Here is a 56,065-nt window from a genome sequence, read left to right on the forward strand (position 1 = left end):
CTGGTGGTATGGCGCAAAGGCAGCGGCACGGCCGAAGTCGATGTCATCGGCAAAGCCGCCCATGCAGGCGTGGCGCCGGAAAGCGGACGCAATGCGGCAACGGAAGTGGCGCATCAAGTCTTGCAACTGGGGCAGTTGGGCAACCCTAACAAGCAGACTACCGTCAACTTCACGGTGATCAACGCCGGCGGCTCCAAGAACGTGATCCCCGATCACGCCACGGCCTTCGCCGATGTGCGAGTTGCGGTGCCGGAAGAGTTCGACCGGGTGGAACAAGATCTGGCCAAGGTTGCGCAGAACAAATTGATTCCTGACACCCAAGTCAGCACCAAACTGACACGCGGCTTCCCGCCGATGCCGAAGAATTCGCAATCGGATGCACTGGCCGCCAAAGCGCAAGCCATCTATGCCGAACTGGGGCGCACACTGACGCTGGAAGGCAGCGGCGGCGCAGCGGATGCAAGTCTCTCCGCTGGTGTCGGCACGCCGACGCTGGACGGTTTCGGCATTGTCGGTGGTGGCATTCACACACCGGAAGAGTATGCAGAAGTCGACAGTGTTGTGCCGCGATTTTATTTGCTGACGCGGATGCTGATGGACCTGAGCAACCATAAATAACAATCGGCGAGCGACACCGTATCGCCGGCATTGAACCCACACTCTGCAATTGCCGTTTACCGGTCCTGATTTTTTCAAGTAGATAAAAATCAGGACCGGTACCTCAAGCGAAAATCTCCCTCCAATATATCTTCCTGCACGCCGCATAACCATCGCCGATCCGCATAGATCAACGATCGCGCGGTAGTTCCCACACGCCTGACAATATTATTTCATCTGCACGCGCATCAACTCCAGAGCGCCACAACGGCAGAAACAACTGATTACATAAGTAACGTATTTCGACCTATTTATCCGGATTTTCAGTGCTAACTTAGAGCTTGAAAAAATTGCGATTTACCCTGTTCAGTGAATGTAACTCAACGTTTCTAATTCGCTAAACAGATTCGCCGACGATGCAGACGCAGCTTCAATTACGCGGCATCAGGAAGCCATTTTTGCGTAACTTAATGTGACGCAGACGGAGCCCGGATACATTGATTGCATCGCTCCGGTACTCTTAACCAAGCACCCGAAATATGAAAATTGCCGTTCTTGACGACCACCTCGGACAAACTGATTCCGTTTGCAGAACACTAGTATCCGGTGGACATGTTTGCCACCCATTTCAAAATGGGAGTGACATATTGATCCAGCTACACCGCGAGAGTTACGACATGCTGGTATTGGCCTGGCAGAGCCAGGACATCAGCGGCCCCAGGCTGGTCCACTGGGTCCGCGACAGACTGCCGAAAAACCTGCCGATCCTGTTCATCAGCAGCCGCTTCGACGAAGATAAGATCGTCGAAAGCCTGATGATGGGCATAGACGATTACATGATCAAACCGATCCGGCGCAGCGAGCTGATTGCGCGCGTCCAGGTCCTGTTGCGACGCGCCTATCCCGCGAAAAATTCCAATGAGCAGATCGCATTTGGCGACTATGTTTTTGAAACCAACGCTCATCACCTGACGCACGCAGGTAAGGAAATCGAAACCACGCAAAAGGAATTCGATTTAGCGCTGCTGTTTTTCCGCAATCTCGGGCGACCTCTTTCCCGCGCTTGCATTCTCGAGGCGGTATGGCCGCGCAACTTCAAAATTTCTTCTCGCAGCATGGACACGCACGTCGCAAAAGTGAGAAGCAAGTTGCAACTGCGCCCAGAAAATGGCTATCAGATCACGCCAATCTACAACTTTGGCTATCGCCTGGAACAGTTGTTCCGAGGCGATGCCGACGCATGAACGGGACAGATAATTTCCAGCATTTGTAACGGCCTATAGCTTTCATATCGCGCCATTCTCCGCGCATTTTCTCGCATCAAAACGCCTCGCCGTTTTCTACTTTGCGAATGAGCGGAGCCGATTCAAACCTATAGCTGAATCAATGCCATTCCGCTTGCGTCCTGGCAGGAATCTGCGCGCATATTTCGCTTTGTATCGCGCTACCGATGAAAAAAATCTGCACTAAAAATTTTCATGAAAATTTTCTAAAACAGGAAAATATATGACGCGCCATTTGACCGTTAACCTCATATCCAAACAGATCCACGATTATTTTCAACACTCGCTCAGCCGCAGAACAGCAAGGTTTGCGACCGATGCATCGAATCTTTTTTCTACATATCACGAATAAATACAACGTATTTAACAAAGTCAGTAACGTTTCACACAGACAAGGCGATGCAGCAGACAAAAGACCATACATTTAATGCGATAGCCTCTAATGTTCACCTATCCGACACGCTGTACGGATCCTTAAGACAGTTTTTCAAATAAAGGACGTCAAATGAAGAAATCACTAATCGCACTGGCCGTACTCGGCGCAATCGCAGGTGCTGCACAAGCTCAAAGTTCAGTCACCATCTACGGCATCATTGATACCGGTGTTGTTTACAGCAATCCGGTTCTGAACACCACGACCGGCAACACCGGCAGCAAATTCAGCGTCAACTCCGGCGTCATCCAAGGTTCGCGTTTGGGTTTCAAGGGCGTTGAAGATCTGGGCGGCGGCCTGAAGGCTCTGTTCCAATTGGAAGCTGGCTTCTCGAACGACACCGGCGCTCTGCAAAGCGACGCAGGTACGACAACTCTGTTCCGTCGTAAATCGGTGGTCGGTTTGGGCGGCAACTTCGGTTCCGTGCTGTTGGGTCGCCAAACTGACATCCTGGACGACGTCAGCCAATGGACTTCGGTGCAAGACTTCGGTGGCGTGACTGGCGCAGTCGGCCACAACCTGGACCGCTTGGAAGGCACACGTACCGACAATTCGATCCGCTACAACACACCTGACGTATCGGGCTTCACAGCCAGCGCAATCTACGGCTTCGGCGAAACAGCTGGCCAAACTTCGGCAGGCCAATCGTTCGGCTTCGGCGGTCAATACGCAAACGGTCCTCTGGGTCTGTTCGCTGCTTACTACGAATCGAAACTGGGCTCCAACCCTAGCGATGTTTCGTTGACCAACAGCGCCCCAGCATTCGTCGGCAACCCAGGCGATACAGCCCTGAAGACATTCTCGTTGGGCGCCAGCTACCAAGCCGGTCCAGCACGTCTGTACGGCAACTGGTCGCGCGTCAAACAACCGTTGGCTACCGATTCCGGCTACATCCAAGGCGTCTCCACTTCGATCACACCGGGCAACTTCATCATTGGCGGCCTGAACAACACCAAGACCGACATCTTCGAACTGGGTGTGAACTACGCCGTTACAGCGCCTCTGCACCTGCTGGCCAGCGTTCAGTATGACAAGCTGACATTCGCTGACGCCGGCGCACCAAAGGGCCGCCTGACCCAATTTAACCTGGGTACGGATTACTTCCTGTCGAAGCGCACTGACCTGTATGCATTCGTGTCGAACCTGCGCGCCAACGACACCGTCAATCCTGGCGTCTATGGCGACAGCACCGGCGCCACCAACGACAGCCAGACTTCGATTGCCGTTGGTATCCGTCACAAGTTCTAATTTGCAGGCATCCTGATCTTCCGTGGCAGCATGCGGAAGATTGGGATATGCAGAAATACGAAAAGCGCGCATGGCTTGCCATGGGCGCTTTTTTTCGTGCGTACGGTCACACTGAATTAAGGGAAATTGGAGAAAAGGGATTGGGTCCGGCCAACAGGAATCAACTTACCAATAAAATCAATAACATACAGCACAAATTTGTAAAAATTGGGGGAGGTAGTTTAAGAATATCGCAAAACTGTATCCAGCCTTCCCCCCGCTTCCTACAGTCCATCCTTTAGTTCACGGCGTGGAATGAGAGTGAAACCCCGCGCCAGATATGGCTCTCAATATTTGCTGTAGCAAATTCGTAGCACTCAATTTTTCCAGAATTTATTTTGCTTTGAGGCTAGGCCGTGTCTAGCAGTGCAATGGATAGAGGGAACATTGTTTGCCTTTGAGCGTGGGCTTCGGCTTCAACAATTGCCATTAGGAAATCATTTACTCGCTTATTATGTTGTTGTGGTCCTGAAATCCGTCGGGTACCTACCGTAGAACAAATATTAAGGGAGTTAGCTAGCGTCGCTTCTGTCGTTGGGGTCAGAACAGAGAAGCGTTAGATTCGGGCGCCCCCTGTTTTTTTCGGCTTCGGTTCAGGCCGTGCGATCATCAACTCTGCAGGATAGAGCTGTAGGAATGATCTAACCAGAGGCTGATTCGCTTGCCCCAAGTAAAAGAAATGGTAGGTCTAGGCAAGACGGTGATTTACGGGAAGATCAAAAATGATGAATTTCCAAGACAAGTTAAGCTTGGACGAATATCCGGTTGGGTCGAGTCGGAAATACAAGAATGGATTGGTTTGCAGATTCAACAAAATAGAGCCTTGTAAGCTACTTGATGCAGGAGCGTATTTCTCTGATCCGATGCACGTAGTTGCTGATATCGCAATACGGCACGTGTCTTGTACAATAGGAAACTCGAAAATTGGGCCCGCCGTAATTGCCACCGCGTGCGAACTGAAGATGGATTAACTTTGGAGTTGGGAAAATATGAGCCTTGATGATTTCTTGACCGGCACCGCAGCAAATGCGATTGGGTCGTTTCTTGGAGCATACGGCCTATTTGCTTTGCTGAAGGGAAACGGGAAATTAGAGGAGTTCTTGACCAAGTTGCAGAGGCCGGAGCTTCGTAGAGAAAGACGGCGCGCTCCAAAAGATATTCTATTTGGAATCGAATTGGGCTGTCCTGCGGGACTTGTGCATGAGCTATTGGGTTTTCATCATAGGGGAGGTGAGAAGGAATTCGGAGCTAACGAGAACGACATGAGTTGGGCATATCGATACTCCGATGCTTTGGTTTATATTAGATTTAACTCAACTCACTCTGTTAAATCTATTGCGATTGCTCTCACGGACGGAGAGGATGCTAGCTTCTATTTCCCCGATCATATGGACCTCCCACCTTTGGGAAAAATAAACTTCGCCGATCTCAGTGGGGAAGAAGGTCTCGTTTCCTTTCGAAGTGGCCTAAAGGCCTGCGAGCTGTTCAAGACTGTGAATGTGCTGCCACAGGATTTGCACATCTTTTACACGTTCGGTGCTTTGTCTCCAAAATTTCCCGGCTGTTTGAGGGAGGTCGAATTTGATTGGGATGCAAAACGTGAAGAGTTGAGGACACCGTTGAAAGATGTGAAAATTAATTGGATGGCGCGATCGTCATCCTATGAGCCGGAGTATTTTCCCTGGGACCTTGCATTTGACTAAAGTTTCGTTGCCAGCACTAGCCGGCCCTCGCATGTTAGTTTGTGCATTGTCCATCTAGGAAGATGCTACCCTCACTTACTTCTTAAATTACACATTATGGACAAAGCGATTCGGAAGCAGATCGAAGATGGCGAGATTGACTCAATAGCGCTCGATACAGAAGTGTTCGATGCCAAGCGTCTTTCGATGGAAAATGGATTACTGCGGCGTGTGGCGCAATTTTCCGGTAGCGAAATTACGGTGTTATTGCCAGATGTGATCGCTGGCGAGGTCGAGGCACACCTGCTTCAAGAGGCAAGGGATGCGCAGAGCAAGCTTGTTGCCGCGATGCGTCTCCTTGCGAATGTGAAATTGCTGTCACTCGTTGAAGATGCGGGGCCGGCTACGAAATTGCTCGCGAAGATCGCTGATCCTGACGCCGCTAGCGAGATCGCCAGACAACGTTTGGAGGGCTGGATTAGCCGCACAGGCGCTCTGCTTCTTCATGCGGGCGAGCATGTGACGCTGGATCAATTGATGATGCGGTACTTTGACGCAAAGGCACCTTTTGCGGAAAGCGGACCGAAGAAACACGAGTTTCCGGATGCGGTTGCGCTACTTACCCTTGAGTTTTGGGCTGCGAAGGAAGAGCGCAAGGTGCTTGTGGTCTCAAATGATCCAGACTGGGCTAATTATTGCGCATCGAGCGAGCGCCTCGTTCTGGTTCGCGATCTAGCTGAGGCCCTTAGTGGGTTTCAAGATCAGACTGCCAGCTACGCGGCGCGTCGACTCGCCGAACTGCTGGACGATGGCGATCGCATCGGCCTAAAAGCGGCGTTGTTGGAGGCGCTGTCCGATCAGGATGACAAGGTTGAATTTGATGTCGAAGCAGACTCGCAATTCGAGTACGAGGATGAGGGCGTGGAGGCGTCCTTCGCCGACGTCGAGCTGCCCGATTTAGATTGGGCCTTGAAGACCTTTGAGGCCGTCGAGCACGGTGACGGTAAGGTATTCGTGCAGATCGAGGCCACAGCAATTGCCCAAGTGAGCAGTTACTTTAAATTTCGTAAGTGGGACGGCATTGACCGAGAGTACATGCCGATGGGGAGCACCCAGATTGTGACCGATGAACGCATCGACATCGAAGCAATCGTTACGCTCGGTGGACAAATTCCAGATCGCATGGCGATAGAGTCTATCGAGATACTTCCGAGAACTCACCACATGGTGTTAAATGACATTGAGCCGGATTGGTTGAGCAACCCCGACGATCACGGTGCAGGTGAGCCGGATGATCTCGACGCGGGCGCGTAGGTCGATTAGGATGGCAAGTCGGAATGGGTGTTTTACGGCGCGATGGGCGCTGATTGCCCATTTGGCCTAATAATTTCCTTTGGGATTTGATCTACCCAGGCTGCCCATGCTTGAAGCATTTGTCTGCGTTCGGTCAAATACTCGGCGTGGTTGTAGGCAGCCTTTGCCTTGTTATCTTCAGCATGTGCCAGTTGGCGCTCAATCCATTCCGTGCGATAGCCCATTTCAAATATAATAGGGGCCAGGTCTTGCAGTGACACATTTTTTTAGCGCTTGAGTAATATGCCTTTGCAAGACCTCCCCCCGTCATCTATGTAAGTTCTAATTTTCACGCATCCAGATCTTCCGTGGCAGCATGCGAAAGATCGGAACTTGCAGAAATATGAAAGCGCGCATGGCTTGCCATGCGCGCTTTTTTACGTGCTTACGGTCACGCTGAATTAAAGGAAATTGGGGAAAAGGGATTTGGTCCCGCCAACAGGAATCGGACCTGTATCTAGCGCTTAGGAGGCACTCGTTCTATCCATTGAACTATGGCGAGATTGGATATATTTCCATTGATATTTTAGCTATTCCTCCTATGTAGAACTCATCCGATATAATCGTGTATCACGCTGTCGGTGATACAAAGTGATATAGAGAGTGATACATGGCAAGCATAGTAAAAATCGGCGTTTCCTGGCGTGCGCTTATACGTCGTAAAGGCCACAAGGGATTGTGCAAGACATTCCAGACCAAAGCCCAGGCCGAAGCATGGGCACGACAACGCGAAGCCGAGATCGACCGCGGCGAAATTGTAGCAGAGCCAGGGGTACTTCGTGTTAATGAAGTGATACAAGCATATAGAGAGCTTCGAGATCAATCCCGCCCTATCGCCGACAGCGCCAACGAACATTACATGCTGCGGCGCCTCTCTGACGGCCTTGGAGACAAACGTGCCGGCGCACTCTCGACTCAGGATCTAGTCTCATATTGTCAAATGAGAAAGGAAGAAGGGGCCGGCCCGTATACGATCAATATGGAAATCAGCAAGCTCGGAACCGTCATGCGCTACACCGGATCGTTCCTTAAAGTTGCACTTCCTGATGTGACTGGCCAGGCTCGCCCCCTACTTAACCATTTGGGGATGATCGGCGGCGGCGGCAAACGAGAGCGTCGCCCGACCGAGGACGAAGTAGCTGGTTTGCTCAATGAATTGAAGCGGCCATATGACGACCTGGTCAGGTTCGCGATAGCGACTGCCATGCGACGTGGCGAAATTGTCAAATTGTGCTGGACAGATATTGACCACCAGAAAAAACTAATTCTTGTGCGTGATCGTAAGGACCCACGAAAGAAACAAGGAAACGATCAGTGGATTCCGCTGCTTGGCGACGCCTGGGACATCGTGCAACGGCAGTCGCAGGAGAGCGAGCGAATATTCCCAGTGCATGAGCAGACCATGTCCAAATATTTCAAGGAAGCATGTGACAAGCTCGGTATTCCAGATCTGCATTTTCACGATCTACGGCACGAAGGTACATCTCGCCTATTTGAAGAAGGTTACGAAATACAACAGGTATCACTTGTTACTGGGCATAAGGACTGGCGTCACCTAAGGCGCTATACCAATTTAAAGCCAGAAGATTTGCATCGAGAGAAAAAATAGAAACTTCCTCTTGCGTTGCATTACAAGAAAAAATAAAGCCGCGCTTGGAATTGCGCGGCTTTTCATTATTTATCCAGCTAAGGTTCGACACTCGTCTAGGTGCTCAGCGACATCCCGATAGTCAGCCCACCTTTTACCGCCGTCTATGTAGGTTTTTACTGGGCACGTCCCAGCGCTCAGCTGATTATATAGAGCTCCTTTTGTTATACCCAAAAGCGCAGCCAATTGCTCGACATTTAGTCGCAGACCGAACCGCTCAACGATGAATGCTTGAGTAATTAGACTCATGCCTGATTTCCTTGTTTGTCGTTTTGAAATACCCAACACATCATTGATTTGCTTCCTAGGACGTTGTCTCGGGCGCGGATCTGACTATTAACCACGCGCACATCGAGGAACTTCCGCCGGCGACTGGTCCGCAGTACCTTCTTGAGGTCGCCGATCACCGGAATCTGTTGGCGGCGCTCAGCGGCGATCTGCACAAAATGGTTCAGATTGACCGCGATCAGCTGCGGGTCGCGGGAATGGTTCAGGCGATGCATATCGTTGCTGTCCAGGTAGTCGAAGGCTTCCCAGAATTCCTGCACCAGGACATGGTCGTCATTGATCACCTGCTGACGCTCCCCGGCCATGGTGATGATCTGCTCACGCATAGCCTTCTGCTGTTCAGGTGTCAGCTTGATCACCAGCCCCAGGGCGTCGGTGAGTGCCAGCATCTGCGCATGTGTCTCGACCAGGCGCGGCATCTTGATTTCCGGCCGCATCCGTAATTCCTTCAAATAGACCGCCGTGCGCTCGGCCACGGTTTCCATGATCTTCTTCTCGCGCTTGGTGGCGGCCAGGATGAACCCGGAGACTTTCTCAGCCGGCATGAACTTCAGGGCGTCGGCAGCTTCGCCGGATTCGGGCGTCTGCGTCGTCAGGTCGAAATACAGGTGAACAATCCGCGACAGAATCGCCTCGGACGCATTGACCGGGTTGTTCTGCGAAATCACGATAGCGCCACGGAACGGCGGCTCATAGGTTTCATTACCGCCGGTATTCATGCCCCGTGCGCGGGTTGAGCGACCGTTATAGGCAGTTTTCAGCTCATCCCAATCGAATGACTTAACGTGGCTCTTATCGCCGTCCATGCGCTCCCGGTCGGACTCGATCAGCACTACCGGCAAACCGGATACCTGCGAGAAGTTACGGGCACGAGCGGCTAGGCTGGATTTACTAGGATCGAAACCTTCATAGCCGGCACGGCCAAACAGCTTCCAGAGAAATTCAATCAGCGTAGACTTACCGGCGCCAGCCTTACCGACCACCTCCAGAAACGGATAGGAACTCTGCGCGGCGCGGATCTGTTCAGCGAACAAGGAACCGAACCAGAATGTCAGGGCAACCATTCCCTTCGGGCCAAAGGCTTTCCACAGCAAATTGACCCAATCCGTCGAATAGCCGTCCGGGTCGCGATTGATCTGCAGCGACACCGACCGATTCAGCGATTTGACGGCAAGGCGCCCCAAGTCGTAAAAATCTTCTTTATTGACGTCATACAGGGTGCCGTCTTTGATGGCGACGTTATCCAGCACATAGCAGCCGTACTCCTTGCTGTAACCAATATAGTCGATGGTTTCAACGCGCTTGATATGGAACAGATCGCGCTCCATGATCCGGTCCAGCATCGCGCTGCTCCCGCTGAACATCGCACCAGGAGCGATCCCGAGTAAACGCTTCTTGAATTCGGCTGAACTGGATATCTGCGCACTGGTGAACGTATTCTTGATCGAGGCGCCGTCATGCGGGAAATCGACACGGAAGTAATACCAGGCTTCATCCGTCATCTCGTTTTTCTGGTAATACAGCGCGACAGGATTGCAGTTCGCAATCGGGCGTATCGTATGAGACGCGTACAGCGCTTTCTCGCGCTTGCCAGCCTCCGACAAGATACTGGTCGACCCTTCGCTGTCGAGCTGGTCCATTTCCTTGTTATAGGCGACCAGATCGAGATTGAACCAGTACAGGCGATTCCGAAACTCGAAATCGAATTCTGTCTTGCCTTCCTTGCCATAGATCAGCAACGCCTTGTCGCTGGCGCTGCTGGCAATCAGGACAGCACCGTGGTAACGGTAGTTTTCGATATCGGCGTCGGTCAGCTTGTCGCGCTGATGTAAATCATTCCAATCCAGCTTGGCACTACCGTTCTGCGGAATCTGGGCGGCAGTACACTCCCAACCGGCAGCCCTGGCGCGTTCAACATGCTTGTGCGTAAAGCTACGACCGGCACTGTCGCCATCGAGCGCCCACACCAGGCGGCAATCCTGATTGCTACGGGCATCGCGCAGATCCTGCAGCGACTGCAGCGGATAGTTATTGCAGCTCATGATCGACACCGCCGCAATGCCGTGGTGTTCCAGGGCGATCGCATCAAAAATGCCTTCCACGATCCAGATCTCGTCGACAGCCTGCAGGCTGTGCCCTGGATGGGACCAGAATCGGCCATGATAGGCAGATCCGAAGCTAAACCGCGCCTTCTTCTTGCCGAAACGATGTGGCTTGTCGATCAGACGCTCCCAATAGCCGTCAGCGACCGCAAAGCGCACCGTGGCGCTACCGATGTTCAGATCCTTGTCGAAATAGCTCTCTTGCCGATACAAGCCTTGTACCCGGGCCAGCTCGAAGCCGCGCCCGTGTTGCATATAGGCGTCAGCTGCCGCTTGCGGATTGGTCGCTTCCGGCGTCTGGTAACGCTTGCTCCAGTCGTCAAATAAATCCGGGTACAGTTCCTTGACATGGCCTTCGTAGCCGCAATTGTTCAAACGGCCGCAACGCACTACCCACGGGTTGTCGGCATTGGCATACAGTTCTTTCTTCTGACACTGGGGGCAAGTGCCGGCGCGCAGATAGCCCTTTTTTTCGTGCTTGAAATTGAATTCGGACAGGCGGCTCAGAATGTCGGCGTGTAAAGATGGGTTCATCGTGTTATTCGTAATCAGCCGCGGCGCGGCGTTTAAGGTCAATCGGTTGCTGCTTGCTATCTGGCGTGGCGGCAAAGGTGCATGTGGTTTGCCGCTGAAACTCTTGTGTCGTCATCCCCCGCTGCCGTTCCTCGGCCGGATCAGGCCACAAATGCGCCGGGATGCGGTCACGCCAGCAGTGCGCAATGGTGGTCAAGGTCGTCAGCATCAGCGGCGACACCTGATGCAGTGGAATGGTGATGCGCAAGGCGTGATGAACGCGCTGCAGCTGCTCTAAACTGACGTTCGGCGCCGTCATCACCACTCCCCTGCCATGCCGTCGAGCGCTTGAATGCATTCAGCACATACCAAGTTAAAGAAATTCGGACAGTTGGCGCGTAACCAGTCGTCGGTCAATTTGCGGATCAATTCTTCGTGGATGATCGATTTGACGAAGTGAAAGGCCATCGCTCAGTCCTTTACCCAGGACAGCGCCACGGCCAGCGACGGCGCCGCCAGCACAAAACCGCACAGCAGGCCGGAGCAAAATGTTTTGCAAGCCTTTTTGATTGCGGCATAGCGCCGTAGCCGTTGCATGCGGGTCAGGTGCTTGCATGACAATCGTGGGAACGAATGAACCATCTGTTTAGCGACATAGGGTTGCATGGGTTTTCCTTATTTCAGAATGAACGAATCCGGCACGCCTGCTAACAGGCATGACAAAAGACAACAGGGAGAAAACGACTTAGACCGTGGTTACGGCGGGGCTAGGATGCGATGGCGTTTCATTTGCGGGCCTCAGGCTGGCGTCAGATTCAAGGTGAGCTGATTGATGGCGGACCAGTTAATGTGCTGGGAAAGCGGAACCTTGATCTCAGGCTTAACGATGGAAGAAACCGACAGCGTCCGAGCGATTTCCAGCCTGGCGACAAAGGAATAGCCGCAATACGGGTTTTGGCATTGATAGGTAATCTCTTTCATCAGCGACGACAGCACACGGCTTTTAACGGCACGCGGCGAGGTGGAACAAAAGGGACAGCACATTCCAATATTTCTCATTTCGACAATCTCTTTACCTGAAACTTCAATCGGCCCCTGACGCCGGTTTGAAACAACTACAACAACGGTATTGCAATTAGATACGGCGAGAACACTCGCCCTGCCCTTGTCGGGCGCACTCGCAATGCATGCCGACTTCGCCTAGAGTGGAGACAGCGTCGAGATATTTGCATGTGACCATGACGAAGCCGACAGCAGCGACCAGCAGGTCGATCTTGTCGATAACGATGCCCTGCCCGCCATTGAGGAAGCGACTGACCTGAGAATCATCCCAGCCGACTTTATGCTGTACGTCTTGCCGACCGGGGCCAGTCAACGCACTGCGCAAGGCTTGTTCAATTTGCATAGGGCGCTTCATCATTGCCCCGCAATCAGAACTGTGTGCGGATGCTCATCGACATCGATAAGATGAAATTTCGATGGCTGTTTTTCATATGCGGCAAGTCCGATCAAATACATATTGCGCACGAAGGTGGAACGAGAACAGGCGCGATGAACGGCATGCTGGTTGGCGACAATCACTTCAGCCTGTCGCAGTTGCACGACGACGCGCTCAGTGTCAGGACGACGAGGTGCGCGACCAAGCGGGTACATTCTTGTTGTCATAATGTATGATTATTGAATCGTTAGGAATGGCGCAATTATGAGGATTTTAATCCTCAGTGTAAAGGATTTTTTGTGGACAATAAGTTGACTTTCGGTGAGCGAATGCGAGAAGAACGTAGCCGGCTTGGTTTGACGCAGCAAGAAGCTGCGAATTTGTTGGGTGTGGGGCGCGAAATGTGGAGTAGATATGAACGAGGTGTAGCGCTCCCTGGAGGGGAAGCCCTGATGGCACTTGCCGACGCCGGTGGCGACGTTCAATATGTGCTCACTGGTCAGCGTTCAAATGTCTCTCTATCACCCGACGAAAGGGAATTGTTATCTGGTTATCGCAAATTAGATATTCGCGGGAAAGCAAATATGCTTGGCATGCTTGATGTGGTTAGTACAGCGCCAGCGGAAAAGCCGACATCAGTTTCCAGGCACAATATTGGTAATGTCCAGTTTCACGGCAAGGTCGGTAAAATCACGCATGGTGATCAGCACGTTACCGGAGATCAGGTAATCAATGTAGGTGGGGACGGCAAAAAGGCTAAAAAGCCTAAAAAAAATTTGGGCGAATAAATTCAGCTGCTGGCGCGAAATCGGCACGACCAACATCGGGCAAATCGTGATGGGCAATGTGCAGATCGCATCAGGCGCACTGGAAGCGTTCAAGCCAGCGGTACGGGCATTCGCAAGCGAGCTGCAGGCGGACTTCCGTCATTACTATAAGGGCTTTGTTCGCATGCAATCGGTGACAATAATGGCGGTGCTCATGACCGGTAACTGGTCATTGTTCCAGAACCCTGTCGAAGAAATTCCCGATGCAAATCGCTACTGCCGTTCTAATAAGCGCTTTTACGCAGTTGGCACGCTGGATAGACAAGATAACGATACTTACCGGGAATGTTTTCGGGATCGTCCAGGTGCCCGACCCTATTGGGGAACAGAGTCCCGCCCACGTTCGCGTCGTCCCCGATTGACGTAGTGACGCTGTAGCGGTCAACCTGTCTGCTCCTCGCTATTTTCTTTGATGATCTCGCGCCGTTCCCGGATTTTCTCCCACTCCAGTTTTGCAGCACGTGCCGCCGTTTGCTTGTTGGCGTAGACGTGCTGTAGCGTTTTGGTGCTGGCCGTTGCCCCTGCAACTGGCGCGACATTTTTTCCCTTGCCGGTTGACGGCGCAAATTCCTGACCTGTTTTTTTCGTGACGATATTGCGCCACTTGGCAATCACACCAGTAATGCCCGGATCTGGATCGGCCTGATCTTCTCGCTCGGCGCTGGCTTCCTCGGTACGGGTCTCGCACTCAATCTCGGTAGTCAATCCCGCATCGCTCAGATTGTGGGTGGTTTTACCGACTAGCCATTCCTGATTATCAATTTCCTCTTTCCAGCCGCTGACCATCACCGGCGATTGCGGCGTCAACGCCGGATTGCCGAGCGCCAGCGATAATTCAAAGGTGGCCATGCCGCGCTGGATACGCTGCCATTCGGCGACTGCCGCCGTGCGTGCGTCGGCTTCATTGGCATAGGTGGTTCGCAGCCGCTTGCTGTTGCCAGGCACACCGGCGACGACACTGCGCCGCAAGCTGTGCCGATCGTCATACCAATAGGCACGCACTCCGCTGTAGCTGTTGCGCTCCGCACTGTGGTAGCGGTGCTTGTCCCCATCCTGGCGCGTAATCCGAACCGTTGGCAAGTCGCGTCCCGAAGCCGTTTTGCTGCGGCCCGCCGGCATGAACAGCAATACGCCATTTTTCACGGTCGCCACCGCATCGTATTTTTTACCCAGCCTCCGCAAGAAAGCGGCATCGCTCTCGCGGGTCTGATCCAGGTGTTTGACAGGGATTGCGCGCAATGCCTCTGCAATGCCGGCGGTCAGCTCCTGCTGAAACGCAATCACCTCAATCACTGCGCCCAGAGTCGTGTCGTGGAAACTGCGCTCCATCGGCTGTCGTAACGTGTCGATCAGGCTGGCGGCACGGGCGTGCAAGGTCAGCACATCCGGCGTGCCGGCGTGCTCAACTTCATCGACGGTGAATTCCCCCTTGTCGACCAGGCCGCTGTCGCGCCAACCGATCTGCACATTGATCCGGGCGCCCTTGGGCGGGAGTGCCAGCAATCCGTCGTGGTCCGACAGAGATAAACGCAGCTCGTCGGCATTGTCGCTACGAAATTCCGTCAAACTCAAATTGACCAGGCGCGGCGCGAATTTTGGGGTTAAGTCCAGGCCGTCCAAGGTGATCTTGAACGCCGGTGCCGGATATTCCATCGGCATATCCATTACCTCAAGCTCTGCAGGCTGTTGGCAACGTTGCCCAACGTCGATGTGCCGGTATGGATGGCATTGCTGACGCTGTTGCTGATGCCCTCCAGACTCAGCATATTCTTGATGCTGCCGAGATCCCCGAGCGTGTTGAGCGTACCGAGTACCGACTCATCCACGCGCTCTAAGGTGATCGAGAATTCAATCTTGGCGGCATCACCATCCTGGCCCAGCACGGTGCGCCCCTCAGTCATGCTGGCGATGATGAACGATCCCAGGATGCTCCCGGTTCCCTGAATCAGAATCCACGCTTTGCCAGTGTCGGCCATCATGCGCAATGCATCGAGCGAATAGACGCTGCCGGTCAATTCTGGCGCGAACCAGCCGGACAGGGTGAAGATGTCGTCGCCCTTGCCGGTGAACTGGCGGGCATTACGGGCGCCGACCCGCGCTGTGGTCGGATGTTTCCATTCTGTTTTACGCTGCAGCTCCTGGTAAGCCAGGGTCGGCAGGCTAAAGACGAACATGCCCAGGGCCATCATCATGATTGATATTCCTTCATCGAGTCTCAATAGTCGTAGTCGGACAGGCTGGAGCGCATCCGTACTGCCTTTTGGCGGTCGCGCTGCTCCATCGCCTGGGCGACAGCGCGGGCAATCGCTTGTTCATCCATGCCGGGCGCCGCGGTCACGGTAATCTGGATCGTGTCGCCCTGGATCACCATGCCGGCGCCCGGTGCGCGTGGTGCAATCGGGGGGCGGGTGTCAAAGGCCAGCGCCGGCATGGCGGCCGCACCGATGGCGATACCGGCGCCGAGCTGGGTCAATCGCTTGGCCAGACTATTCACTTGACCGAGTGGATCATCCTGGCTGCGCTGCAGGCCGACGGATAAGCCCTGCATGGTGAAATCGCCCAACTCGGCAAAGACGCGGCTAGGGCTATGGATGCCCAGCTTGTCCTTGAACCAGCCGACCACGTTGTCGCCGGCGCCGGTGACGGCGGCCTTGACCGTACCCAGCGCGCCGGTGATGCCATTGGCTAACCCCTGCATGATGTTCAGGCCGAATTCGCTGAATTTACTCGGTAGCTCCATGCCAAACCAGTTCATCACGCCGGCAAACGCCTGGTAGAACAAACCAAGCGGCGACCAGTTCAGGACCAGCGCATTGACGCTGCCGATGCCGCCGCCGAATGCGGTTTTGACATCGCTCCACAAGCCGCCTGCGAATGCCTTGATGCTGGCCCAAGCGGCGGTAAAGACACTGCCGACGCCATCCCATAGAGATACAAAGAAATCCTTGATCGGCCCCCAATACTGATAGATCAGGTACGCGGCTACGCCAATCGCAGTCACGGCCAGGCCAATCGGATTCATCAGGAAGGCGCGCCCTACAAACAGCAGAATACGGCCTAACCAGGTGAAGGCAGAACCAAGCCCGCGCAGAACGGGCGTCAATACACCACCGGCAATGCCCATCTTGGCAAACAGCACGTGCAACATGGCATAGGGACCGATTAGGGCAGCCAGACCCAGCATCAGCGGCCCCAGCACGATCAGTATCGCCGCCACGCTACCGAAGCCGACAATCATCGCCTTGGCCGTGGCCGGATTGCGCTCCATAAAACCATTTAACCCTTCCAACGCTATAGTCAAGGTATCGATGGCTCTGGAATACAGGGGGAGAATCCTCTCGCCCATTGCCAGCTTCAGGTTAGCCAGTTTTGCGGTAGCGTCGTTTTCTTGACCCGTCACGTTCTTACCCGCCTCGTCATACAGCTTCTCGACATTGAACGCCTTCGGAGCCGCACCCATATGCTTCTTGATATTCTCGCGCTCCAGGTACATCGACGCGAACAAATCCCCGCCCTTGCGCGACGAAAACAATTCCCCAATGCGACTAACGATTTCGCTATCGGTATGTTTGCCCTCTGCCTTGATTTTCGGAACAATGTCCTCCAATAAGAACGCGAAGGGATCTGTCTTGTATTTATCTGCCTGCTGCATGGCGTTGGGCAGGATTTTTTTAACGTGACCGGTCTTGCCGTATTGCACCGACTCTTTCTTGATGATCCCGAGACTAACCAGTTCTTCCGCCGATTGCTGGGTCGTTCGACCTTGCGCCCAGTTGGTATAGGCACTCATTAGACCCGTACCAGAGCGAAATCCACCGGTTTCCTGTATGGAATGCAGCAACCCAAAATAGAAACTCTGGTCGTTAAGCTGCTTTGCCGCGATGCCACCTGTTTTAATCGTATTGAGCAATTCTTCCGGCTTTACTAATCCACCGGAGGCAACATAGGTTTGTGTCGCCATATTCACGGCATTTTTAAAGGACTCCATATCCTTCAATGAGCCGCGCAATTCGGCGGTTTTGATCAAATCGATGAACATGTTTTCTGCCATCTCGCCATGCCCTTCGCCGCGCCCGCCTTTCATCATCACCGATTCAATGCCGAATTTCATTTTTGCAAGCAACGGCGTGATCTCTTCCGCATGGTGCATATCGCGGGTAATTGAGTATGCTTCCTTGAGCATTTTCAGATTATCCTGTTCGCTGCTGCCTTTGATACGCATGTTTTTAGAGAAGGCAATCGCCTCCTTTAATTTGTCCTCACCAATACCAAGACTGCGGAACTGGGATACCTCCTGCTGATACTGCTTTGCCTCATGGAGTCCAGCGACCAGCGGCGCACCAACCGCGCCGCCGGCAACCGTTGCGCCAACGCCTGCAGAGGCGACATTGCCGGCAGTCGTGCGCATCTTGTCGGCATGCTGGCGAGATGCCGTGATTTTCTGCTGATGGCCGGCAATGGCCGCTAATCTCTTCTGCTGCTCTGCCAGCTGAACATTGGCGGCCGCAATGTCGCCCCGCAAGCTGCGCTCATGTTTTGACAGCCGATCGGTGCCGATGCCGGCGCCAGACAAGCGCTCGCGCAGCACCTGCAATTGTTCACTTTGCTGTAGACCGGCACGCTTAAGCGCACCGGCAGATTTCACGGCCGCGTCAAATTCTCGGGTCATCGCCCGCGTGGGTTGCGTGGTTTGTTGCATCTTCTGCGCCAAAGCTGCGATCTGCTGCTGTGTATCGCGCAATTTACTGGAGCTGTCCCGCAGACCCGCATTTAACTCACGGAAGCGCCCGACATCCTTCTGCAGGGAATTGAGTTCTTTCAAGCGGTCGTTATTAGCCTTGATGGCTTTGCCCAGGGCGTTCGATTCACCCATGATTTTTTTTAACGGCGCGGTCAACTTGTCCAGCGCCGCAAAGACCACCTGTAACCGCAGTTGCTTGTCGTTCATCCTCTGTTCCTATTCTTCCTCGCCGCTGCGCACCCTGGCGCGTTCGCGCCAGGCCATCAAATCCGATAACGATAAATCGTCCATGGCCTGCGGCGGCCAGTGAAACACCGTCGCAATATCGGCCATCGGATCTTCTACGAATTCGGGTAGACCACCGGACGATCGGCTTTCTTCAGCAAAAAAACGGCCACCTCGGAGCCTAGCGCCATCAGGTCTGCGAGATCGAGCTTCGCCACGTCATGTGGCGCCAGGGTCGGCAAAGTGACACGCGGCAGCACGCGCTGCAGGGAAACGACATCCAGATTACCGAGGTCCATCAGCGAGACGCCGCGCAGCTCTCCCGCGACGGGCTTGCGGATTTGCACGCTCGTGATCAAGGTATCGCCACGGGTCAGTGGCTCTTCCAGGTGAATCGTTTTATACGCGCCGGGAGCGGCGATGTCGGCGGTGATCTGTTCTTGCTTGTTCACGTTGGCGTTTTTCATAGTAGGTTCAAGTAAAGGTTTTACAAGTGAAAAAATAAAAGGGGTTGGGGTTGCTGTTGACCTTGATGTCGATTAACTTACAGACCGATAGCCCGACGAATCGACGCGTTGGTGTCCTTGCCGCCGATCTTCTCGACGCCGTTGATGAAATCGAATTCATAGATCGGCTTGTTGTCGATCGTCAGCTTGTAGTAGCTGCAGGTCGTGGTGTATTTCTGCTTGGTGTCGTCGCCGTTCTTGGCGTTGCCCATATCGATTTCCTTGTGGCGACCGCGCACGACGATCTCGACGGCGGACACGGTGCCGTCGTCATCGTCCTCATATGCGCCAGCAAAGCGCAGTTGCGTGGCGTTATGAGTGCGGGCGCCGTACTGCAGCAGTGCGTCCAGTAACAAGCCGCCGGCAGTCCATTCCAGGGTGATGGCCTCATTGCCCAGATCGACGGAAACGGGGCCGGTCATGCCGGCGGCGCGGTACTCTTCCATCTTGCGGGAGAGTTTCGGTAAGGTGATTTCTTCGACTTCGCCGCGATAGGAATTGCCGCTATCGAACAAATTAAAATCCTTGAGTTTTTTAGGCATGCCCATGCTGTGGTGTGCTTTCTATGTAAGGGGAGTAGGTCGGCAATTACGCGGCAACGGCAGCGGCGAAGTCGGCCAGGTAGCGGTCGGTGATGCGCTGTTGGAACATCAGATTCTCCAGCGGCGGGACCGGGGTGTAGTCGTAATCGATGGCCAGCTTGCCGTCCTTCAAATTCTCCTTGCTGTTGTACTGTTCATCGAACCAGGCGCCGCCGCCCAGCAGATACCCCTGCTTGACCAGGTCGCGGAACTTGGCGTTGATGCTCTCGATCATGTCCTTCACCAAGGACGGATGCATCGGCACATCGACATAGGCCATGTGCGCTTCGGCAATGGTGTCGGCGACGACCTGGGCGGTGCGGGTATAGCTCTCGAAATAGAAGAAGCCGCCGACCTCGCAAGTGCGCGAACCCCAGAAACGGAAGCCGCCACTGTTGATCAGGGTGGTCACTTCCTTCGCGTTGAGGTAGCCGGCATCGGTGGCTGGATCTTGCAGATCCCAGAATACGTCTGCCGAAATGCCGGTCGGGCCATTGACCGGGATATTTGACAAGGTCTTGTGCCAGCCGACTTCCTCGTCCAGCTTGGCGCGCAGGCCCAGCGCGTAGGCGACCGCCGGGATGCTGGCCTCGGCGTTGGTGGCGGTGTCCCAGCTCACAAAATCCGGCCAGATCAGCATCAGCTCGCGCTGGCCGAAATCCTTGCGGTACAGGGCGGCTTCTTCCTTGGTCAAACAGCCATGCGCTGCCGCATAGACAAAGCCGCGCAGTTGCTGGGCCACGCTGACCAGGGCGTTGGCTACGGGCTTCGTATCCAAGCCTGGTGCGCCCAGGATGCGCGGTTTGATGCCGAGCCGGGCCTGCGCTGCCAGCAGCGCCTTGATGCCGGTGTATTTACCGGATGCGGTGGTGGTGCCGATCACGTTTGACGTTGTCTCAGCTTCATCCTTGCCTTCGGCCACACGCACCACAATCGTGAACGGCTTAGTTTGCGCGCCGATGGCCTCTAAGGTGCGGCGCAGCGTACCGGTGGTGCCGGCTTTGCCCAGGGCGGCGATGACGTTGGTCAGCAGGACCGGCGTATCGAGTGGAAACACCTTGGGGTCGGCATCTTCGGCGGTGGCAATTAAACCGATGACGGCGGTGCTGATGGTGCGGATCGGGCGCGTGCCCTCGGTTTTTTCGATGACGCGCACGCCATGGTGGTAATCGGTAGGCATTATTTCTCCTGTGATATGTGGGTGGTCGTATTAAGCGTTTGGCACTGCCGGCCAGGTGATCGCATGCGGATAGCCAGATTGTTCGGGGATGCGATTGATGGCCACGCGGTACTTCTTCCACGCCGTTAGCTGCGCACGGTCGGCGTCGCTTGCCTCGTCAACATCGACGCGGTCCTGAAAGATGACCACTTCGCTGTTGGCACGCCGTAAGGCCAGTTCGATGCGTTCCTGCGCCGTTGCCAAGTACTCGGCGTCGTTCGGGAAATAATCGGGCGCCTGGCGTGCTGCGCAGGCGGCGTGAATGGCCCGCCCGTGGGCTTCGACATCGTCAGGGCAGGCGAAGAAGGACAAATAGTCGTCATGGGCGGTGAATTTCACTGAGCACTGAAAGCCGCCCGGCAGACGCACGATGCCCTTGATGTCGGTATAGGCAAAGGGATCGACCGGCGGAATTTCCTCGTTTGGTGCCAGCACCGGCGGCTGTGCTAACGGCGGCGCCGGCGGGATCGGAGTCGGATCGAGCAATTCCGGCAGTGTCAGATCGGGTGCAATTGGCATGAGCGTGTTCCTGGTTGTGTGGTTGCTGGTGAGATCGGTTGCCATCACGCCACCCGCTGCCACAAGGCAACACGGGTACCGATGTTGCCATCGCTGCCGGAACCGTACTCGTAGGCGGATCCACGCGATTGCCATGCGCCGGCGCGTTCGGAGGTGGTGTGGTTTTTATTGAGCCAGTAGGAACCGACACCGCCATCCTGCAGGCCTTGGCCGGTCAGCTGGGATGCATAGATGGCCGACACTGCCGAGCCGACAGCCAGGTTGGAGCGAGTAAACAGCGTAAATTCGTTGACGCGCCCATCGCCGACATACGTGCCCCATAGGTAATACGGCTGTGCGGCGCCGTTGTCGGCAAAGCGCAGGGGTACGCCCGATAGCGCATTGGCATTGCCGGCGGTACTCGCATAATTGGCACTGTTGGCGTAATTGACATTGAAATTGGAGGGATTGTAGACAACGACGTTGTCGGACGAATTGCCGCCAAATACCCAGTTCGGCTGTCCGCCATAGCCGGACCAATTCAAACGTATGCCTGATCCGTTGACCTTGTCGGCAGGATTGAAATTGCCGCCATGCCATACGGTCTGCCCTGCCACCGTCAGTGCTTGGGTAGCATTGATCGTTCCGCTCTGGAAGGTGCCGTGCGCCGTGCCGCTGCCGTCGACCAGCTCCAGCGTCCCCTTATCGGTCATGCGCAACTGCACGGCGGTAGTCGATTCCCAATTAAACACCAGCTTCGGGGCATAACTGATGTCATTGCCCTTGGTATTGGCGACACGGCTCGCCTCGCGCACCTCCAGGCCTGGGCCGGTATAGGAGATATTCGGCTTGTCGGCAGCACTTGAGAGCGGTCCCATGCTGTCGCCACTGCGTTTGACGTAGGCAGCATGCGGATCGGCGTCGGCCTTATGCGTGCTAATTGCTTGCGCGATGGTGGCCGACAGGCCGGCAGGCGTGACGGCCCGCGACGCATCTTTACCGGCTTGCGTCTCGGTAACGGTGGCCAGCTCAACTACGCCCTGGCGTTCTGTACTGGCGGGAGGATTGGTAAAGCTGGCATCGCCAAAGCTCAGGGAAGTGACCTTGATGGAGGTCAATATGACATCGGCGGACAGCAACAGCATGGCCTGTGCCGATTTCTGCAGGATCGGGTCAAGCTGGCCGTAGACGGCGAACAGCACGCCGTTGCTCAACCAGTAGCCGATACCGCGCACCGTATAGACATCCGGACCATCGTCGCGGATGGTGACGTGTAGCGTGTCGGGGGCGACGACTTCGCCGGCAATGGTAGTAATGCGCTTGATTTCACCCGGCAAGGCGGTCATGTCCTCGCCAGGCACAAAGCTGGTGGCCGTGATGCCGATCTCGGCAATCTGCAATTTGGCGGTGCCGTTGTGTTCGGCATTGACCAGGGCGGCGCGGCCTGCCTTGGTGACGATCATCGAAAGTGCTGTCATAGAATTAAACTTCTGTCAGGTTCAAACGGGCATAGAGCACCGGGCGGGAGCAAGCTGCCACGGCAACGGCGGCGCCGGTGGCGATGCCCTGGGTAAACGTAAAGTGGCTGCGGACCGATTTGGTGCGGTTCACCTCGGCAATCACATCGTCGACAAAGGCTGCCGTGGCACCTTGTCCACCGGACAAGGTCATCACCAGCTCGAAGGTGTAGGGTTCACCCATGGGTGTCATTTGCCACCATTCACGCAGCAGAATCGCCCCGCCAAAGGCGGCCACCACATCCTTGACCGCCTTGGCGGTTCCCTTCTGGCGGTGGATCTTCATGGCATTGCGCACCCGTGCGCGCCGTACCTCTTCGCTCCAGTAGGATTTCCAGCTATCGACTGACCGATGCCAGGCTAACCACGGCAACAGGGAAAGCGCGATGGTGTCCGGGTTGTGCAAGGTGCGTAGCGGTACGGGAATAGCCGATATCGGCGCTGTGGCTGTCTCTAGAGCGCGCTCGAACGGCGTCGCATTGGGCGGCAGCAGGGATTTCACTGTCGTCATGCCTCGCCCCAGATACCGGCATAGGCCACTTGTACGTCGTCGCAGTAATAGGCGACCAGCTTCGAGATGTCAGGGTCAACCGTTGGAGTGAGTAGAGTCACGCGTTCAACGCCAGCGACGTGCAATGCAGCGTCAATGCCGGAATGGGTTGGTACGCGTCCCAGTTGGTGCGCCTCGTTGACATAGCGCTGCAGGCGTTTGACAGCCTCAATCTGCACCACGCTCGGGTCCGGCCCCGTAAAACTGTAGAGTTTGGCATTGACCTGGTAATGATTGATGCGGGCGGCACGCACTTGCACATAGTCGGTCAAGGGCCGCACGCCATCATCCAGAAGGCGAGCCGCGACAATATCGAGCAACGCCTGCGACGGCGTGCCATCCCCCTCATGCGACAGGATGGTGACAACCACGTGACCGGGCGATGGGCTGGTGGCTGTCGCATTGCGGACACGACCATCGGCAGAGAGCGCATGGAAGACATACGCACCTTCGGGACCGGCAACGGACATGCCTTGCGGCGCCAACTGGATACGGCGGCGATAGTCGTCATCGGCTTCCATCACGGCGGCGGTCCCCTTGTCGGGATTGGCCGGCCAGATTTGCAGGCGGGGCACATCCATGTTGGCGCCGATGTGATCCAGATCGGTGTCCAGGGCATAGGCCAGCATCAAAGCGCGGGCGGCTTCGTTGATGCGCTGACGCAGTTTGAGTTCACGGTAGCTATTGACCTGCAGCACTTTCATGGCGGGGTCGGATTCGGTGAGTTCATCCAGATCGACGCCGACGGCCTCCAATTCGGCCAGGTGGGCGGCCAGGATGGTCTCGTAATCGAGCGGTTCGATGACATTGGGCGCAGGCAGTTGCGACAGGTCGATGGCGGCGCTCATGCGCTTGCTCCCGATTTCACGGGCACGGCAATTTGCACGCCTTGCTCATTCGTGATGCCGTCCAGGATCAGCGTGGCCGATCCGTCTGCCTCACGTTGCAACTGCACGCCAGTCAAGGCAATGCGGCGTTCCCAGCGCAGTACCGCATAGGCGGTGGCGGCATAGATCCGCAGCACGGTGGCGCCGTTCAAGGGCTGGTCGATCAGTTCGGGTACTTCGGAGCCGTAGGAGCGGCGCATCAGGCGCGAACCGATAGGCGTGGTGAGTATGTCAGCCAAGGACTGACGGATATGATCTAAGCGGGTCATGGCGCGACCGGTGCGGGCGTTCATCATGTCGGGCCACCTGATTCGTCGTCGCCTTTCTTCACGCCGTTGTGCTTGTGCCCAAACAGGCTGACGCTATTGGCGATGACATCCTTCGTAGCCTGCATCACCCCTTCGATCATCGCCGTGACGCCGCCTTTACCGGCTTTGACGTTCATGCCGGCGTTCAACGCTGCGAAACCGTTGACGATCAGATTCTTTTGCACCGTCAAATTGCCGGTGCATTCGGTGTCCTCGGCGTTGGAGGTGACTTTGCCGGGGGCGACGGTGATGCTGGTGCCGTCCGGTAGCGTGGCGGAGAGCGTATGCGCCGCGCTATCGTACTGGATCACGGTGCCGTCGATGTAGCGCGTGGTGTGATGCGCTGGATTGGTCGATGGTGGGCGGGATTTATCGGAATAGAGCGCCGGCAGGATCACGGCATTGGTCAATTCGCCTTCGGGCGAGAAGACGATGACCTGTTCACCCACGGAAGGCGGAAACCAGGACTGTGCATCGCCTGCGCGTAAGGTGATCCAGGGGCGCCATGTGGTGAGATTGCCGCCGACGCGGACGCGCACGCGCTGCGCGTCGTGATCGATATCGGCTATGGTGCCGAACCGGATCAGATTCAGAAGTAGGCGCAGCAGTTCGGAGAGGTCGGCAGTCATGCATCGCATGTTGCCGGGTTGGCGCTGGAAGCGCATCAAGCAGAGGGTTGATATGCAGCTTATCAACCCCGCCAACATGTGGTCTGTCACGTGCGCGTGAGACAGTACGGATCAAGACGCGGCGACCGTCGATGCGCCTAAGCACGACATTCCACCATACAAGCGGCTATCCCGTAATAGCACAGCCTAGCGCCGTATCACCTGAGTATAAGTACAAAAACCCTAGCGTCGCCGGAGCAACATCACTACACCAGCAAGGCGTGGTTGAAAAAAGAGACGCGCTCGGAGACAGAATTCATGTTTTTGCAAACAATCGTTAAATACGGCAATTGCCAATAGACAAGTTACACGCGGATGTCTAGCATGGTTTTCATCCTCTACTACAATGCTGCCTTAGGACCTTAGGCCCCATGAGAACATACGCCAACGACCCATTTCTGAAGGACAGTCTCAATAAAATTTTGGGGCTAGCGACACTGACACTGTATGGCGTTAATGTACAACTGGCTGTTGACGGTGTCATCGATAACGTTTTTCATCACTTATCCAAACACAGGCCGCACGATCCTGATGCGTTTCTACATGCATTCAGAAATGGTTTGACGACGCTGGCCGATCGTGCGGACGACAGCATGACGTCCTACAGAAAGACGCTGCATGACGCGGCGTTGCTTGTACGGATGACTGGCATTCCTCCCACTATGAAACCTGTCGATTCAACAAAAATCGCCAGCATGTTCCAGAAGTTTCAATTGAAGACAGACCGTCCTTAGTCCAAATTCCGATATTGCACTTTGAATGATGCCGCTTCAATTTTCTTGGGGATATAGGTGCTGGATTAGGTTCTGCTGCTATCAGACAATTTAAGTTTCAGTCTATGCGAAACTAACGACCATCAAGGTCAACCTGTCGAAAGAAATAGTCATCATGATGTAAGCGTCAAATGACGCAACAGCGAGTCCCGAATCAACGCTTGATCTATCGCACTAAAACCAAGTAAAGGCCGGGCCGGATAGCGATATTGCGGCCCTTTCTTTGCGACCTTGTCGGTCAGCCCCTCCTGGTGCACGCGAGCGATCCGCGCCACACGACCGAAGAAACCGACTGACAGTTGATTTTCGTCTTGGGTGGTTTTAAGGTATTTAGTGGTGCGCACCTTGTTGAACATCGCCGCCTTCTGCCGTTTGATTCTCCCATTCTTGCCGCGCAGTTCCTTGCGCCACTTCCTGGCCGCATAGGTTGCACCGTCCGGTGCCTGCTGGCTGGCAATGCGCTGTGCCTGGGATCGCCGCAGATCCTGAGCGATCTGACGCGTGACTGCGCGACGTTGCGCCGGTTGAAGCTGGGCCAGCAACGCGCCTGCCCAGGCTTCCACGGTGTGTAAATCGTCGCTCATGCAGGATCTGCCGGCGTATGCCATTCAGCCAGCAACGTACCCCCGGTATTTTTTTGCCAAAAAGCATCGGCAAATGCTGGCGTTAGCTGCGGCTCTGCAGGATGATGCACTTCCACCCCACCGGTACCAGCCCGCTTGACGACCACGCGTTCGGTAACGGCCAGCTTGATCGACAGATCAATGGTCTCATGATTATTGAAATCGACCTCAAAGCCAATACCCGTCTTGCGTAATTCAGGATGATTCAATAAATCAATCTGATGTACGGCGACCCATGCCAGCAACGCCACCATGACAGCATCGGCGTCGCCGCTGTAGTCGGTAATGATGACATTCAACTTGTACCGGTATTCAAACGACAGGGAGTTGGTGCCTGTAGCGACCGTATTGCCCTCATCGGCAAACACCAGCAGCTTGTCGGGATTCTGCGCCAGATCGGCAACCGCAGATTTTAAATGCGCCCTAAGGCTTTTCGGCTTGTACATCGATTTTCTCCTGACAATCCACCACCGTGTCGACCTTGGCCGCGCACATCGTCAAAGCCGCCTTGGCGCGCTCCAGCGCAAGCAGCATGCTACCGTTCGTCGTCAGCGTTGCCGCCTGCCGACTGCAGCGTGTGACCGCCGGGCAGGCGTTGACTAGCAGCGTCGGCGCCCGTTGTGGCGGAGCTGTCCCGCAGCTGGATAAGAGCGTCAGGCAAAGGAGTATCAAACCAGGCTTGCATATCTGGATGGTCATGGCGGAGGCTTTCAATTTGGCTTTCTCGTTCGGTCAGGCTGTCGGCGATGCTGTCGAGTTTGACCTGCAGCCGAGCAGCAGCCTGCCGGTTCCTGGTCGCCGTCCTGGTCAATGTCTCGATGGTGGCATCGCGTTCGTCCACTTGCTGCTCTGCCCGTTCGGCACGATCCCTGGTGGCAATCAGTGCATTGCGCTGAATGGTGATGAGGAACACCAGAAACGCCATGATCAGCGCCACGACGGCGCCTCTGACGATTACGCCCATAGACCGACCCGCGTGCCGCGGCTGTCAATGGTGAGCACCTGACGGCGCGGCTTGATGCCTTCAGCGGCAATACCGAGATGCACCCAGATCGCACCACCGGCACGCTCATAGATCAACTGGTCGAATGGCAGGTTCGATGTACTCAGCGCCTGGCAGATCGCCAGCGGCGTGCCGAATGCCGGCGCCGTAAAGTCACAAGCTAGGCCGACCAGGTGCGCACTGTTGGCAGCGCCGCCGACTGCCCGGTTGAGTTCGGGGCAGCGGTAGCCACTGGAAATGACCATCGCTGCGCCGCCCAGCGCAAGGCGGACCAGCTCGGCGAACTGCGCCAGGCGTCGCAAGTTAGCCACAATGGCAGGTAGCGGCGTGTTGGCGATACCTCGGCTGCGTGCGGTGTCGCTACGCGTGAATTCTTCCAATGTGAAATGCGCGGTAAGCGGCGTCATTGCATCCCCCGGATGATGTTGGCAACATTGCCCTGGGCGCGATAGACCAGCAGGCACAAGGTCAAGGCAATGCAAACCTGCCCGAAGGATGGGTGAGCGTAACCGAGCATTATCTCCAGGGCGCACGTTCCTGTTGCCACAATCAGGAACCAGGCCACTACCGAAATATGGATTCGATAGTTCGCAAGGCCGCGCCGGTAGCACAGCAGCCGGATGCAGGTACTGGCATAGGACAGCAACGCTAACATGGTCAACAATTTAGTCATTGCGGCCTCCCTTGCGAATCCAGGCCGGCAGCTCGATGGTCTGGATGAGCTCGATGCCGTGCAGGGTAAGTGCAATGGCTGCAGCCGACGCCACAAAGGCGGCCACGCCCGATTGTTTTAATGGGCTGTTATTGATGACCTCCGGTGCAGCCAAATATCCCACCGCCAGCGAGATCGCCATATACGCCAGGCGCTGCAGGACGCGTAAATTTTTACTGGATATCGCCACCAGCGTGGCGCCGGCGAAGGCGCCGATCAACGCATTGCCGTCGATGCCGGGAAACAGCGTCGTCAGCCCGACGCCGGCGGCAGCGGTAACAACAAGGGTGGTGGTGCTAGGTTCTGCCATATGCGGATTCTCTCGTTAATCCCAGAGGTTGACGACCTGGGCGGTTTTAGTAGGGGTTGCAGTGGGTTCCGGTAACGTGACCAGCAAGCCGTGCTGCAGGATTGGCCCGTGATCGGCCAGGCCGGGATTGAGTTCCAGCGCCGCCTCAACGACATTGGCGGTAGCGCCCAGGTGACGCCAGCACAGCAAATCAAGCGTGTCGTGCTGTTGGGCGCGTACCTGCATCAGATCAGCTCAACGGTCAAATGCGCCCGACCGATGATGTCGGCAATGGCCCAGTGCGCGTTACGCCGCTGCTCACCCGGCGCGTGATCCAGCGCTTCCATCATCTTTTTATCGGACAGCGATGAGGCCGTACTGTCGAAATCACGGTAGCGCTCGATCAGATCCGCCTTCGCGGTGCAATACACCGCACGGCGATAGTGCGCAATCAGCACGCTCTCACGGTCAATACGATCCGCCGGCACAGCCGCCAGCGACGCGTAACCAGCGGCGACCTGCTGCAGCTTCCATTCGCGCAGCTCGTCATTGACGTGCAAGATAGCGGCAATGACCGCTTGCCGCAGCCGCACATCGGTGACGGTGCCGTCCAGACGCATCGCATCCCGCATCTGAAATAAGTGGATATCGACATAAAAGCCGTCGTTTTCTACCAAGGGAGAAGCAGACGGTTGTGGTGCAGAGGGCGTCGACGGTTCGACAGCAAGAAAACTCATAGTGGTATTTCCAAAAAAACGGCGGTGGGCGGGCGTCATACCTTCATGACAAGCATCGGTAATCGACCCGCGCCGCCGTGCGCCAGGGGGTGCTCGTTTAGCCGTGTTCCGCTTTCTTCAAGCGGCGTTCAAGGATCTCAATGTCTTTCTTGACGCCCACGCCTTGAAACAGCTCCAGGGCGCGCTGCAGGTGACGATAGGCAGACTGGGCGTAGTTCAGCGACTGGCCGACCAGGTCAGGTTTATCGTCGTCGCCATCGGCAAGCTGCAATTGGGCGTGAGCCAGTGCCTTGTGCAGCTTGGCACGGGCCTGGTCCGGCACGTCGCTGCCCTCGGTCAGTTGGCCGATCTGTTCCAGGATAGATTCCGCCTGCGCCGGGTCCTCGGCCAATTTGCCGTGCAGGAACGCCTCAGAAAACTCGTCCAGCAGCATCGTCGGAATGTCACGGTTGTATTGATCCGGCAAGGTCATCTTGTGCGCCATCGCATAGCCAGCCATCTGCGCGGCGCGCTTGTAGTCACCGGCGTCAATCGACCAGACCAGGATCGTGGTAAACACATCGTCCTGGCCGCCCTTCCCGGCCGTCAGCACTGCGTCGATCCACGCGTGATAGTTCGGCAATAATTGCGCCTTCAAGGCGATCTTGCTTTTGATCGAATGGATGTTTTTGAGGCGGCGCCGATCCTCGGCCAGCTGATACAGCTGCAGCTCATACTGCGAACCGGTGGTCGGGCCGCCAGGCTCGGCGCTGGCGGTGGCAAGCTCCGCCAGTACGCGGGCCTTGTGACGCTGGGCGGGAGACAATTCACGCATCTCAGGCCACCAGCTCAATGTTTTCGATAAAAGCGCCCAGACCGAAGTCTTCCACCACATAGGCGTCATTGGACGACTCATAGTTTTCGATACGGTCGCGCTTGGCCTCATCCACAACGCGACGGCGACGGCCACCCTCCTGCCAGTAAATCGACAGATTGTCGAAGCGGGTGATCAGAATCGCGTGATCCGGGAAATACGGGACAGTGGCCGCCTGCAGGGCGCCGATGCGCTTTTGGCTGATGACGATGTCAGCTGCCAGCGTTTCGGTCGGCGCCTGCTTGGTGTTCACTAGCGGGAAATACTTGTCGTGCAACAGCCCACGACCGACGATGGCAACTAAACCGCTATCTTGCTGATACCAGGGATCGAGCAAGGTGAGCGCGTCGTACACCACGGCGTCGAGGTTGGCGTAATCGCCGCCGGCGCCGACAACAACCTTGCCGGCGTTCTTGCCTTCATGCATCACACGCTGGGGCGCCTGCTCACGGTAGTGCTGCAGCCAGCCCTTGTTCACGTCCTGCAGCATCGGATTCTTGAGAATGTCCGTATCAGCGGCAACGCTGGTGCCGTGGAAGCCGATTACCATGCGGTCCAATGCCTGGCGTTGCAAAATGACATTCGCTACGCGTTGCTGGAAGTCCGGGAATTTGGCCCAGGCGTCCAGTGTCTGATACTTGATGTGCGTATCGAAGTTGGTTTTTTCGCAGCGATAGCGTTGATTATCCAGATTTGTCAGGTCACGGGTTTTACGATCAGCCTTGTCGGTATTGGTGCGGCTGGCAACCGGACCGGAAATGCCCAGGCCCAGCTTTTCGCCTTCGAGTTCGGTCACGCCCATGATGTTGATCTTGCTCAGGAATTCGCTCGATTCCTGCATGCGGGTTTCCAGCTTCTGCTGGATAGTCGGTTCAACGCTGAACGTCTCGGCCACGCTGCCGGCGTCATTCAATTGCGCCACGCGCTGCGCGTACTCGTTATAGACGCGTCGGGTCTCTTTTCTCATGCGGTCATGCTCCTGTAGGGAATGGTGTCAATAAGGGATAGGCGTGTGCAAGCGCTTAGAAATCAGTTTGCAGCGCGCCATTGCCGCCCGATGCTGCCGGTCGCTGGATTGGGTTCGCATCGGTGGTGTCGACCTGCTGGCGGAATGCTGCAAAATCCTCCGCGTTCTTCTTCAAGGCTGCTTCCAGTGCGTCGACGCGGGTTTTCTCTGCTGCAAATTGATCGGCGCTGACATTCGCGTGGGTTGCCAAGGTTTCGACGGCGTCGACCAGCTCATCGAAGCGCGCATCGTCGCCCGCAGCTTTTGTGGAAAAACGTTTCAACAGATTTTTGAGGGTGTCGGACAATTTGATTCCTTCGGGTTCGGTAAATGGGTCTTCGAATTCCAGCGCAGTTTCGACCGCTGCCGTGAACAGGTTGTCGGGATCCTGTTTGCGGCTGGCATACGGGTTACTCTCTGGATGTTGGGCGGCAAACGACAGCACTTCAGTGCCAAGGCTGGCGGGACTATCGGTCACGGCCAAACCAACCAGGTAGGCTTGATTGGTGTCGGCAAATTTCGGATTGATTTCGATGCTGGTATAGATTTTTTGGCGCGCCTTGTTCATCGCCACCAGCTCCGGCGTCGGCGAAATTTGCGCAAACAAGGCAAGTTTCTTGGCGCCGCCGATCGTCACCTCCTCCGCTTTGACCGCCGTGACATCGCCATACGCTTTAAAGGCGCCATCGGCCCAGGTGCTGCGCAGGTGTTCGACCCAGATCCGGGCGCCATAGACCTGCGGGTCGAAATTGGCGGCCATCTGTTCGATGAAGGCGCGGTCGATCACACGGCCATCGGTGGTAGCGCCTTCGACGGCGACGCGGAAAAATTTGGATTTAGTGGGTGCTGTCGGTTGTGCTGTTGGCATGGCGATGAATAGGATGGCTGGATTGAGGATTCCATAGTCGCCCCTGACGCGGGATGCGACAACAAACGGAGGGTTGATAACCCGGATATCAACCCTCTGCTTTCCCCGCTACACGCGCGCGACGCATACGCTTGCGGCATGTCTGAACTGATCGAAGAAAATCCTGCCGCCGTCGACACTGAAATCGATCCACGCCGCATTGCCAAACACCTGTATTGGCAAGGCTGGCGCGTCACGTCCATCGCCAAACACCTGCAGCAAAAGCGCACGACCATCGAAAGCTGGAAGAGTCGCGACGAATGGGACAAAGCGACGCCGCTAGAAAAGATCGAAGCCACGCTGGAATCACGCCTGGTGCAACTGATCACCAAGGATGCCAAGACCGGCGGCGATTTCAAGGAAATCGACCTGTTAATGCGGCAGGTGGTGCAGACCGCCCGCGTGCGCCGCTATGAGGCGCCAGGCGGCAATGAAGTTGATCTCAATCCCAAACTGGCAAACCGGAACGCCGAACCGAAGAAGAAGCCGACCAGGAACGATTTCAGCGAAGAACAAAAGGACAAGCTGCTCGAAGCGTTCAGGGACTCCCTGTTCGACTATCAGAAGGTATGGCATCGCAACGGCGACCAGAGAACCCGAGTCATCTTGAAGTCGCGCCAGATCGGGGCTACCTGGTACTTTGCACGGGAAGCGTTGGCCGATGCCATGGAAACCGGTCGCAATCAGATTTTTCTGTCGGCGTCTAAAGCCCAAGCCCACGTCTTTAAGCAGTACATCATCCAGTTTGCCAAGGAGGCCGCCGGCATCGAGCTGGCCGGCGACCCGATTGTGCTGCCGAACGGCGCCCACCTGTATTTCCTCGGGACCAATGCGAGAACAGCCCAGGGCTATCACGGCAATTTCTACTTTGACGAATTCTTCTGGACTCACAATTTCCAGGAACTCAACAAGGTCGCGTCCGGCATGGCGCTGCACAAGCAGTGGCGCAAGACCTACTTTTCGACACCGTCCTCGATCACACACCAGGCGTATCCGTTCTGGACCGGCGAACTGTTCAACAAGCGCCGGGCGAAGGCTGACCAGGTCGATATCGACATCAGTCATTTGAAGCTGTCCAGCGGCTTTACGGGTGAAGACAAGATGTGGCGCCAGATCGTCACCATCCTCGACGCCGAGCGCGGCGGCTGCAATCTGTTCGACATCGATGAGCTGCGCAATTTCGAGTACAGCCCCGATCAGTTCGAAAATCTCTTGATGTGCAACTTCATCGACGACACGCAATCCGTGTTTCCGTTGATGGCCCTGCAGCGGTGCATGATCGATTCGTGGGTCAGCTGGGACGACTACAAACCGTTCGCCAGCCGCCCCTTTGGCGACCGGCCGGTCTGGATCGGCTACGACCCCTCGTTGACCGGCGATAGTGCTGGTTGCGTGGTAATCGCACCACCGGTGGTCGCCGGTGGCAAGTTCCGCATCCTGGAGCGCTTCCAATGGCGCGGCATCGACTTCGAGGCGCAGGCCAAGGCGATCAAGGAGATGACGACGCGCTACAACGTCGCCTATATCGGCATCGACACGACCGGCATGGGGATCGGCGTGTATCCCTTGGTCAAACAGTTCTTCCCGCTGGTAACCGCGATCAACTATTCGGCGGAAGTCAAAACCCGGATGGTGCTCAAAGCGCAAAACATAGTCAGCAAAGCGCGGCTGGAATTCGATGCCGGCTGGACCGACATCGCGCAATCCTTCATGACCATCCGTAAAACCATCACCACCAGCGGGCGACAAGTCACCTATGACGCCGGTCGTACTGATGAAACCGGTCACGCCGATCTGGCCTGGGCCTGCATGCACGCGCTCGATCATGAGCCGTTCGAAGGCGCCAACGAAAATACCCAATCCTTTATGGAGATTTACTCATCATGACCAGAAAGCAGCAACGGCGCGCCGCGCAACGCACCGCAACACATGCAGCAACGCCGGCAGCAACAGCACCGAACGCCGGCGGCGGCATAGAGGCATTCACCTTTGGCGACCCGACGCCGGTACTCGATCACAGCGAGGTGCTCGATTGCTTCGAGTGCTGGTTCAATGGCAAATGGTATGAACCGCCTGTCAGCCTGGCCGGTCTTGCGAAATCGTTTCACGCCAGCGTCCATCACAGCAGCGCCATTTATTTCAAAACCAACATTCTGGCCTCGACCTTTATCCCGAATAAATATCTGTCGCGGGATGCCTTTAAACGCTTCGTGCTCGATTTCCTGACCTTCGGCAACGGCTATCTGGAAAAGCGTGCCAGCCGTAGCGGTCAGCCCCTGCAAATCAAGCATGCGCTGGCGAAGTACATGCGGCGCGGTAAGGATCTCGATACGTACTACTTTGTAGCGGGTTGGCAGCAGGAATATGCGTTCGACAAAGGGTCGGTATTTCACTTGATGGACCCGGATCTGAATCAGGAGGTCTACGGCGTACCGCAATACCTCTCCGCCCTGCAGTCGGCCTGGCTCAACGAGGCCGCCACCCTCTTCCGGCGCAAGTATTACAAGAACGGATCGCACGCCGGCTTCGTGCTCTACATGACCGATGCCGCAGCCAACATCAAGGATGTCGACAACCTACGCCAGGCAATGCGCGAGAGCAAGGGGCCGGGCAATTTCCGCAACATTTTTATGTACGCGCCGAACGGCCACAAAGACGGCATCCAGATCCTGCCGGTGGCCGATGTGGCCGCCAAGGACGAATTTTTTAATATCAAGGGCGTCACCCGCGACGATGTGCTGGCCGGCCATCGCGTGCCACCCCAACTGATGGGAATCATGCCGAACAACACCGGCGGCTTCGGCGCGATTGAACCGGCGGCGCGGGTATTTGCCCGCAACGAGCTGGTGCCGCTGCAGTCGCAGTTCATGACACTCAATGACTGGTTGGGTATGGAGGTTGTGAAATTTAACGAATACGAACTACTGACAGGAGAGGGACAAAAGCAATGAGCGATATCGCGGACCGCGCCGCATGGCGCATCGAAAAAGACCTACAGAATGCGAGAGCGGATGTCATGAAGCAGCCAACACTCAACAGTGACGGCCACTGTCATTTCTGCGACGAACAGATCGCGCATGAGAGGCTGTTTTGTGATGTGGATTGCAGGGACGATTACGACAAGGAACAAGCGGCGTTAAGACGTACTGGCATGGTCTGAGCGAAAATCCGAACGCGAGTTCAAAGTCTAACCAGAACGCCCACACGTTTGCGCTGACGCCATTGTTTCGGCTTTGTAACGCTGTCGATATAACATTGACGACACCAACGGCCCATAGAAATATAACGTGGTGGAGCATCCCATTCGTGTCCGAAAGCACAGCGCCACCGTAACGGATCGAAGCAATTTACGTACGTATCGGATGGCACTACCGTCCATGACTAGCAGCCATTTCACGCATCCGATCAAGAGTGTGCCGCATCCTGTCGTAGCGACAACGTCCACACCACTTCCCCAGCTTGACTTGAGCTGGCACTGCATGCCAGCGATGCCCCTCCGCACATTCCCACTCTAGATGAGAATTGCGCTCACGTAATTGATTGACAAACATCGCCCACCTCGCTCGGCAGCAATGGATTGCATCTCCTCAATCGTCAGTCGATGACGACCTCCCCGCTTTTTAGGAAGTATCGTTGTATTCGTCGTCATCATAAGCTTGATGGCCAAACGCCAATTTTCCTAATGCCAATTATGTCGAACGCTGCAACGTATTCTATCTGCCAAGAATATAACTTTTGCTAGTTAAAAATTGTCCGTTGCGTTGCAAAACTTAACGTCGCTTATTACAGTAACATCTGCCACGGCTACCGCGCCATTAGACGAAATCATGCTAATTTTTGATAGGCACTGCGATCCTTGCTCCAGAAAAATCGCCTCGTAATTTTCCCCATTCTTTGGAACAAACGACAAAGATTTTTGGCAAGAATATCTGTTCGGTCCTGATATATACCCTTGGCTCATAAAGTTAAGCGTGATAGGCATGTTCGCCGAAATGCGAAGTTCTGAACGTGCGATACTTGAGTCGCCCGAGATAAGAACTTTAGTTTCTGACTGAGTCTTCGGAATTTGCAAATCACGGTTGTTTAAATTTGCAAAGCCTTTTTGTGCCGCGACCATGACCCCAGCGCCTGCAGACCGCCAGTTAATACAAGATTGACCTGGCACTGCACGCACCATTCCATTCGTAATAACTCGAATCTGCGCAACATCACCTGCCCCGCTCGGTTCTGCATAGGGTGTTGAAAATGACCGCACTGTGGCAATGTTTCCACATCCAGTGACCAGGCCAATAGAAGCCAAGGCCCCAAATTGAATAATGCGTGCGCAATAGATTTTCATTGATTGCCTTTAAATTGCATCAGTTCGCTTTTTCGTCAGTGGAGCTTGGGTATTGTCGAACCGGCTTTAACACTGGCCTTTTATTCGGAGAATCGCCCCAATATTTTTCGCATCCTGGCTGGCCTTTTCCATAACAATCTGATGCGGATGGGCCATTGTATAATCCAGCGCAGCCGGCTAGAGCCATCGCAGATAAAATTATTGTCATTTTTGTGCGCACGAATTACTGTCCCCAATTTTTCATGTTAATTGAATCGTTATCTGTCTGCCTGGCAGGCTGGAATACTCTCTTTGTCGTTAGCCCATGAACAAATACCTTTAGAGCCATCACGGAATTTGAAGCCATTTGCGAACATACAGTTTTGTCTCTTCGCAATATCATTCACTGTGTCACCAGCTACCCGTCCAACCACACTGGAATAACCGCATTGACGCATTGCCACTTTCACCCCCTCCTCATCCACCCCAGCTTTAAAATATGTTTGAAACATTGGGGGATTTGGTTGAAATGGTTTATAGGCACAAGCACTTAAAGGGAGTGCCAGTAATAAAAAGCAGATCCTTTTCCTCAACATAAATCCTTCCTTTTAGTAATGTCTAACGGCTTGTGGGACAGGGGTCATTGTAGGAGAGTCTTGCCAGAATTTGCCGCAACTTTCACTTCCAGATGCTCCATAACAATTGTGGCTTGTGACAGGTTGCCCTGTTGCTGCCCGAAGGGCTTGAAAGAAAATGCTGCTTCCGTCAGGGATAGTTCCACCTGTAGCAGGATTCCCCCCAATCAAGCGCCCAACGGGATCAGCGATATTGTTTTCATACGTCAATACCATGTTATTTTTCTGAGTGGGGTCGGTCACCGTATCGCGATTTTGCAAATTACTCAAAATGTTATCTGCTTTGACAGCGTTATAGGCTGGCCCGAAGAAATTAATAAGAGTATTGCTCAACGAACCTTGTGCATCAGGTTGATTTTGTAATGATTCCATTGCATTGCCCACAGTCATGGCTCCACGACTGTGGCCATCGAGGACCAAGCCGCTTTCTCCATATTGCTGCATGACGGACTTGGTTTCCTGAGTAGCATTCGTCAAGCCCATCACATCGCCCTCTAAATATTTTTGATACCCCGCAATCATCAGTTCGGAAAGCGCATTATCTGCTATATCAAAGTGAATCAAATACTGCGGCCCATCACCAGCTGAACTGTGTTGATCGGCGTATTTTGTAGCTCCAGCAAGATCGTTGAAAATCCCATTATCGGCAACGTGAATTTTGTTATCAGCTGCAGGCTGCAAATTTTGCTTTTCCTCATCCGACAACAGATGCGCCGTTACATTACCGTCGGCATCTTTCTCAACTACATATATATCAGCATTTTTCAGGAAGGCGGTACGGTAAGCCTCATCGGTAAACTTTGTCGCCTGAGTAACCAATGTCTGCTTAATAGTTTGTGCTGCTTGCGCTTCTTGGAGCATAGTTTGCACATCTTGCCGCTGAGCCGATATTTGAGAATTTGTCGTATCACGGTTTAAAGTTGCAATAGTCTCTGCGGCATTCTTGCCAGTTATGGCCTGCTGTTGCTGATCATTCGTGATCTTGACGATACCAGCACTAATTGCACTTTTTGTTGCTCCTGAGGAGGAGCCTGATTCTGAACCACTACCTAAAGCATTGCCAATAATTGCTTTACTTGCGCCATATTTCCCTTGACTGAGCATATCGGTATTCAAACTGACGCCCATACTATCGGCACTAGCATTAGATTTGTTCTGAATATCGCTGGTTGTCAAAGTACCTGTCGTGAAACTGTTTTTAGCATCTTGCACAGCTTGATCGGTGCTAGCAATGACACCACCTTTCAGATCAGTATTGCCATTCACCTTCACAATAAAACCTCCATCGCCGGCCCTGATTCCCGATTGCTCAGTGACGCTCTGATAATTATTGCTGGCTTTACTATTAGAAAAATTCCCGCTTGCGCTGCTGGTACCGTAGCAAAATGGAGGAACGCAGATACTGACGCTAACGCCGGCGCTAGTTTGCTTGCTGTCATAGACGCTCGTGTCTTGCAAACTTTCAATGTTGAGATTGCCGCCAACATTGGCCGTAACCTGTTTGCCGCTAGCAATAGCACCTTTTATGTTGGTGTCGCCACCCGAATTTAAGGCAAGTTGATCGCCTGCGGTGACATGCGTATTTACATTGGTGCTGTCCGTGCCATCCGCGTTACCACGACCACCTGACACCCCAACGTTCAGAGTGAAACCGTTTTGCTGCCCACCCAATGAGAAACCAATCCCAACAGATGCGCTACTCGAACTATTAGTAGAATGTTGAGCATCGGTACTTTGTGCTGCCTGCAAATTGATAGTGCCGTCTGCGTTGAGAGTGGCGTTATTGCCGGCGGTGACATTCGAGCCAGTTACATTGATATTGCTGGCCTTGCCTGCCCCGGTTGCATTAATGATGACGTCACCACCAGCGGCAACGTTGCTACTCTTGGCTGTCGAGCTAGTTTGCTCGCTATGACTTTGACTCTGACTACCGCCAATACTCAGGCTGACGCTAACACCACCAGCCTGACTAGGGTTATCAGATACGGCATTGTACGCATCGTACGACGACAAGCCCGCAGCAGTACCCGCCAAGACTTGCATTCGTTTGTCTTTGGATTGCCCAGCAGCGCGATTCATCTGTTGCGCAGTCTGTATGGCTGAAATGACCGGGCTAGTCAATGTCAGAGTCAGGCCGCTTTGCTTGGCCTTGGTGTCCTCACTTGCGCTCATCGTATCTGTCGCTGTAGTAATATTCACCTGTTGCGCGGCAATGCCAATATCTCCCTTCGGGGCCAGTACGTCGCTACCTGTTTGCGTGTATGTCTTGCCGGCGTTAATACTGATATTTCCGTTCGTGCTACCGATAGTGCTGCCATTGTTCGTCAGTTGCTGACTTATTTGAATATCTTGTTGCTCCTTTGATCCCATTGTCACACCGATCCCGCCACTGCTAAACATGCCGGAAGTTTTTTCTTCGCTACTGAAACTGCTCTTGCTGGTGTTCTGCGACGTGGTGATCGTCACATTATTTCCAGCGCTCAGCGACACATCGTTCGTTCCAACCACGTTACTGCCAGTCACACCAATATCGTGCCCCGCCTGAACGATCACGCTGTCACCCGATAGGGTGCTGCCCACGGCTGTCGTGCCGCTATCATTTCTCTGGGACCGACTGCTCGACGATGACAGCATGCCATGCGAGGTGGTGTAGATTGCCTGATCGAGGCTACTTGTCTGTTGTGCCGTACCGAGATTGACATCGCGTCCGGCGACAGCCGCTAACTGGCCGCCCGCATTGGCGTAAGCCGCCGCAGCGTTGATGTCCTGTCCAGCAACCAGCGCCAGCTTGCCGCCGGCATTGATGCTCGTGCCGTTGACCTGTGTCTGATTTTCATACAGGTGATTGTCAGCGTTGTAGGTGACGTTATAGGTACTTTGCGTATTGACTGCCGTCAGGTTCACATCACGTCCAGCCGACAGCGCCGCATCACCCGTGGTATTGACGTTCACCGCAGCCAGATTGATATCGCGTCCAGCCTGGATCGACAATTGATCAGCGGTGACGCTAGCAACAGATCCCAGCACCGTGTTAGTCCCTTGCACGCTGGTCGCTGAGATGGCATCAGTGCTCATCGTCACATCACGTCCGGCTAGAATACCGACACGGTGACCGGAAATGCTGCCGCCATTGTTCAACACGTCATTCTGTGCGACCAGAATGGTCGCACCATTGGCCCCGGTACTGCGGATATTGCCGGTATTGGCAATATCCGTTGCCTGGATGATCATGTTGTTCGATGCTTGCAGCGTACCGCCGTTTTGCAACGTACCGTTCACCTTCAAATCAATATCTTTACCCGATATCAGCGCTCCAGTCGGCGAAATGTCGCTGGCGTCTGCTCGGGTCAGATACACCACCGGCGCCAGCACTTGCGTATGCGTGCCATCCGGTAACGTCACATCGGTCGACACCATCCAGACGATGTCAGAGGTCAATGCTGCCATCTGCGCATCGGTCAGCGCAATGCCGGGCGTGAGCTGAAACTGTTTTGCCGTCGCCACGCCAGAGTCCATCAGCGCCCTATATTCATCCTCATTGCTGGCATAGCCATCCAGGAAGCGCTTACCCGTCAATTGAGCGATCTGGTTGGTAACGGTTTGTTCCTCATAGAAACCATCGCCTAATCTCTTTTCTGTGGCGGATGGATTGACGCCCAAGAGACCTAACATGTAGTCGCTGGAGAGGAAATTGCCGTAATTGGTAAATTTCGGATCGGTCTCGATCAGATACGGCTGATTCGGTTGCGTATGTACGGTATAGAGCTGGTTATTCGGCAAGACCAGATTCGGCAACGGCGCTTGAGACGTCCCGAGAGTCTGATGACTGCTGCTCGTGCCGCTGGCTTTACCTACCGTATTGGCATTGGCAGCCCCCGTTGTCAGACCTGACTGATTAGCGCCCAATTGGAGAGCGCCCACGCTCGGCAAGGCGCTGCCGCCGACGCCATTGCCGACCGCCTGGTTCGGGCCGGTCACTGGTTGCGTGTTCTGCTGCACGGTCCAGACCTGCAGGGCCAATGGGGTCGATGGCAGATTCACATCATAAGCCGCGCCGTTATTGTCATACGTGTAGTAATTCTGATGCGGATGGCCGCTCACCCAATGGTAGTAATTCTCGCCGGCGGTCATGTGGTCGACCGTATCGATGGAACCGGTCGCACCAATATTATTGATACTGCCCACCATGCCGCCCAGAGTCCCGCCTGCAATAATGGTGCTCTTATCGTTGGTCACATTACCGGACAAGGTCATGTTACCGGCTGAGCTGATCTGACCAGGATCGCTGCTGGTGACCACGGTTTTAGCGACCGTCTGCGTATAGTCTCTCTTATAGAATTTCTCGAAGCGGTTGCCATCCGGTGTCACCAGCACAATCCCACCATCACCGCTGTCGCTCCAGGTGACCTGACTCGGCGTGTACCAGGTCGTGGGCGCCGCCCACTGCGCATATTCAGTCACCTGCGTGGTTTGGGTCGGGTCGATCTGCTGGATCGTCGTAAAGTGATTATTCTGATTCAACAGCGACGCCGTCTGCAGCGTCAACGCGCCGCCGGAATTGATGGTCGCCGAACTGTTTAAAATACTGGCGGCGCTGCCGGTCACATTGTTGTTGGCGTCGAGCGCGCCACCCATGGCCATATCGCTCAGGCTCTCAATCAACGCATGTTCGCGGTTGGTGATCTGCTGCGCACCGATCTGCAGCGTATTGCGCGAAGCGATCACGCCGGCCTGATTGGTCGTCGTATCGACATCGTTGGTCAGCGTCTGCGCGCCCAACGCAATATCGTTGCCGTAGATGCGGCCTGTATTGGTGATCGCATTGGACGAATGAATGACCGTCTCGCCATTGCCCGCATTCATCAAGCCACTGCTTTGATTATCGACATTGGCCGCATTTAAGGTCAGATTGCGTACTGCCTCCAGATTGCCGGTATTGGTCAGATTTCCCGTGGTCGACAATGTCAGGTCGCGGTTGGCGGTGAGTAGGTTGCCGGCGGCATTGGCGTAATCTCCCTGCAGACTGATGACGGCATCCTGTTGGGCCACAACTTGACCATTGCCGACCAGCGTCGGCGCCGTCAGTGTCAGATTATGAGCGCTGGCGATGGTCCCGGCCGTATTATCGAGATTGCCGCTGGTGGCCAGTGCAATGTCGCCACCGGCGTTGGTGGCAAGCAGACCAAAGATATTCGAGAAGCTGGCGACACTCACATTGACAGGGCCGCCGGCGGTGATACGACCGCCAACATTGGTCACTGCCGCGCCCGCCTGATTCAGTTGCAGGCTCTGACCCGCATAGACGTTACCGGCATTGTTGTTGACGCTATTACTGGTATTTAACGTTAAATTCCCGGCGGCGATGACTTGACCGTTACTGCTATTGTCCAGATTCGTACTGGTCAGGGTCAGGTCGCCATTGCCGCCGATGGTGCCCATATTGGGTGTATTGGCCGCATTGGTATTGGTGATCTGGCTGCCACCGTTGATCTGCGTTAGTCCTGTCCCGCTGTTGGCAATCCGGCCTGACGTGTTATCCACACTGGCGCCGGAGACCGTCATCGTCGCTGTGCTGCCATTGGCCTCGATACGACCGTTGGCGTTGTCTACGGCACCCGTAGCAATGGCTGATAGGTCTGCGCCGCTTTGAATGACGCCATAGGAATTGGTCAGCTGACCATTCGATTGCAGAGACAACGCATCTTTTGCGTACAATGTCCCGCCGGTGTTATCGACCGGGCCAGCGTTAATGTTAGCGGCACCAGCACTACCGATAAAGCCGCCGACGCCGTTGGCGACACCGTTACTGATGCCTTGCGCTGCCGTAATTGAGAGCGGCGCGCCACCGAGGCTTTGTACGGTTCCTGCAGCATTAGAAAGGCTGTTCGCATTGACCGTGAGGCCCGATTGCGTGCCTTCGATTTTACCGGCGGTATTGTTGACGGCCCCTGCCGCATTCACAGTCAACTGACTGCCGCCCAGATAGCCGCCGGCGCTGTTGTCGATGTCGCCCTGAGTAGCGGCAATGGTCGTCGCTTTCTGACCAAACATGCTGCCGCCCTGGTTGTTAATCGAAAGCGCACTCACATTGGTGATGCCGTTACCGCCGATGCTGCCTTGCTGATTCTGTAACACGCCGTTACTAGCGCTGACCGTCAACGTTCCACTACCTGCCAGGGCAATGCTACCGCCGGCGTTGTTCAGCGTCTGCGGGGTCAAGGTCAGATCGGCGCTATTGGTCTGAAGCACACCGCCGTTGCTGTTGTCGAGCGCATTGGCAACAGCAATGACATTGGTGCCTGTACCGAATTGGGCGATTTGCCCCGTTTCATTGGTCAGGTCGGTAGCGTGGATCGTCAGCTGGTCCGCAGTAATTTTACCGTGCGAATTATCGAGTTGCGGCGCCGTCAATGCAACGGTCGACGCATTGATTATCCCGGTAGCGTTCTTGACACTGGCCGCATTGACTTGCAACGCCTGTCCTGCCGACAGGTTACCGCCACTGTTATCTAACGCGCCGCTGACGGTTGTCGATAAATTGTTGCCGGCGCTGATCTGACCGCTGTTGGACACACCGGCAGCCGTCACAGAAACGTCGCCATTGCCGCCGATGACGCCGCCCGCAGTCCCCCCTGCAGTCGTTCCCGCCGCATTGGTCAATTGGCCAGTAGTCGTCAGCGTCAAACCGCTCGTATCGAGCGAGGTGATCCGGCCTGCGCTGTTGTCGATGGCGCCGGCCTGCACGGTCAACGCAGAGCCAGCTTGCAGCACGCCTTGCCTGTTCGACACTGCACCGGTCACATTCAGATTCCCGGCACCGGCAGAAATGAGTTGGCCGCCCTGATTACTGAGGCTGTCTGCAGTCAATGACAGCTGTGCGGCATTGACAACCGCTTGATCGTTGATTACAGCGCCACTGGCGCTGAGGGTCGCGGCACCCGTCGATTGCAGATTACCGCCAGTCTGGTCAATATCACCGCTACGGGCCGTGACTGCGACCGTGCCGCCAGCGCTGGTCTGTGCATGCGACAAATCCACGCTGGCGCCGTTGATGCCGACATTGGTGCCGGCTGTGTTCTGCCCTGTGGCGCTCAGATTACCCGCCGCAATCAACGATAGGTTGCCGTTCTGTGTGGCTTTGCCGGCGGCATCAATACCAGCACCCAGCACGCCCGTTGAGGCAATGCTGCCGGCATACAGTGTCAGGTCGCCTTGTGCGGCAACCGTGCCGGTATTGGCGATCTGATTGTCGCTCGATAGCTGTGCTGCTTGTCCGCTGTAGACTGTGCCACTATTGACGATGCCGTCATGACTGTGTATCGTCACCTGACCCGTGGCGCTCACTGGACCGGCAAGCGTGATCTTGCCCTGACTGTCCAGATTCAGATCGCCCGCACTGGAGGCGATATTGCCCAGGCTTCTCACGCCAACACCACTCTCATTGGCTAACAGGTAGATCTTATTGGCATACATGCCGCCAAGAGAGGCAATGTCCACCCCCAAGGCCGGTTTGTTGTTATCGCCTTGCAGCACTTTGATGCCCAAACCGTTGTAATTTACCTCGTTTGTTCCCACGACCGCATTGAGCTGGTTGGCCCATACCGGACCATTGACGGCAATGCTGCGCGAAATGAGATCCAGGGTATCGGTACTGGTAGCGTTCAGGCCTGCACTGCCGATCTGGATATCGCCGCCAGTGACGTGAAACGTGCTAAGGCTGCCATCGGCAGCCAACACCGGTGTGCCTGTCGTCAGAATGGCACGTGATACATTGATATAACTCGCCGTTGTTCCCGCGCCACCTACTGTGATACCGTTGGGATCGGCAATCACCACCACGGCACGCTGACCGGCCACCTCAATTGTGCCGCCTATGACCGCCCGATTTGTACTGGTGATTTCATTCAAAATCACCGATGCACTACCATTTTTCAGATTCGCATTACCCTGCACTTGCCCTGCGAGTTGGGTATTAGAGATAACGTTAGAATTATTTAAAATCGCCCCAGAATTATTTACCCCAAAAATGCTGTACTGATTGTGCGACACCCCAGCGCCGTTAGGCGCAACAATATTCACCAGCGGAATACCACTGGCGGTAACGCCAACGGATGGGCGGCGGCTGCCAGCATTAGGATCGGCGACGATCTGGGCTGAGACAAGCGTGACACCGCCAAAGAGCATCGCCACCGTCACTGCCATGTGTGCGAAGCGCAGTAGAGGCGTGGTGGTGGTCGCAAAGGCGCTACCGGCTCCCGATGCTTTGCCCTGACTGGAGACGTTCTCGGCGACGGCCATGAACAGGCCACGATTTTTGTTGAAAATCACGCGGAAATTTTGGGTATTCATAATTCGTCCAGGGCAAATAAAGACTAAGTATCAGATTGCATCGCTACCAACATCTCATGTTGGTGAGAAGCCACGCATGGCTCAATGTTGGTTACTGTTTGTGCAAGGCCAAAGCAATGAATTGAGTCGCTAGATTCGAGTTCAGATAACCACCGAACTGCAAAACTGCACCAAACTCTTCTGCATTAGGACCAAAGAACCGCAACATGTTGCTGCCGCCCCCGAGCCCCAAACCACTCGTCAACGGGCCGCTGTCGAAGCCAGACAACAACGCCGCATAATTCACATTTGTGTATGTCAATGTGCTTGCAAATTTGCTCGGATCAACAACGGATGGTGTGCCGCTGCTCTCGATCAGCACAGGATTACCGGCAACTACAATGGTGATTTTTTGTGCTGCGTAGTCGACGGTCGCAACAACATTTGATGAGTACAGAGCGCGCGCATTGATTACGGGACCTGGTGGGTTAGTGCTTTCTATCGTGTATTGAAAGGCCGTGCCTGTATAAGTCGCTGTACCTGCAGCAGGCCATGTCACGGCGGTCAGATCAGTCACATAACCGGCCAAATCAAAACCGACCACAGTCGGATCGTCGCTATTGCGCCAAGCGACGTTTTGTACAAACTTGGTTGCATTCGGCGACAATATTCTGATGTTCTTATCCGCCGCGACATTATTGATAGAAAAGAGATTGCTTGCTACGACGCTGCCACCCGGCAATCCAGATGGGAGTGTGAAATTAATGTTTGGACCAGTATCCTGAGAACCCGCGGATTGGTGCGCAAAAGTCATATTGGCGGAGGCATCAATTGTCGCTCCCAAATCGGTTCCTTGCGTTATCCCCGTAGTGCTAAAGTCAAATCCCATACGCTTAAAGGGCAGGGTATTCACCACAGGAGTAACTGCAGGTGCCGTGACAGGTGCGACAACTGGCGCGGCTGTACCGGTACTAGTAGTGCTGCTTCCATTGTCTCCTCCGCCGCCACAGGCGCTCAATGCACCTAGAATCAGCAAGCTGGCGACCTTAGTCAGTTGAGAGACAACAGTTTTTTGATGAATGATGTGCATTTTTATTCTCTATTTCTAAATGGTTAATATTGGTAAGCGAGGTTAAAGCCGACCGCCGGCATCGCCGTATTGAAACCTTGCGGCTTGTATAGCGTCCAACTGGAAAACACGTCGTAGGTCAGCCCGAACAGGCCGCCTCGTAGACCGACAGTCGCACCGGCCAGCTTGTTGCCAAGGAGGTTTCCGACGCTGGGTCCATATACCTGCCCGTAGTCCAGGCCGACATACGCGGACTGGCCACTGTTGGCGATTGGCAGATTCAATTCATTGCGCAGATAAAAGCCGCGTTCAGCGGCCAGCGTCAGCTCGCCATCAAAGCCGCGCACGGTGTACCGATTGCCAATGCTGAATTGATCTGCCAGGTAGAGCGCCGAACGTGTCGTCTGACCACGGAATGTTCCGATGTAGGTCAACGGTTGACTGGCAATGTGGAAAGGCACGCTCAAGGTCGCATCGACCGTCTGCAGGCTGTAGTGGAGATTATTGGTGCTCGGATCTTCTTGCCCCGACAAATTGCGGGCATACGTCTGCCCATTGAGCCAGTTGACACCCCACTTCTGAGCGACCGTCAGATCGAGCTGAGCGTTACCGATGTAATGCGTGTGCACCCAGGCCAGTTCGGCAAATGTGGTGTTACGTTCCTGCACCGCGATTTCGCTGTCTTCGATGTAAGCATGATTCCAGCGCTTGCCGACGCGGAACTGCCAGCTATTCTTTTGTGCCTGATCGCGCTGGAACAGCTGGGCGATTTTAAGTTCCAGATTACGCGACTTCCCGCTCGACACAAAGGTCTGGCTTGCCTGAGCTACCTCTTGGTGATAATCATAGGTACTTCCCGATACCGCAAAATTCCAATATCCGGCAGGCACGGCGTAATACACGTTGTTGCCATTGGTGCCCCGTTGACCGGCTTTGCGCTGTGCATCGGTATTGATGCCGATGTTGAATAGATCGTTCAGCCCCAAAGGATTGTCGACCGCCAGATTCAACCCTGCCTGCAGCTTGCCGGTGCCATTGGCGCCACTATCGTCAAACGTCCCGGTCAGCTTCCACGGCTTGCTGCGTTTGACCTGAATCACGACATCGCTCTCGCCAGGCACGTCACCAGGAACAATCTGCATATCGACATCCTGGCTAGGCACGCGCTTCATCTGCTCCAATCCCTGCTCCAGGTCGCGCAGGTTGAGCAACTGGCCGGGACCAGTCGGGAATGCACTGCGCCAGGTGCCGTACAGGGTCGGATCAGAAAAGCGGATTGCGCGAATGACGCCAGGAACCAATACCAGCGTCAACACGCCGCCAGTCAGGTCTTGTTCAGGTATGCCAATCCGTGTCGTGCTATAGCCGCGTTGCAGAATCAGATTGGTCAGACGCTTGACGATTAGATTCAGGCCGCCTTTACCAATACAGGCGCCGTCGTATTGGCGTAGGTAGTCTTGGGCAAAGCGGAAGTTATCGAACGGAAGATCGCTTGCACCCAGCGCATGGACGGCAGGCGATAATTGAGGGGGAACCTCAAGGACAAACTGGTGGACGGTGAAGCAAGGAGATTCGCTGGGGACGCTCAAGCCTTCCAGCGCTTCAGCTGCGGCCTTGTCTTCCAGGCTCACGTTAGGCGCTTGTAATTGTCGCTGACGTTCCTGCAAATCGGCCTGATCACGACGCCGTTGCTCTTCGCTCGACGGCGTTTGCACACTGGGGTCACGACGCCGCAACTCTTCCAGATCCGGCAGCGGAGCAGTCTGTGCACTGCTGCTGTGGGCGGTGCCAGCCAATAGCAAAGTCAGGCCAATGCGCTTGGCAAGGCCCGAAGAATACTGCCGCTTACGTTGAACGAACTTCCCCATGTCTACAGCTTTCTTTCTTTTTATTGCATTGGAAGAAAGAGTGTAGTGAGGAATTAATTGTTAAGTGTTGCCGTTTTATTAAATTTTGCAATCGTTCACTGTTAGCGTTGTACAACGGCACATGAGCCTGGGCGAGGGTTTTAGCCCAGATCGAAAGTGCATTTCCAACGGAAGGTGAGCCTGAGCACAAATCTGGGTTCGGAAAGACGGTTTGCCGATGGGCGGCGAACTCGTCACGGTGGTTGATGATTCATGGATGATCATCAACTTGAACGAAACCAAGATACGTACCATAGAGCAACTACGTGCCATCCTCGACGGCACCGAGACGTTGGAATTCACGCCTACAGAAGATTCGCTAGCCCGTTGTGAATGGATTGAATCGGTTCTGACCCGGTTCGGCTACGGGAAACTCAAGCGCCAAGACCGCGGACTGCTATTGAGCTATCTGCGCCGCTTCAGCGGCTTTAGCCGCGCCCACGTTACACGACTCGTAGAGCGGTGGCTTCACGGCAAGCGCCTGCTGTTTCTACGCCGGACGCCTTCAAACGCCTTCGCCCGGCGTTACACCGACGCCGACCTTGATGCACTGGCCGAGGTCGAACGCGAATACGGCCGGCTCTCAGGACCGGCCACCGTGGCCGTATTGCGGCGCATGTATGCAATCTATGGTGATGAGCGTTTTGTCCGTCTGCAGCATCTGTCACCGTCGCACCTTTACAATCTGCGACGCTCTGAGGCATATCGCGCACGCCACACTGTGCAGACCAAGACCCGCAGCGACCCAAGTGGCGCAACCATTGCAGCACGTCGAGCACCCAGGCCAGAGAACCGTCCCGGCTTTATTCGCATCGACAGCGTCCACCAGGGCAATCTGCACGGCCGCCGTGGGCTATACCACATCAACGCCGTGGACTGCGTCACGCAATGGGAGGTCGTCGCCAGCGTGCCAACCCTGAGGCGCGAACACATGGTGCCGGTACTACGCGAAATGTTGGCGCAGTTTCCCTTCACGATCCAGGGCTTTCATTCGGACAGCGGCTTTGAATACGTCAATTACGATGTCGCAAAATTACTTGAAGAGCAACAGATCGATTTCACCCGGTCACGCCCGCGACACTGCAACGACAACGCCCTGGCAGAGGCAAAAAACGGCGTCATCGTGCGCCGCCAGTTCGGCTACTCGCATGTCCCAGCCGAACGCGCCGAGCAGTTTAATACCTTCTGTTCCAGGTATTTGAATCCGTTCCTGAATCGTCACCGGCCGTGCTTGTTCGGCACCGAGGTGCCAGATCCCAGCAAGCCCGGACGTACACGCCGGATTCATCGGCACGAGGACGTCATGACCCCGCTGGACAAGCTTCTTAGCCTGCCTAACGCGAGCAGCTTCCTGCGAGATGGCATCACGATCGACAGCCTGATCCAGCAAGCCCGCAGTGTCACTGACATCGATGCCGCACGTTCAGTGCGCCGGGCTCGCGAACAGTTGATGGACGACGTCGCCATGGAGGTGCGCGAATTCAGGGACGTCTGGCGCTACGCAAGAGACGACGCGGCATGATCGAAGTCCGAGTGCGGAGTTTAATCGAGGGGGAAGCCGCTACGGGCTACGCCCTCCGCGGCTTCCCCCTCACAACCTGCGCCAACTACAATGCACTAGAATATGAGTTCTTTTTAACTATCAACTACCCCAACACCTGGCTCCGCTCCAGGCTCATCTCGGAATTGGAAAGTACTTGTTCGGCGGACTAATTGTGGTGCGTAGGCAACAACAACGAGGCTGGCGCGGCAGTCATCCCCCCGCCACGCCTGCCCGCTAAATTGGGCGGTTTCGACTCAAATTTTTTGAAATGACGCACATAGGAAAAACCTGGCGTCGAAGGGCACAAATACGTCGCAAAAAAGTGACGCAAAACGACGCACGCTAAGGGGTAAAAATGGGTTCTGGTGTGGACGATGGAAAACCAATTTCAGGTTTGACCTCGGGGAAAGCATAACCTTTATAACCAGACGATTTTATGCTCCGTAAGCCATTGATTTATATAACTTTAGGTGGTTATGGTTGAACTATAACTTTTGATAACCTAAAACATAACCAGACTTTAAGTCATTGATTTATATAATTATTTATTTTTATAGAAATTATTTTTAACTTTATAACCTAGTTATGCCAAGGTTATGCCGAGGTTATAGTTTGCTGAATCTTGCAAAGCCTTATGCCGCAAGGGTTTTCAGCCGCTTTCCAAAAAAGGTTATAAAGGTTATGGCTTTCCCGAGGGGTACTTTATATTAGCGACAGGCAACAAAAGCCACGAATTTATTGCCTTATAAGCAACTTTAGGTTGTTCGCTAACGTTGTTGCGGGCGCTGGTTGCAAATTTGCCGCTGCGCTGTGGCGCACTGACCTTACGGTCCGTGCATGAACGACCGATGAGATTTGCGACGGGCAGCAAACGCCCCTCTTCCGACTTTTGCATAGCCTAGTTCAAGGACTGTTTAATTGCCGTAAGCGGACAGCACAAAGCACTCTGGTTTAAGTTTCGATGAGCCAATACACGGCTCCGACGCGTAGAATTCAATACGCAAACGATCTCACGGTTATCCATGAGCAGAGCGGGATGCCAGGGCCGTAGCACTTACTTTGTGAGAAACGTACATACCGGGGGCTGTTCAGTGATAGCAAATCGAGTCGAGAAGTTAAAATTCCTCGTTGATGAGATGCACGTTGCATTTCATCTCGCGACGCATGCCAGCGACCCTTTCGTTGCGCGTACCCTTTCTCGTCACATTCTTGTGCGAACAGAGAATTTTATTGAACATGCGCGGGGTCTGCGGAAGCCGCTCAAAAATGCAGGCTACGACATACGCAACTTCCACAAGAAGAAGGAAGATTACGCCAACGTCTTCGTTGAATATTTCAAAGTTTCCAGAAATCGGCTCGGCGCGCATGTACAGGACTTTGACTTTGGTAAGCGGATAGAACTCTGGAACGACATTGAGATTATAAAAATCGGTTTTTTTGTGGAAGGGGCGCGGGAGGTTTACGAAAGTCTAACGGCCCTTAACCTGCCCGGATTCGCTACCTACACGTCCCCGGCAGAACTTGCCGATCCAAGCGTGGTTGAAGCGCTTCGCCAGTACCAACGCATAAACGATCAAAGTAACTGGGTTGAAATGGGAGCGGACTCGTTAGCAATGACCCGAAGCAATACGACTGCCTCGCTAAATACGACGCCAGTGCATGCGCGGGCCGCTCAGCTCGCGCTTATACGTCGTTGGGTCTCCATTCAGAGAAACCTCCTCGCAAAGTTCGTTGCTCATCCGTCGATCGTTCGCATCCTCAGGGCGCGGATCGTCACAGACATTGTCAGCTTCTGCGATTGCCTTGTGACCCGCCCGGTTGCGGCGGGGGCTCCCCAAGAAATGGAAGGATTGAACAAACTCATCAGGGTGAGTGGTCAGTCTTCCGCTTCGATCGATGACTTTGTTGCTGCCTCGAACTTCCAGACCGAACTCCAAACGGCACGCGATGTTCGCGACGTCATTGGAGCCCATCTCGAAATTGACGATACTTATACCGTGCCTTCGCTCGTTGCGATCCTAGACTCCTACGATCTGAGCCAAGGACTTAGCTTCTATGAACGCGTCAGTGCCTCGTTCATGAAGGCATGTCGCAGCATTCTGTTTTTGCGGACGTATGCTGCCGATGGTCAGCGCATATATGGTGTTACTGCTGGTGGCGGAATGTCTGTCCCATTTGCTGGCGACAATGTCATCATCCAACCGCCGCAAGAACTCCCGCCAATTAACGACGAAGAAGCCTATCGCAAGAATCTTGTCCGGTGGCTCGACGGTGATGATGCGCAAAGAGGCGATTCGAGGCAATTTTTTTGGAATGCATTTCAAGGCTCGCAGCCGATGGAGACGATCGACGAAGTCGAGCATTTTGGAACGGGACATCGACTGTCAAAGCACGAGTTTCGAAAGGCGCACCAGTTTCTCGCGGCAACATTGTCCGAGCAGCGTTCAGATTCAGACTTCAGGAGTATCCTTGAACTCATCCTTTCCTGCCGCAGCGGCTGGCCATACCCGCTCGCAGAGATCCTCGTCCGTTATGGTGAAGGCGCTCCGGCGCCAAGGCGATTGTTGGTCTGTCACGTACTCGGCGAAATCGGCAGTGCTCCGCACGAGTCAGTAGATAATTTCCTCGCAGAATGTGCTGGTTCCAAGAGCTGGCCTATTCGCCTCGATGCGACACTTGCTCGCTACAAGACGTTCGTGAAGACCGAAGGGATCCATAGGATGAATCATCGCGGACACGTGAGGGTGGAGTATGGTCCTTTTGTAGATTCTCTGACTACATCCATGTCGTCGTCGCAGCTACTTATAAGCCTACTCGCTTTTGCTAGCATCCTCAGCGGACCGGGAATTGGATCGCTGTCCTCTCCGTTTAAAGACAACTATGCTGACCTTCAACGTCAGATCCAGTCCCTATGCTTGCCGCATCTCAATGATGATGCCAATAAGTCAAAGACGACCACGTTGAAAAATCTCGTCGATACCCACGACTACGTGGGCGTCTGTGTCCTAGTGGCAATCGATCTAGATGGCGGTGATCAAAATCCGCTGTATAACGCATTGAGCGATAGCTGTTGTGGCGGCTCAATCGTCGCTGCTGGTCACGCGCAGGCGACGCGCCACCTTGCGATGTGTTTTCTTCTAAAGAAGGAGCATCGTATTGCGTTTGAGATTGCCGATGGCCTCGCGTCTAGCCATCCAGATTGGGTAGATATACAAGTCCTCGTAGCGGAGATTCTCGGCGAGACTCGTGGAGCAGAAGAAGACGCCGTACAAAGAGTCTCTACAATTCGTAAGGGATACAAGTTGACCGCTGAGTTGGAAGCGCGCCTAAGTGTCGTCGAAACGGAGATCGCACAGCGGAAAACCTAGCGATGCTGATAGCCAAGGGCTGGCTAGTCCACCATCGGATACCCGCGCGGAGTTTCAACTCTACCGGAATGCGCAATTGCGTGGTTAGATCGTTTTTGTCGGCCGCAATGGGAGAAAACTCACCCGCCTTTACAAGCAATAGAAAAGCGTCAAAGTACTTCTCATACTGTTGATTTTGGGCTAATTTGGGGAGTGGCTGATACAGGATTGATACGAGCGGACCGCAAAGTCAGTAATTACTTAAGGAATGTCCCCTTGAACTATGGCGAGGACTGGAACAGAAATGCGAAGAGTGCTTACTTCAAATCAAGCGCCCATAGCATTTCATATCAAACTCGATAGGTCGAAATAACGTACCCAACGACTTGGGCGTGAGTATAGCAAAGACTGCAAGAATGCTGGGACAGATTTCTGTTGCCCAAGCATACACGCTCGAACAAGGCCGTTGGGCATAGCAACTAACTACGACAAGTCGGCGCTATTGGCATTTCGCAAAAAACATCTTGGTCTGCGCGTCCTTGCGTTCCTTGCTGATCCATTCCTTGGTTTGCACCGGACTGAGTTGGCGCTCGTTATTGCCGCCGCGGGCAAGCCGCTCGTCATCCATTCGGTTGAGTTCATCGATGCGGTCTTGCAGTCGCCTGCACTCCTCGGATGCAGGAGGCTTTGCGTTATCCAGCGATACTCGCGGCGTCCCTTCCTGGGCCGATGCGGCGGAAATCATTGTTGCGGCCAATAGTGCGAATACGGCGATGTATTGTTTTTTCATGATCAAGTTTGTCTTCGAGTTTGCACAACTCTGGAGGATACAGGCGCAGCAGAATACGAGTGCTACAGATTCGCTACAGCAAAGGATTGGATATACAACCGGTGCGGGAATTTCGCACCTCGTTCCGCGTCGTGAATCACTATTGGTGACGGAAGCATACCTGAAAAGAGCAGACGACTTGACCGCGCCTACAGCAAGCATAACAGCTGCCCTGTCAAAGCCATTTCGGCGAGTTAGGGAGACTCGCCACTTCCCCGGCATTGCGGCACGCGGGCCGCAACGGTCCACGCATATTGCGATTTGATAGCTTGATTATTTGCCGGCGAGAGGAAACGCGCAGACGAAATTCATCATGACTTCGGCCACTGAGCCTGCTGCGGGCTTGGTGAATGGCGAGTTCTTCAGCGCATCGCTGTGGTCCAGCTTGGCGCCGGCGCCGTCGAGTTCGGCGTACAGCACTTCACCTGCCAGACGCAATGTCTTGGCCTTGCAGTTGTATAGCGTGAAATCTTGATATGAATGGAAAGTAGGGAATTTTGGATCGCCTTCGTTCTTGCGCGCATCCTTGAAATTCCACATTGACCAGGCTTCGCGGATACCCTTGTTTTCCTTGATCGATGCTTGATCCAGTTTGAGCTCGGATGTATCGCTGGATCCAACGGATTGCCAGTCGGCAGCTTGGGCTACGACGCAGGCCAGGCCGAGAGTCAGGGTGAGCGCTAATTTTTTCATCTGGTTTTCCTTAAAAATGCGTGCTTTGTTTCGACTCCGCATGATAAACATTAATTCCCGTACCAACACGGCAATTTGGTAACAAAATGAAAATCAAAAAAAAGCCCCGCATAAGCGAGGCTTTCTGCTTGCGACTGGATCGCCGCTTGTGAAGAAACGCTTTAGCCGTTCGACTTTGACAGGCATTGCTTCATAAACGCCTTGCGATCGTCGCCCTTCTTACCGGTAGCGTCAACATTGCACGACTTCATTTTTTCTTGTTGGCTCATCGGTGCGGCGGCGGCAGGCTTACTACTCAGACAACTTTTCATGAAAGCCTTGCGATCATCTCCGGTTTTACCAGTGGCATCCTTGTTGCACGATGCCATCTTACTTTGCTGCGCATTTTCCGCAAATGCTGGATTAAAAATAAAGCAGCAAGCGAGCAAGGCCAGGCCTGAGAGTTTTTTCATGGTTTTCTCCGTTTCGAACGCAGTGAAGTTACATCTAGCAAGAATGACGGTGGCGACACAATTGATCGCCGCGCCCGACTCCATATAGCCATGCTGTGGCTTGCTGCATTACAGCACGAAAATTGTCGGCTGCCAATATGTTAGCTATATGCTTATAAGGTTCTAGCATAAAAGCAGCACTTTAGCGATTGACGCGCCCCTGTTCATTCCCTCCAAATCTGGCGCGGCACACACAATCTGGTCATGCCTCCGGCGCATCGCAAACATCCCAAGAATGTCCTCCATCTGCTTGATATTCATAAATCATATGGCGAGTATCTAAAACCGAAATTGGCTTAGTTATTTGAGATTGCCTATACTGCACTGCAACAAAGACGACTAATTGAAAGGCAAAATCATGGCCAGTATCTCTCCTCCACTCCCGATGTCGACACGTTCGATGCAAGCGCAAGCACGTCCTGACAACTATTTCCACGCCACCGACAGCGCACTCAACGCGGGCCCAAGCTGGATCGAGAAAGTCCTGACCATCTGGACTTCTCCATACAAACGCCTGAGCGGCTCGTTCCTGCGCTTCTAATAGCGCACTTGCTACGCGAATCCACTAGCCCCGCCCATTGCGGGGCTTTTTATTGTGCGCGACAAATACAAGGTTGCGGTGTTCAAGCGAGTTACCCACAGAATTTGTGCGCAAGCCTGTTGATAACCGTTTAGCTGACAGGCTATCTACTTGATTCATATGGATTTTATTGCGCTGCTCACAACCGCGTATTCATGGCTGATCAGCATGGTTTACAGCAGATCTGGTCAGCTTTTACCCGGCAAGTTACCCACAAAAATTGTGAGCAAGCCTGTTGATAACCTTCTGACTGGCCAGCTATCTATTTGAT

Annotated in this window: 55 protein-coding genes and 1 tRNA gene (1 of these 56 only partly in view); 16 read left to right on the forward strand and 40 right to left on the reverse strand. The window is 54.6% G+C overall.

Translation table 11 applies throughout. The features are described from left to right. The 6 genes from ACIPF8_RS07590 to ACIPF8_RS07615 form a co-directional block, all read left to right on the forward strand. Positions 1-618, forward strand: the 3' end of a protein-coding gene (locus ACIPF8_RS07590; protein ID WP_400419066.1) for a M20/M25/M40 family metallo-hydrolase. 627 nt of this gene lie to the left of the window's left edge; only the last 618 of its 1,245 coding nucleotides appear in the window; its start codon lies off the left edge, out of view; the stop codon is at positions 616-618. A 518-nt stretch (positions 619-1,136) separates the two neighbouring features. Then, positions 1,137-1,841, forward strand: coding sequence for a response regulator transcription factor (locus ACIPF8_RS07595; protein ID WP_400419069.1), 705 nt, complete (start codon positions 1,137-1,139; stop codon positions 1,839-1,841). 544 nt (positions 1,842-2,385) lie between these two features. Beyond that, positions 2,386-3,561 carry a porin gene (locus tag ACIPF8_RS07600; protein WP_400419072.1) on the forward strand — a complete coding sequence of 392 codons (1,176 nt, stop codon included), beginning with the start codon at positions 2,386-2,388 and terminating at the stop codon, positions 3,559-3,561. 700 nt (positions 3,562-4,261) lie between these two features. Then, on the forward strand, positions 4,262-4,429 hold the full coding sequence (locus ACIPF8_RS07605) for a helix-turn-helix transcriptional regulator (RefSeq protein WP_400419075.1): 168 nt from the start codon (positions 4,262-4,264) through the stop codon (positions 4,427-4,429). Positions 4,430-4,589: 160 nt separating this feature from the next. Then, positions 4,590-5,303 (forward strand): hypothetical protein, encoded by a 714-nt coding sequence (locus tag ACIPF8_RS07610; protein ID WP_400419078.1) that lies wholly within the window; start codon positions 4,590-4,592, stop codon positions 5,301-5,303. Positions 5,304-5,399: 96 nt separating this feature from the next. Further along, positions 5,400-6,596 carry a PIN domain-containing protein gene (locus tag ACIPF8_RS07615; protein ID WP_400419082.1) on the forward strand — a complete coding sequence of 399 codons (1,197 nt, stop codon included), beginning with the start codon at positions 5,400-5,402 and terminating at the stop codon, positions 6,594-6,596. A gap of 466 nt (positions 6,597-7,062) precedes the next feature. Here ACIPF8_RS07615 and ACIPF8_RS07620 read toward each other — a convergent pair. Beyond that, positions 7,063-7,137 (reverse strand) — tRNA-Arg (locus ACIPF8_RS07620). Positions 7,138-7,245: 108 nt separating this feature from the next. Between ACIPF8_RS07620 and ACIPF8_RS07625 the strand changes: the two genes are divergently transcribed. After that, complete coding sequence (locus ACIPF8_RS07625; protein WP_400419085.1) at positions 7,246-8,244, forward strand: site-specific integrase; 999 nt, start codon at positions 7,246-7,248, stop codon at positions 8,242-8,244. A 284-nt stretch (positions 8,245-8,528) separates the two neighbouring features. Here ACIPF8_RS07625 and ACIPF8_RS07630 read toward each other — a convergent pair whose 3' ends face one another. From ACIPF8_RS07630 to ACIPF8_RS07660, 7 genes are all read right to left on the reverse strand, one after another. After that, positions 8,529-11,207: a toprim domain-containing protein gene (locus ACIPF8_RS07630; RefSeq protein WP_400419087.1), complete on the reverse strand. Its 2,679-nt coding sequence runs from the start codon at positions 11,205-11,207 to the stop codon at positions 8,529-8,531. Between the two features lie 4 nt (positions 11,208-11,211). Then, the gene (locus ACIPF8_RS07635; protein WP_400419090.1) at positions 11,212-11,505 is read right to left on the reverse strand and encodes a hypothetical protein; all 294 of its coding nucleotides are present in this window, start codon (positions 11,503-11,505) and stop codon (positions 11,212-11,214) included. Next, complete coding sequence (locus ACIPF8_RS07640; protein ID WP_400419093.1) at positions 11,505-11,654, reverse strand: hypothetical protein; 150 nt, start codon at positions 11,652-11,654, stop codon at positions 11,505-11,507. The genes ACIPF8_RS07635 and ACIPF8_RS07640 overlap by 1 nt, the downstream gene beginning before the upstream one ends. 3 nt (positions 11,655-11,657) lie before the next feature. Continuing rightward, on the reverse strand, positions 11,658-11,852 hold the full coding sequence (locus ACIPF8_RS07645; protein ID WP_400419096.1) for a hypothetical protein: 195 nt from the start codon (positions 11,850-11,852) through the stop codon (positions 11,658-11,660). Between the two features lie 132 nt (positions 11,853-11,984). Beyond that, positions 11,985-12,245 (reverse strand): ogr/Delta-like zinc finger family protein, encoded by a 261-nt coding sequence (locus tag ACIPF8_RS07650; protein WP_092401531.1) that lies wholly within the window; start codon positions 12,243-12,245, stop codon positions 11,985-11,987. A 76-nt stretch (positions 12,246-12,321) separates the two neighbouring features. Continuing rightward, positions 12,322-12,603, reverse strand: a complete 282-nt coding sequence (locus ACIPF8_RS07655) for a hypothetical protein (RefSeq protein ID WP_062120394.1) — start codon at positions 12,601-12,603, stop codon at positions 12,322-12,324. Beyond that, a complete protein-coding gene (locus ACIPF8_RS07660) occupies positions 12,603-12,839 on the reverse strand; it encodes a hypothetical protein (RefSeq protein WP_400419099.1) in 237 nt (78 codons plus the stop codon). Before ACIPF8_RS07660 ends, ACIPF8_RS07655 begins: the two co-directional genes overlap by 1 nt. An 84-nt stretch (positions 12,840-12,923) precedes the next feature. On the opposite strand from ACIPF8_RS07660, the gene ACIPF8_RS07665 reads away from it, so the two are divergent. Further along, entirely contained in the window at positions 12,924-13,412 is a 489-nt protein-coding gene (locus ACIPF8_RS07665) for a helix-turn-helix domain-containing protein (RefSeq protein ID WP_400419102.1), read from the forward strand. A 420-nt stretch (positions 13,413-13,832) separates the two neighbouring features. On the opposite strand, the gene ACIPF8_RS07670 is transcribed toward ACIPF8_RS07665, so the two are convergent. The 13 genes from ACIPF8_RS07670 to ACIPF8_RS07730 form a co-directional block, all read right to left on the reverse strand. Further along, positions 13,833-15,104 (reverse strand): contractile injection system protein, VgrG/Pvc8 family, encoded by a 1,272-nt coding sequence (locus ACIPF8_RS07670; protein ID WP_400419105.1) that lies wholly within the window; start codon positions 15,102-15,104, stop codon positions 13,833-13,835. Positions 15,105-15,115: 11 nt separating this feature from the next. Further along, a complete protein-coding gene (locus tag ACIPF8_RS07675; protein ID WP_400419107.1) occupies positions 15,116-15,643 on the reverse strand; it encodes a phage tail protein in 528 nt (175 codons plus the stop codon). A gap of 23 nt (positions 15,644-15,666) precedes the next feature. Next, a complete protein-coding gene (locus ACIPF8_RS07680; protein WP_400419110.1) occupies positions 15,667-18,399 on the reverse strand; it encodes a phage tail tape measure protein in 2,733 nt (910 codons plus the stop codon). A 9-nt stretch (positions 18,400-18,408) separates the two neighbouring features. Continuing rightward, positions 18,409-18,525 (reverse strand): GpE family phage tail protein, encoded by a 117-nt coding sequence (locus ACIPF8_RS07685; RefSeq protein WP_400419113.1) that lies wholly within the window; start codon positions 18,523-18,525, stop codon positions 18,409-18,411. Positions 18,526-18,533: 8 nt separating this feature from the next. After that, entirely contained in the window at positions 18,534-18,884 is a 351-nt protein-coding gene (locus ACIPF8_RS07690; RefSeq protein ID WP_400419115.1) for a phage tail assembly protein, read from the reverse strand. 77 nt (positions 18,885-18,961) lie between these two features. Beyond that, on the reverse strand, positions 18,962-19,471 hold the full coding sequence (locus ACIPF8_RS07695) for a phage major tail tube protein (RefSeq protein WP_400419118.1): 510 nt from the start codon (positions 19,469-19,471) through the stop codon (positions 18,962-18,964). A gap of 40 nt (positions 19,472-19,511) precedes the next feature. Then, positions 19,512-20,684 carry a phage tail sheath protein gene (locus tag ACIPF8_RS07700; protein WP_400419120.1) on the reverse strand — a complete coding sequence of 391 codons (1,173 nt, stop codon included), beginning with the start codon at positions 20,682-20,684 and terminating at the stop codon, positions 19,512-19,514. Positions 20,685-20,714: 30 nt separating this feature from the next. Beyond that, positions 20,715-21,242, reverse strand: coding sequence for a tail fiber assembly protein (locus ACIPF8_RS07705; RefSeq protein ID WP_400419123.1), 528 nt, complete (start codon positions 21,240-21,242; stop codon positions 20,715-20,717). 44 nt (positions 21,243-21,286) lie between these two features. Then, a complete protein-coding gene (locus ACIPF8_RS07710; RefSeq protein ID WP_400419125.1) occupies positions 21,287-22,699 on the reverse strand; it encodes a hypothetical protein in 1,413 nt (470 codons plus the stop codon). Between the two features lie 4 nt (positions 22,700-22,703). Continuing rightward, a complete protein-coding gene (locus ACIPF8_RS07715) occupies positions 22,704-23,249 on the reverse strand; it encodes a phage tail protein I (RefSeq protein ID WP_400419128.1) in 546 nt (181 codons plus the stop codon). After that, positions 23,246-24,136 (reverse strand): baseplate J/gp47 family protein, encoded by an 891-nt coding sequence (locus ACIPF8_RS07720; RefSeq protein ID WP_400419131.1) that lies wholly within the window; start codon positions 24,134-24,136, stop codon positions 23,246-23,248. Before ACIPF8_RS07720 ends, ACIPF8_RS07715 begins: the two co-directional genes overlap by 4 nt. Continuing rightward, positions 24,133-24,471 carry a GPW/gp25 family protein gene (locus ACIPF8_RS07725; RefSeq protein WP_400419134.1) on the reverse strand — a complete coding sequence of 113 codons (339 nt, stop codon included), beginning with the start codon at positions 24,469-24,471 and terminating at the stop codon, positions 24,133-24,135. The genes ACIPF8_RS07720 and ACIPF8_RS07725 overlap by 4 nt, the downstream gene beginning before the upstream one ends. Further along, the gene (locus tag ACIPF8_RS07730; protein ID WP_400419137.1) at positions 24,468-25,112 is read right to left on the reverse strand and encodes a phage baseplate assembly protein V; all 645 of its coding nucleotides are present in this window, start codon (positions 25,110-25,112) and stop codon (positions 24,468-24,470) included. The genes ACIPF8_RS07725 and ACIPF8_RS07730 overlap by 4 nt, the downstream gene beginning before the upstream one ends. Before the next feature lie 410 nt (positions 25,113-25,522). Between ACIPF8_RS07730 and ACIPF8_RS07735 the strand changes: the two genes are divergently transcribed. Further along, positions 25,523-25,885 carry a hypothetical protein gene (locus tag ACIPF8_RS07735; protein WP_400419140.1) on the forward strand — a complete coding sequence of 121 codons (363 nt, stop codon included), beginning with the start codon at positions 25,523-25,525 and terminating at the stop codon, positions 25,883-25,885. 152 nt (positions 25,886-26,037) lie between these two features. On the opposite strand, the gene ACIPF8_RS07740 is transcribed toward ACIPF8_RS07735, so the two are convergent. Genes ACIPF8_RS07740 through lysC form a run of 3 tightly spaced genes read right to left on the reverse strand, consistent with a single transcriptional unit; the run spans position 26,038 to position 27,246 of the window. Next, positions 26,038-26,508 carry a phage virion morphogenesis protein gene (locus ACIPF8_RS07740; protein ID WP_400419142.1) on the reverse strand — a complete coding sequence of 157 codons (471 nt, stop codon included), beginning with the start codon at positions 26,506-26,508 and terminating at the stop codon, positions 26,038-26,040. Further along, positions 26,505-26,993, reverse strand: a complete 489-nt coding sequence (locus ACIPF8_RS07745) for a phage tail protein (RefSeq protein WP_400419145.1) — start codon at positions 26,991-26,993, stop codon at positions 26,505-26,507. Before ACIPF8_RS07745 ends, ACIPF8_RS07740 begins: the two co-directional genes overlap by 4 nt. Next, positions 26,971-27,246, reverse strand: coding sequence for an Rz1-like lysis system protein LysC (gene lysC / locus ACIPF8_RS07750; protein ID WP_400419147.1), 276 nt, complete (start codon positions 27,244-27,246; stop codon positions 26,971-26,973). Before lysC ends, ACIPF8_RS07745 begins: the two co-directional genes overlap by 23 nt. Between lysC and ACIPF8_RS07755 the strand changes: the two genes are divergently transcribed. Beyond that, complete coding sequence (locus tag ACIPF8_RS07755) at positions 27,227-27,553, forward strand: hypothetical protein (protein ID WP_400419150.1); 327 nt, start codon at positions 27,227-27,229, stop codon at positions 27,551-27,553. The genes lysC and ACIPF8_RS07755 overlap by 20 nt on opposite strands. Here the strand turns inward: ACIPF8_RS07755 and ACIPF8_RS07760 are convergent. The 8 genes from ACIPF8_RS07760 to ACIPF8_RS07795 form a co-directional block, all read right to left on the reverse strand. Beyond that, positions 27,502-27,957, reverse strand: a complete 456-nt coding sequence (locus tag ACIPF8_RS07760; RefSeq protein ID WP_400419152.1) for a D-Ala-D-Ala carboxypeptidase family metallohydrolase — start codon at positions 27,955-27,957, stop codon at positions 27,502-27,504. The genes ACIPF8_RS07755 and ACIPF8_RS07760 overlap by 52 nt on opposite strands. After that, entirely contained in the window at positions 27,954-28,223 is a 270-nt protein-coding gene (locus ACIPF8_RS07765) for a phage holin family protein (RefSeq protein WP_400419154.1), read from the reverse strand. Before ACIPF8_RS07765 ends, ACIPF8_RS07760 begins: the two co-directional genes overlap by 4 nt. After that, complete coding sequence (locus ACIPF8_RS07770) at positions 28,216-28,572, reverse strand: putative holin (protein WP_400419156.1); 357 nt, start codon at positions 28,570-28,572, stop codon at positions 28,216-28,218. Before ACIPF8_RS07770 ends, ACIPF8_RS07765 begins: the two co-directional genes overlap by 8 nt. Before the next feature lie 15 nt (positions 28,573-28,587). Then, positions 28,588-28,797: a tail protein X gene (locus ACIPF8_RS07775; protein WP_400419159.1), complete on the reverse strand. Its 210-nt coding sequence runs from the start codon at positions 28,795-28,797 to the stop codon at positions 28,588-28,590. Beyond that, a complete protein-coding gene (locus ACIPF8_RS07780; protein ID WP_400419162.1) occupies positions 28,797-29,288 on the reverse strand; it encodes a head completion/stabilization protein in 492 nt (163 codons plus the stop codon). The genes ACIPF8_RS07775 and ACIPF8_RS07780 overlap by 1 nt, the downstream gene beginning before the upstream one ends. A 97-nt stretch (positions 29,289-29,385) precedes the next feature. Next, positions 29,386-30,102 carry a phage terminase small subunit gene (gpM, locus tag ACIPF8_RS07785; protein ID WP_400419165.1) on the reverse strand — a complete coding sequence of 239 codons (717 nt, stop codon included), beginning with the start codon at positions 30,100-30,102 and terminating at the stop codon, positions 29,386-29,388. A gap of 1 nt (position 30,103) precedes the next feature. After that, positions 30,104-31,108, reverse strand: coding sequence for a phage major capsid protein, P2 family (locus ACIPF8_RS07790; protein WP_400419167.1), 1,005 nt, complete (start codon positions 31,106-31,108; stop codon positions 30,104-30,106). Between the two features lie 55 nt (positions 31,109-31,163). Continuing rightward, positions 31,164-32,015 carry a GPO family capsid scaffolding protein gene (locus tag ACIPF8_RS07795; protein WP_400419170.1) on the reverse strand — a complete coding sequence of 284 codons (852 nt, stop codon included), beginning with the start codon at positions 32,013-32,015 and terminating at the stop codon, positions 31,164-31,166. A gap of 138 nt (positions 32,016-32,153) precedes the next feature. Here ACIPF8_RS07795 and ACIPF8_RS07800 point away from each other — a divergent pair, with 138 nt between their 5' ends. Genes ACIPF8_RS07800 through ACIPF8_RS07810 form a run of 3 tightly spaced genes read left to right on the forward strand, consistent with a single transcriptional unit; the run spans position 32,154 to position 35,214 of the window. Beyond that, the gene (locus ACIPF8_RS07800) at positions 32,154-33,941 is read left to right on the forward strand and encodes a terminase ATPase subunit family protein (RefSeq protein ID WP_400419173.1); all 1,788 of its coding nucleotides are present in this window, start codon (positions 32,154-32,156) and stop codon (positions 33,939-33,941) included. After that, positions 33,938-35,005: a phage portal protein gene (locus ACIPF8_RS07805; protein WP_400419175.1), complete on the forward strand. Its 1,068-nt coding sequence runs from the start codon at positions 33,938-33,940 to the stop codon at positions 35,003-35,005. Before ACIPF8_RS07800 ends, ACIPF8_RS07805 begins: the two co-directional genes overlap by 4 nt. Then, positions 35,002-35,214, forward strand: coding sequence for a DUF2116 family Zn-ribbon domain-containing protein (locus ACIPF8_RS07810; protein WP_400419178.1), 213 nt, complete (start codon positions 35,002-35,004; stop codon positions 35,212-35,214). Before ACIPF8_RS07805 ends, ACIPF8_RS07810 begins: the two co-directional genes overlap by 4 nt. 582 nt (positions 35,215-35,796) lie before the next feature. Here ACIPF8_RS07810 and ACIPF8_RS07815 read toward each other — a convergent pair. From ACIPF8_RS07815 to ACIPF8_RS07835, 5 genes are all read right to left on the reverse strand, one after another. Beyond that, on the reverse strand, positions 35,797-36,393 hold the full coding sequence (locus tag ACIPF8_RS07815; RefSeq protein ID WP_400419181.1) for a hypothetical protein: 597 nt from the start codon (positions 36,391-36,393) through the stop codon (positions 35,797-35,799). A gap of 257 nt (positions 36,394-36,650) precedes the next feature. Next, a complete protein-coding gene (locus tag ACIPF8_RS07820; RefSeq protein ID WP_400419184.1) occupies positions 36,651-36,968 on the reverse strand; it encodes a hypothetical protein in 318 nt (105 codons plus the stop codon). Between the two features lie 12 nt (positions 36,969-36,980). Continuing rightward, entirely contained in the window at positions 36,981-45,356 is an 8,376-nt protein-coding gene (locus ACIPF8_RS07825; RefSeq protein ID WP_400419187.1) for a hemagglutinin repeat-containing protein, read from the reverse strand. 91 nt (positions 45,357-45,447) lie between these two features. After that, positions 45,448-46,425, reverse strand: coding sequence for a hypothetical protein (locus ACIPF8_RS07830; RefSeq protein WP_400419190.1), 978 nt, complete (start codon positions 46,423-46,425; stop codon positions 45,448-45,450). Positions 46,426-46,448: 23 nt separating this feature from the next. Further along, positions 46,449-48,272, reverse strand: a complete 1,824-nt coding sequence (locus ACIPF8_RS07835; protein WP_400419193.1) for a ShlB/FhaC/HecB family hemolysin secretion/activation protein — start codon at positions 48,270-48,272, stop codon at positions 46,449-46,451. A gap of 217 nt (positions 48,273-48,489) precedes the next feature. On the opposite strand from ACIPF8_RS07835, the gene ACIPF8_RS07840 reads away from it, so the two are divergent. Both ACIPF8_RS07840 and ACIPF8_RS07845 read left to right on the forward strand, forming a co-directional pair. Then, entirely contained in the window at positions 48,490-49,833 is a 1,344-nt protein-coding gene (locus ACIPF8_RS07840; protein WP_400419195.1) for an integrase, read from the forward strand. A 1,112-nt stretch (positions 49,834-50,945) separates the two neighbouring features. After that, positions 50,946-53,222: a hypothetical protein gene (locus ACIPF8_RS07845; RefSeq protein WP_400419198.1), complete on the forward strand. Its 2,277-nt coding sequence runs from the start codon at positions 50,946-50,948 to the stop codon at positions 53,220-53,222. 478 nt (positions 53,223-53,700) lie between these two features. Here the strand turns inward: ACIPF8_RS07845 and ACIPF8_RS07850 are convergent, their stop codons facing one another. The 3 genes from ACIPF8_RS07850 to ACIPF8_RS07860 form a co-directional block, all read right to left on the reverse strand. Next, on the reverse strand, positions 53,701-53,991 hold the full coding sequence (locus ACIPF8_RS07850; RefSeq protein ID WP_400419199.1) for a hypothetical protein: 291 nt from the start codon (positions 53,989-53,991) through the stop codon (positions 53,701-53,703). Positions 53,992-54,303: 312 nt separating this feature from the next. Continuing rightward, on the reverse strand, positions 54,304-54,723 hold the full coding sequence (locus tag ACIPF8_RS07855; RefSeq protein WP_400419202.1) for a surface-adhesin E family protein: 420 nt from the start codon (positions 54,721-54,723) through the stop codon (positions 54,304-54,306). 161 nt (positions 54,724-54,884) lie between these two features. Continuing rightward, a complete protein-coding gene (locus ACIPF8_RS07860; protein WP_400419205.1) occupies positions 54,885-55,175 on the reverse strand; it encodes a PsiF family protein in 291 nt (96 codons plus the stop codon). 397 nt (positions 55,176-55,572) lie between these two features. Between ACIPF8_RS07860 and ACIPF8_RS07865 the strand changes: the two genes are divergently transcribed. Beyond that, entirely contained in the window at positions 55,573-55,755 is a 183-nt protein-coding gene (locus tag ACIPF8_RS07865) for a hypothetical protein (RefSeq protein WP_400419208.1), read from the forward strand. Positions 55,756-56,065: the final 310 nt, after the last annotated feature.

Source organism: Collimonas sp. NPDC087041 (assembly GCF_044745265.1).
Classification (GTDB): Bacteria; Pseudomonadota; Gammaproteobacteria; order Burkholderiales; family Burkholderiaceae_D; genus Collimonas.

What these genes read in the sequence shown, in the direction of transcription:
- ACIPF8_RS07805 (WP_400419175.1), top strand. Translation starts at nt 33,938, where the DNA reads ATGACCAGAAAGCAGCAACGGCGCGCCGCGCAACGCACCGCAACACAT.
- ACIPF8_RS07800 (WP_400419173.1), top strand. Translation starts at nt 32,154, where the DNA reads ATGTCTGAACTGATCGAAGAAAATCCTGCCGCCGTCGACACTGAAATC.
- ACIPF8_RS07710 (WP_400419125.1), bottom strand. Translation starts at nt 22,699, where the DNA reads ATGACAGCACTTTCGATGATCGTCACCAAGGCAGGCCGCGCCGCCCTG.
- ACIPF8_RS07700 (WP_400419120.1), bottom strand. Translation starts at nt 20,684, where the DNA reads ATGCCTACCGATTACCACCATGGCGTGCGCGTCATCGAAAAAACCGAG.
- ACIPF8_RS07680 (WP_400419110.1), bottom strand. Translation starts at nt 18,399, where the DNA reads ATGAACGACAAGCAACTGCGGTTACAGGTGGTCTTTGCGGCGCTGGAC.
- ACIPF8_RS07765 (WP_400419154.1), bottom strand. Translation starts at nt 28,223, where the DNA reads ATGACTAAATTGTTGACCATGTTAGCGTTGCTGTCCTATGCCAGTACC.
- ACIPF8_RS07650 (WP_092401531.1), bottom strand. Translation starts at nt 12,245, where the DNA reads ATGAGAAATATTGGAATGTGCTGTCCCTTTTGTTCCACCTCGCCGCGT.
- ACIPF8_RS07645 (WP_400419096.1), bottom strand. Translation starts at nt 11,852, where the DNA reads ATGCAACCCTATGTCGCTAAACAGATGGTTCATTCGTTCCCACGATTG.
- ACIPF8_RS07730 (WP_400419137.1), bottom strand. Translation starts at nt 25,112, where the DNA reads ATGACTGCCGACCTCTCCGAACTGCTGCGCCTACTTCTGAATCTGATC.
- ACIPF8_RS07690 (WP_400419115.1), bottom strand. Translation starts at nt 18,884, where the DNA reads ATGAAAAACGCCAACGTGAACAAGCAAGAACAGATCACCGCCGACATC.
- ACIPF8_RS07825 (WP_400419187.1), bottom strand. Translation starts at nt 45,356, where the DNA reads ATGAATACCCAAAATTTCCGCGTGATTTTCAACAAAAATCGTGGCCTG.
- ACIPF8_RS07625 (WP_400419085.1), top strand. Translation starts at nt 7,246, where the DNA reads ATGGCAAGCATAGTAAAAATCGGCGTTTCCTGGCGTGCGCTTATACGT.
- ACIPF8_RS07735 (WP_400419140.1), top strand. Translation starts at nt 25,523, where the DNA reads ATGAGAACATACGCCAACGACCCATTTCTGAAGGACAGTCTCAATAAA.
- ACIPF8_RS07685 (WP_400419113.1), bottom strand. Translation starts at nt 18,525, where the DNA reads ATGGCCGATATTGCGACGGTGTTTCACTGGCCGCCGCAGGCCATGGAC.
- ACIPF8_RS07770 (WP_400419156.1), bottom strand. Translation starts at nt 28,572, where the DNA reads ATGGCAGAACCTAGCACCACCACCCTTGTTGTTACCGCTGCCGCCGGC.
- ACIPF8_RS07705 (WP_400419123.1), bottom strand. Translation starts at nt 21,242, where the DNA reads ATGCCAATTGCACCCGATCTGACACTGCCGGAATTGCTCGATCCGACT.
- ACIPF8_RS07865 (WP_400419208.1), top strand. Translation starts at nt 55,573, where the DNA reads ATGGCCAGTATCTCTCCTCCACTCCCGATGTCGACACGTTCGATGCAA.
- ACIPF8_RS07820 (WP_400419184.1), bottom strand. Translation starts at nt 36,968, where the DNA reads ATGTTGAGGAAAAGGATCTGCTTTTTATTACTGGCACTCCCTTTAAGT.
- ACIPF8_RS07640 (WP_400419093.1), bottom strand. Translation starts at nt 11,654, where the DNA reads ATGGCCTTTCACTTCGTCAAATCGATCATCCACGAAGAATTGATCCGC.
- ACIPF8_RS07670 (WP_400419105.1), bottom strand. Translation starts at nt 15,104, where the DNA reads ATGGAATATCCGGCACCGGCGTTCAAGATCACCTTGGACGGCCTGGAC.
- ACIPF8_RS07615 (WP_400419082.1), top strand. Translation starts at nt 5,400, where the DNA reads ATGGACAAAGCGATTCGGAAGCAGATCGAAGATGGCGAGATTGACTCA.
- ACIPF8_RS07790 (WP_400419167.1), bottom strand. Translation starts at nt 31,108, where the DNA reads ATGAGAAAAGAGACCCGACGCGTCTATAACGAGTACGCGCAGCGCGTG.
- ACIPF8_RS07610 (WP_400419078.1), top strand. Translation starts at nt 4,590, where the DNA reads ATGAGCCTTGATGATTTCTTGACCGGCACCGCAGCAAATGCGATTGGG.
- ACIPF8_RS07635 (WP_400419090.1), bottom strand. Translation starts at nt 11,505, where the DNA reads ATGACGGCGCCGAACGTCAGTTTAGAGCAGCTGCAGCGCGTTCATCAC.
- ACIPF8_RS07600 (WP_400419072.1), top strand. Translation starts at nt 2,386, where the DNA reads ATGAAGAAATCACTAATCGCACTGGCCGTACTCGGCGCAATCGCAGGT.
- ACIPF8_RS07850 (WP_400419199.1), bottom strand. Translation starts at nt 53,991, where the DNA reads ATGAAAAAACAATACATCGCCGTATTCGCACTATTGGCCGCAACAATG.
- ACIPF8_RS07660 (WP_400419099.1), bottom strand. Translation starts at nt 12,839, where the DNA reads ATGTACCCGCTTGGTCGCGCACCTCGTCGTCCTGACACTGAGCGCGTC.
- ACIPF8_RS07775 (WP_400419159.1), bottom strand. Translation starts at nt 28,797, where the DNA reads ATGCAGGTACGCGCCCAACAGCACGACACGCTTGATTTGCTGTGCTGG.
- ACIPF8_RS07745 (WP_400419145.1), bottom strand. Translation starts at nt 26,993, where the DNA reads ATGTACAAGCCGAAAAGCCTTAGGGCGCATTTAAAATCTGCGGTTGCC.
- ACIPF8_RS07830 (WP_400419190.1), bottom strand. Translation starts at nt 46,425, where the DNA reads ATGCACATCATTCATCAAAAAACTGTTGTCTCTCAACTGACTAAGGTC.
- ACIPF8_RS07720 (WP_400419131.1), bottom strand. Translation starts at nt 24,136, where the DNA reads ATGAGCGCCGCCATCGACCTGTCGCAACTGCCTGCGCCCAATGTCATC.
- ACIPF8_RS07655 (WP_062120394.1), bottom strand. Translation starts at nt 12,603, where the DNA reads ATGAAGCGCCCTATGCAAATTGAACAAGCCTTGCGCAGTGCGTTGACT.
- ACIPF8_RS07860 (WP_400419205.1), bottom strand. Translation starts at nt 55,175, where the DNA reads ATGAAAAAACTCTCAGGCCTGGCCTTGCTCGCTTGCTGCTTTATTTTT.
- ACIPF8_RS07725 (WP_400419134.1), bottom strand. Translation starts at nt 24,471, where the DNA reads ATGATGAACGCCCGCACCGGTCGCGCCATGACCCGCTTAGATCATATC.
- ACIPF8_RS07740 (WP_400419142.1), bottom strand. Translation starts at nt 26,508, where the DNA reads ATGAGCGACGATTTACACACCGTGGAAGCCTGGGCAGGCGCGTTGCTG.
- ACIPF8_RS07795 (WP_400419170.1), bottom strand. Translation starts at nt 32,015, where the DNA reads ATGCCAACAGCACAACCGACAGCACCCACTAAATCCAAATTTTTCCGC.
- ACIPF8_RS07715 (WP_400419128.1), bottom strand. Translation starts at nt 23,249, where the DNA reads ATGACGACAGTGAAATCCCTGCTGCCGCCCAATGCGACGCCGTTCGAG.
- ACIPF8_RS07675 (WP_400419107.1), bottom strand. Translation starts at nt 15,643, where the DNA reads ATGATGATGGCCCTGGGCATGTTCGTCTTTAGCCTGCCGACCCTGGCT.
- ACIPF8_RS07760 (WP_400419152.1), bottom strand. Translation starts at nt 27,957, where the DNA reads ATGACGCCGCTTACCGCGCATTTCACATTGGAAGAATTCACGCGTAGC.
- ACIPF8_RS07695 (WP_400419118.1), bottom strand. Translation starts at nt 19,471, where the DNA reads ATGGGCATGCCTAAAAAACTCAAGGATTTTAATTTGTTCGATAGCGGC.
- gpM (WP_400419165.1), bottom strand. Translation starts at nt 30,102, where the DNA reads ATGCGTGAATTGTCTCCCGCCCAGCGTCACAAGGCCCGCGTACTGGCG.
- lysC (WP_400419147.1), bottom strand. Translation starts at nt 27,246, where the DNA reads ATGACCATCCAGATATGCAAGCCTGGTTTGATACTCCTTTGCCTGACG.
- ACIPF8_RS07780 (WP_400419162.1), bottom strand. Translation starts at nt 29,288, where the DNA reads ATGAGTTTTCTTGCTGTCGAACCGTCGACGCCCTCTGCACCACAACCG.
- ACIPF8_RS07840 (WP_400419195.1), top strand. Translation starts at nt 48,490, where the DNA reads ATGGGCGGCGAACTCGTCACGGTGGTTGATGATTCATGGATGATCATC.
- ACIPF8_RS07815 (WP_400419181.1), bottom strand. Translation starts at nt 36,393, where the DNA reads ATGAAAATCTATTGCGCACGCATTATTCAATTTGGGGCCTTGGCTTCT.
- ACIPF8_RS07855 (WP_400419202.1), bottom strand. Translation starts at nt 54,723, where the DNA reads ATGAAAAAATTAGCGCTCACCCTGACTCTCGGCCTGGCCTGCGTCGTA.
- ACIPF8_RS07835 (WP_400419193.1), bottom strand. Translation starts at nt 48,272, where the DNA reads ATGGGGAAGTTCGTTCAACGTAAGCGGCAGTATTCTTCGGGCCTTGCC.
- ACIPF8_RS07595 (WP_400419069.1), top strand. Translation starts at nt 1,137, where the DNA reads ATGAAAATTGCCGTTCTTGACGACCACCTCGGACAAACTGATTCCGTT.
- ACIPF8_RS07630 (WP_400419087.1), bottom strand. Translation starts at nt 11,207, where the DNA reads ATGAACCCATCTTTACACGCCGACATTCTGAGCCGCCTGTCCGAATTC.
- ACIPF8_RS07810 (WP_400419178.1), top strand. Translation starts at nt 35,002, where the DNA reads ATGAGCGATATCGCGGACCGCGCCGCATGGCGCATCGAAAAAGACCTA.